The sequence below is a fragment of the Pseudomonas sp. F01002 genome, from assembly GCF_004402115.1.
Lineage (GTDB): Bacteria > Pseudomonadota > Gammaproteobacteria > Pseudomonadales > Pseudomonadaceae > Aquipseudomonas > Aquipseudomonas frigoris.
In genome coordinates, this window is sequence record NZ_SOPU01000024.1 from 108,077 (window position 1) to 165,747 (window position 57,671).

Here is a 57,671-nt window from a genome sequence, read left to right on the forward strand (position 1 = left end):
CCCTGCTACCACTGCGCCCTGCCCGTCCCGGCCGGCAGCCGCTTCACCGCTGCCGTCCTCGGTGAAACCCGCGAGTTCTGCTGCCCGGGTTGTCAGGCCGTGGCCGAAGCCATTGTGGCCGGTGGACTGGAAACCTATTACCAGCATCGCAGCGAGTCATCGGCCAACCCCGAAGCGCTGCCGGTGCAGTTGGTGGACGAACTGGCGCTGTACGACCGCGCCGACGTGCAAGCCCCCTTCGTTCGTCACGACGGCGAACTCGCCGAAACCACCCTGTTGATGGAAGGCATCAGTTGCGCCGCCTGCGGCTGGCTGATCGAGAAACACCTGCGTGGCTTGCCGGCGGTGGCCGAAGCGCGCCTGAACCTGTCCAACCATCGCCTGCACGTACGCTGGGCCGATGCACAACTGCCGCTGAGCCAGGTACTCAACGAATTGCGCCACATCGGTTACGCCGCCCACCCCTATCAAGCCGACCGCGCCAGCGAACAACTGGCCAGCGAAAACCGCCTGGCCCTGCGCCAACTCGGCGTGGCCGGATTGCTGTGGTTCCAGGCGATGATGGCGACCATGGCCACCTGGCCGGAATTCAACATCGACCTCAGTCCCGAGCTGCACACCATCCTGCGTTGGGTCGCGCTGTTCCTCACCACACCGATCGTCTTCTATAGCTGCGCGCCATTCTTCAAAGGCGCCATGCGCGACTTGCGCACCCGCCACCTGACCATGGATGTTTCGGTGTCGCTGGCAATTGGCAGCGCCTACATCGCCGGGATCTGGACCTCGATCACCGGCGTCGGTGAACTGTATTTCGATGCGGTCGGCATGTTCGCGCTGTTCCTGCTGGCCGGGCGTTATCTGGAACGTCGCGCCCGGGAACGCACCGCCGCTGCCACCGCACAGCTTGTAAACCTGCTGCCCGCCTCGTGCCTGCGCCTGAGTGCCGACGGCCAGAGCGAGCGGATCCTGCTCAGCGAACTGCGCGTCGGCGATCAGGTGCTGGTGCACCCCGGCGCGATCCTCCCGGCCGACGGCAAGATCCTCGAAGGCCAGTCGAGCATCGACGAATCCCTGCTCACCGGCGAATACCTACCGCAACCGCGCACGCCGGGCGATGCCGTCACCGCTGGCACCCTGAACGTCGAAGGTGCGCTGACCGTGGAAGTCCTGGCGCTGGGTCAAGACACCCGATTGTCCGCCATCGTCCGCCTGCTGGACCGCGCTCAGGCCGAGAAGCCGCGACTGGCGGAAATTGCCGACCGCGCCGCGCAGTGGTTCCTGCTGCTTTCGCTGATTGCCGCTGCCGTCATCGGCTTGATCTGGTGGGAACTGGATTCGTCGCGAGCCTTCTGGATTGTTTTGGCGATGCTCGTTGCGACATGCCCGTGCGCCTTGTCCCTGGCCACGCCGACCGCCCTCACCGCCGCCACCGGAACATTGCACAAACTGGGTTTGCTGCTGACTCGCGGCCATGTGCTGGAAGGTCTGAACCAGATCGACACGGTGATTTTCGACAAGACCGGCACGCTGACGGAAGGTCGCCTGGCCTTGCGATCGATTCGCCCGCTCGGCGCGCTCAACAGCGATCAATGCCTGAGCCTGGCCGCCGCCCTGGAAAACCGCTCTGAACACCCAATCGCCCGCGCGTTTGGCCGGGCGCCGCTGGCCGCCGAAGAAGTCCACAGCACGCCGGGGCTTGGCCTCGAAGGCTTGGTCGGTGAGCAACGCCTGCGCATTGGCCAACCGGGTTTTGTCTGTGAACTCAGTGACGCTGTCGTGCCGTTAATGCCGGACGAAGCCGGCCAATGGCTGTTGCTCGGCGACAGCCAGGGACCGTTGGCATGGTTTGTTCTCGACGATCGCCTGCGTGCCGATGCACCTGCCCTCCTCGCCGCCTGCAAGTCTCGCGGTTGGCGCACGCTGCTGCTGTCCGGCGACAGTTCGCCGATGGTCGCCAGTGTCGCCGCGGAACTGGGCATCGATGAAGCCCGTGGCGGCTTGCGTCCGGACGATAAATTGCAAGTCCTGCAACAGCTGCACAAGGAAGGCCGCAAGGTGTTGATGCTCGGTGACGGGGTCAACGACGTGCCCGTGCTGGCCGCCGCCGACATCAGCGTGGCCATGGGTTCGGCCACCGATCTGGCAAAAACCAGTGCCGACGCGGTACTGCTGTCGAACCGCCTCGATGCATTGGTCCAAGCCTTTAGCCTGGCGCGACGCACCCGACGGGTAATCATCGAGAACCTGCTGTGGGCCGGGCTGTACAATGGCCTCATGTTGCCGTTCGCCGCCCTCGGCTGGATCACTCCGGTATGGGCCGCGGTCGGCATGTCCATCAGTTCGTTGACCGTGGTGCTGAACGCCCTGCGCCTGACTCGCATGCCCAATACGCCTGCGATCAGCGCCACGCCAGAAACCCGTCCGCTGCCGGCCTGAGCCGCGCGGGCATGGAGTCCAGATGCCAGCTCTCTACGTGATGATCCCGGCCGCGCTGCTGATCGTGGCCATCGCCATTTACATCTTCTTCTGGGCAGTCGACAGCGGTCAGTACGACGACCTCGACGGCCCGGCCCACAGCATCCTGTTCGACGATCAGGACCCGAACCACAAGGCCGCGGTCGATGAAGCCAGCGGTCATCCGGCCAAACCGGACGACAAGACGCCACCCCATGCTTGAGTTGGCGCCGCTGCTGGTGTCTGCGGTGATCCTCGGCCTGCTCGGTGGCGGGCATTGCCTGGGCATGTGCGGCGGCTTGATGGGCGCGTTGACCCTGGCGATTCCCAAGGAACAACGCAGCCGTCGTTTTCGACTGCTGCTGGCCTACAACCTTGGGCGAATTCTCAGCTATGCAACGGCCGGCCTGCTGATCGGTCTGGCCGGTTGGGCGGTGGCCAACAGCCCGGCGGCGATGTTCATGCGCGTCATTGCCGGATTGCTGTTGGTCGCCATGGGCCTGTACCTCGCTGGCTGGTGGAGCGGCCTGACCCGCATCGAAAGCCTCGGTCGCGGCCTGTGGCGGCACATCCAGCCGGTTGCCAACAAACTGTTGCCGGTGTCGAGCGTCCCGCGCGCGTTACTGCTGGGGGCGCTCTGGGGCTGGCTGCCGTGCGGGTTGGTTTACAGCACGTTGCTGTGGTCGGCGAGCCAGGGCAATGCGCTGGACAGTGCGCTTTTGATGCTCGCGTTCGGGCTCGGCACCTGGCCGGTGTTACTCGCCACGGGGTTGGCGGCTGAGCGGGTCACGGCGTTGTTGCGCAAACGTAGCGTGCGGATGACGGGCGGATTACTGGTGATCCTGTTCGGCATCTGGACCTTGCCGGGGCCGCATCAGCATTGGCTCATGGGCCACTAGAAACAAAGTCAAAAGATCGCAGCCTTCGGCAGCTCCTACATGGGATCGCGTCCACCTGTAGCTGCCGAAGGCTGCGATCTTTTGATCTTGAAGCCCGTTGATGCAAATCAAGATGCCCCTCCGCGCCACCCCCTAGACTCGCTGACACTGCCAGCCTATCCGGGGGATTGCCCGCATGATGCTCGACGCCATTCGTTGGGACACCGATCTGATCCGCCGTTACGACCTGGCGGGACCGCGCTACACCTCCTACCCGACCGCGGCGCAATTCGACGGTCAGGTCGGCACGTTCGACCTGTTCCACGCCCTGCGCGACAGCCGTAAAGCCCTGCGCCCGTTATCGCTGTATGTGCACGTGCCGTTCTGCGCGAACATTTGCTACTACTGCGCCTGCAATAAAGTCATCACCAAGGACCGCGGCCGGGCCCAGCCCTATTTGCAGCGCCTTGAGCAGGAAATCCAGCTGATCGCCTGCCACCTCGACCCGGCGCAGAAAGTCGAACAGCTGCATTTCGGCGGCGGTACCCCGACCTTTCTCAGCCACGATGAACTGCGCCAGTTGATGGCCCAGTTGCGTAAAAGCTTCAACTTGCTGGACGACGATTCCGGCGACTACGGCATCGAAATCGACCCTCGCGAAGCCGACTGGTCGACCATGGGCCTGCTCCGTGAACTGGGTTTCAATCGGGTCAGTATCGGCCTGCAAGACCTCGACCCGGCGGTGCAACGGGCAGTCAATCGCCTGCAAAGCCTGGAACAAACCCGTGCGGTGATCGACGCCGCTCGCACGCTGCAGTTTCGCTCGATCAACATCGACCTGATCTATGGCTTGCCGAGGCAGACACCCGAGAATTTCGCCCGCACCGTCGATGAAGTGATCAACCTGCAACCGGACCGCCTCTCAGTGTTCAACTACGCGCACCTGCCGGAACGCTTCATGCCGCAACGGCGAATCAACAGCGACGAACTGCCGACACCGGCGCAAAAACTGGAAATACTCCAGGGCACCATCGAGCAGCTGACCAAGGCCGGTTACCGCTACATCGGCATGGACCACTTCGCGCTGCCCGACGATGAACTGGCGATTGCTCAGGAAGAATCAACCCTGCAACGCAACTTCCAGGGCTACACCACCCACGGTCACTGCGACCTGATTGGCCTGGGCGTGTCGGCCATCAGCCAGATCGGCGACTTGTATTGCCAGAACAGCAGCGACCTGAATCAGTACCAGAACACGCTGGCCAGCGCGCAGCTGGCCACCAGCCGTGGTCTGCTGTGCAACGCCGATGACCGCCTGCGACGTGCGGTCATCCAGCAACTGATCTGCACTTTCAGCCTGGAGTTCGCCGCGATCGAACACGCCTTCAACATCGACTTTCAGGGTTACTTCGGCGAACTCTGGCCACAGTTGCAGGGAATGGCCGACGACGGCCTGATAGAACTGGATAACGAACGGATCACCGTATTGCCCGCCGGACGATTGCTGGTGCGCTCGGTGTGCATGGTGTTCGACGCGTACCTGGAACAGCACAATCGCCAGCGGTTCTCGCGGGTTATCTAGCCATCACCTCACTGGCCGCTCTACGAAACGCTGACTTTACGACCCTGCGACAAAATCGCCGCGTGCCTGAATGTCCTCCCGTGAGTTACCCTTACGGCTTATGTGTGTTTTCCCACAAGGATTGAAGAAATGTCCGAGCCAGTAAAGCTGCGCGCTCATAGCCAGGCCCATTGCAAGGATTGCAGCCTGGCCCCCCTCTGCTTGCCACTTTCTTTGAATCTGGAAGACATGGATGCGCTGGACGAAATAGTTAAACGTGGCCGCCCGCTGAAAAAGGGCGAATTCCTGTTCCGCCAGGGCGACACCTTCGATTCCGTTTATGCAGTACGCTCGGGCGCCCTGAAGACCTTCAGCCTGAGCGATGGCGGCGAAGAACAACTCACCGGTTTCCACCTGCCGAGTGAACTGGTCGGCCTGTCAGGCATGGACACCGAAAAACACCCGGTCTCGGCGCAAGCCATGGAAACCACATCGGTGTGTGAAATCCCTTTCGAACGCCTCGACGAACTTGCGCTGCAACTGCCGCAACTGCGCCGTCAGTTGATGCGCGTGATGAGCCGCGAGATTCGCGACGATCAGCAAATGATGTTGCTGCTGTCGAAGAAAACCGCCGACGAGCGCATCGCCACGTTCCTGGTCAACCTGTCGGCCCGTTTCCGCGCCCGGGGTTTCTCGGCCAACCAGTTCCGCCTGAGCATGTCGCGCAACGAAATCGGCAATTACTTAGGCCTGGCGGTGGAAACCGTGTCCCGGGTTTTCACGCGCTTCCAGCAAAACGAACTGATTGCGGCTGAAGGCAAGGAAATCCATATCCTCGACCCGATCCAGCTCTGCGCCCTGGCCGGCGGCTCGCTAGACGGCTGATTTCGGCGATTGCGGCTGAGCGAAACGGTTCAGCCGCCGTTATACTGCGTCGTTTGCAGCCTGCCAGGATTCTTCGACTATGGCCTTCGACTCCTTCGACATCAAATCCCTCATCCGCCCTGTGATCGACTTTCCCAAGCCGGGCGTGATCTTTCGCGACATTACCCCATTGTTCCAGTCGCCCACGGCCCTGCGCCTGGTGATGGACAGCTTCGCACACCGTTATGTCGAGGCCGACTTCACCCACATCGGTGCGATGGACGCGCGTGGCTTTCTGATCGGTTCGGTCCTGGCCTATCAGCTGAACAAGCCGCTGGTGCTGTTCCGCAAGCAAGGCAAACTGCCGGCCGACGTGCTGGCCGAGGGTTATGCGACCGAATACGGCGAAGCCTTCCTCGAAGTCCACGCCGACAGCCTGTGCGAGGGCGATTCGGTGGTGATGTTCGATGACCTGATCGCCACGGGCGGGACGCTGATTGCGGCGGCGAACCTGGTTCGACGCATGGGCGCGCGGGTTCATGAAGCGGCGGCGATCATTGATTTGCCGGAGTTGGGCGGATCGCAGCGGCTGGAAGATATGGGGATTCCGACGTTTTGCCTGACGCAATTTGCGTTGAGCGAGCAGTAAGGCGGCGTCTGTACGGGCGCTATCGCGAGCAAGCCCGCTCCCACATTTGATCTCTACAGGACACAAGATTTGTGTACGCAGGAGATTCAATGTGGGAGCGGGCTTGCTCGCGAATGGCAGCACCACCTATCTCAATGTCTGTTAAAGCCCCATCTGCTTGCTGATGATCTCGTTCATCACTTCCCGCGTACCGCCGCCGATCGACAAGATCCGGTTATCCCGATACAGCCGCTCCACCAGGCTCTCGCGCATATAACCGAGGCCACCCAAAATCTGCACAGCATCCGTAGTAATCCGATCAGCCGTGTCAGTCGCAAAATTCTTGGCCATGGAAATCTCCTTGATCACACTCTGCCCCGCCGCCATTTTCGCTGCCTGGCGGTAGGTGAATTCCCGTGACACCTCCAGCGCCGTCGCCATTTCGGCAAGGCGATGCTTGAGCACCTGAAACTTGCCGATGGGTTTACCGAATGCTTCACGCTGGCGAGCCCATTTAAGGCTCTCTTCCAGCGCCAGTTGCGCGGTCATGTTGGCCATTAGCGCCAGCGCCAGGCGCTCGCTCTGGAAGTTACCCATGATGCAGGCGAAGCCCATGTTTTCGGCGCCAATCAGATTTCCTACCGGCACCCGGCAATCGTCGAAGAACAATTCGGCGGTGTCCGACGCCCACCAACCCATTTTCTTCAACTGACGGCCTACGGTGAAACCGGGCGTGCCCTTCTCGATCAATAGCAGGCTGATGCCACCAAAACCCGGCGCACCGGTGCGCACCGCGACGGTGTAGAAATCCGCGCGGACGCCACTGGTGATAAAGGTTTTGCTGCCGCTGACCCGGTAGCACTCGCCGTCGCGCACGGCGCGGGTTTGCAGGTTGGCGACGTCGGATCCACCACTGGGCTCGGTCACGGCCAGGGCGCTGATCTTGTCGCCGGCGAGCACCTGCGGCACAACGCGATCGCGAACTTCAGGCCTGGCCCACTTGAGGATCGGCGGCAGGCCGATGTCCAACGAGCCGAGCCCCGCCACCAGACCGCCGGAGCCACAGCGCATCAACTCTTCGCTGGCGGCGACCTTGGCGAACAGATCACCTTCGTGACTGCCACCCAAGGCTTCGGGATAACCGATCCCCAGAATCCCCGCCGCGCCGGCCTTGAGGTAGAGCTCGCGGGGAAAGCTTTCGGCTTCTTCCCACTGGTCGATGTCCGGCAAGATCTCGCGCTCGACGAAATGTTTGACGCTGTCGCGGACCAATAGGTGGCTGGGGTCGAAGTATTCCTGAAAGGCAGGCATCGGCGAACTCCACTGAAGGTTCAGCGAAGTTAACCGAGCGCTTGCTTGGTTTTCAAGTAAAGGAGTGTTCGAAGATCAAAAGATCGCAGCCTTCGGCAGCTCCTACATTGGCATGCGTACACCTGTAGGAGCTGCCGCAGGCTGCGATCTTTTGCTTTTAACAATTACAGAGCAATAGGCTTACGCCCGGCAAACGAATGCGCCAACGTCCCGCCATCCACCAATTCCAGCTCGCCACCCAATGGCACGCCGTGGGCGATGCGCGAGGCGATCAGGCCTTTGTTGCTGAGCAACTGAGCAATGTAATGCGCCGTCGCCTCACCTTCCACGGTCGGGTTGGTCGCCAGAATAACTTCAGTGAACGTGCCCGCCTCTTCGATCCGCGCCAGCAGTTGCGGAATGCCGATGGCTTCCGGCCCTAGCCCATCGAGTGGCGACAGATGCCCCTTGAGCACGAAGTAGCGACCACGGAAACCGGTCTGCTCCACCGCGTAGACGTCCATCGGCCCTTCCACCACGCAGAGCAAGGTGTCGTCGCGACGGGTATCGGCGCATTGCGGGCAGAGGTCATCTTCGGTCAGCGTGCGGCACAACCGGCAATGGCCCACCCCTTCCATGGCCTGGCTCAGCGCCAGGGCCAATCGCGAGCCGCCGCTGCGATCACGTTCGAGCAACTGCAACGCCATGCGCTGGGCGGTTTTCTGACCCACACCTGGCAAAATTCGCAGGGCGTCGATCAGTTGGCGAATCAAAGGGCTGAAGCTCATGGGGAAAAGTCCGACAAAACAACGAGACGCGGTTTATACCCGCGCCTCTGTTTAGCGTCAATTACTCAGTCCTGGGCGACCCGCACAACCAGTTTGCCGAAGTTGCGTCCTTCCAGCAGACCGATGAACGCTTCAGGTGCCTGCTCCAGGCCGTCGACCACGTCTTCGCGGAACTTCACCTTGCCGTCGCGCACCCACGGCGCCATGGCGCTGACGAATTCCGGCTGACGATCGCCGTAGTCGTCGAACACGATGAAGCCCTGGATTCATTGGACAAAGGCTGTCTGTCCATAGATTTTTAATGGGGGTGTGCCTCCTCGACCACATAACGGCACTTGTCCGCGCCACCGGCCACGCCGACCACGCGCAAGCCCTTGATCTTCGCGATCTGACCGACCACCGAACCCACGGCGCCGGATGCGGCCGCAACCACCAGGGTTTCGCCGGCCTTGGGCTGGCCGATGTCCATCAGGCCCATATACGCGGTCATGCCGGGCATACCCAACACGCCCAGCGCCATTGACGGGCTCGGCAGCCCGGACGGCACCGGAATGATGTCGCGACCGTCGCTGAGGCTGTGGCTCTGCCAACCGGTAGAACCGACCACCAGATCACCTTCTTGGAATTTCGGATTCAGCGAGCGCTCGACCCGACTGACAGCGCCACCGGTCATCACCTCGCCGATTTCAACCGGTGCGGCGTAGGACGGCGCGTCGCTCATGCGTCCGCGCATATAGGGATCGAGTGACAGGTAAAGGGTCTTGAGCAGCACCTGACCGTCGGCCAGGTCCGGCAGCGCAACGCGCTCCAGGCGGAAATTCTCCGGCGTCGGCGCGCCTACCGGGCGGGACGCCAGGACGATACGTTGTTTGAGGGTCAATGCTTGTGGCATGTGAGCTTCTCCTTTTGATCGATGAATTCGGCGGTATAGGGAGCAGACATTTGTGGCGGTTTCGCGTTCGATGTTTCGTCTCCGGAGCGAGTGGACTTCATCGCGAGCAAGCTCGCTCCCACAAGGGATCTGCGGCGTACACAAATCAAATGTGGGAGCGAGCTTGCTCCGGGCGGCGTTCCGACGATGGCGATCGCACAGACGCTACATCCATCAGCCAGAAACAAAAATGCCAGGCGCGATGCCTGGCATTTTTTTGTAGCCCATCCGACGCGCTTTGGCGAATCAGAATGGCAGTTTCATACCCGGTGGCAGTTGCATGCCAGCGGTCATGCCGGACATTTTGTCCTGGCTGTTGGCTTCGATCTTGCGCACGGCATCGTTGACGGCGGCGGCGAACACAGCCTCCAGCATCTCTTTGTCGTCTTCGCTCAAGCCTTCGACCAGGCTTGGATCGATGGTCACGCGCTTGACGTCGTGACGACCGGTCATCACCACGGTGACCATATCGCCACCGGCTTTACCGGTGACTTCGGCGTTGGCCAGTTCTTCCTGCATCTTGGCCATTTTTTCCTGCATCTGCTGTGCCTGCTTCATCAGGCCGGCCATGCCACCTTTCATCATGGGAATCACCTCAAAAGTACTTGGATAAATACAGCGTCCGGCCCTTTCGGCCGAACACCTTCAGTTATTAGCCCTGAGTGACCAGGGTCTCGACAGGTTCAATAGTATCGTTACGGACCACCGCACCGAACTGCTGCATCATTTGCTGTATGAACGGATCACCGTGGATCGACTCTTCGGCCTCGCGCTGACGGTTCGCACGGCGCCGGGACGCGGCCTGGGCCGGGGTTTCCTGCTCGGGCTTGATCAGTTCCATGCTCAGGGTCAGCGTACGCCCGTGAAACTGGTTCAACGCATCGTTCAAGCGACGCTGTTGAGTCGCGTTGAACAGCGCGCTGTGGGCCGGGTCCAGGTGCATCAGCCAGTGGTCACCCTCGACGGCGATCAGCGTGCAGTTGGCGGCAATGCTGCCGGTCATGCCGGAGATCGGCAGTTTCGGGAACAACTCCAGCCATTGCAACGCCAGACCGGTGGCCGGCATGGCGGCCGGCTCAGGTTCAGCTTCCGGCGCTGGCTCGGCGGTGTGTTCGCTGGCCAGTTCATCGAGGTAGCTGTAGGCCGATTCCATGTCCGGCTCGATGTAGTCCTCGTCCAGCGGCGGCTCATCGTCCAGGTCCATGCCCGGCGTCGCGGCATCGACTTCGGCCACCGACGGCTCCGGCATCGGCGCAGCGGCCCACTCGGGTGCGTCCGGCACCACGCTGTCGGGGGTCGGCAACGGCATCGGCGCCAATTCGGGTTGTTCGCTGGCAGTTTCCAGCACCGGCTCGACGGCGGGTTGCTGAACGACTTCGGGTTCGATCGGCTCGTTCCAGGGCAGATCGACGACGGCTTCGACCGGTACTGCCTCAACGACAGGCTCTGGCGCAACGACGGGCGCAACCGGCTCAGGCTCGGGCGCTTGCACAGGAGCAACCACCACCGCAACCGGCGCAGGCGCGACGGGTGCAACTGCCGCAGCGACTACCGGCGCAACAACGGGCGCGGCAGCCACTGAATTTGCGGAATCAACTGTGGCTTGGCTGATCCCCACTGGCTTTAGCGGTTGCCTCGGAGCGTCCGTGGTGTCTGCCGGTCGGAATGCGAGCATCCGCAGCAGGACCATTTCGAAGCCACCGCGCGGGTCTGGCGCCAGCGGCAAGTCGCGGCGGCCGATCAGGCCCATCTGGTAATAAAACTGTACGTCTTCGGCTGGCAGAGCCTGAGCCAGTGCCAGCACTCGGTCACGGTCGCCATGACCGTTGTCGACGCCTTCAGGCAGGGCCTGGGCGATGGCGACACGGTGCAGCACGTTGAGAATTTCCGAGAGCACGCCGTTCCAGTCCGGGCCTTGTTCAGCCAGATGACTAACGGCTTCGAGCAAAGCCTTGGCGTCGCCTTCGATCAGCGCATGCAGAACGTCGTAGACCTGACCGTGATCGAGCGTGCCGAGCATCGCCCGTACGTCGGCGGCCATGACTTTGCCTTCACCGAAGGCAATCGCCTGGTCGGTCAGGCTCATGGCGTCGCGCATCGAACCGTCGGCAGCACGCCCCAGCAGCCACAGCGCGTCGTCTTCGAACGGCACGTTCTCGACACCCAGCACGTGGGTCAAATGCTCGACCACACGCTCCGGCGTCATGTTCTTCAGAGAGAACTGCAGGCACCGAGAAAGAATGGTTGCAGGAAGTTTCTGCGGATCGGTCGTCGCCAGGATGAACTTGACGTAGGGCGGCGGCTCTTCAAGGGTTTTCAACAGCGCATTGAAGGAATGGCTGGAGAGCATGTGCACTTCGTCGATCAGGTAGACCTTGAAGCGCCCACGGCTCGGTGCGTACTGAACGTTGTCGAGCAGTTCGCGGGTGTCTTCGACCTTGGTCCGGCTCGCGGCGTCGATCTCGATCAGGTCGACGAAGCGGCCTTCATCGATCTCGCGGCACACCGAGCACTCGCCGCAAGGCGTTGAAGTGATACCTGTTTCACAGTTCAGGCATTTGGCGATGATCCGCGCGATGGTGGTCTTGCCGACCCCGCGGGTACCGGTAAACAGATAGGCGTGGTGCAGCCGCTGGCTGTCCAAGGCATTGATCAGAGCCTTGAGCACATGGGTCTGGCCGACCATTTCGCGGAACGAGCGCGGACGCCATTTACGTGCAAGAACCTGATAACTCATCGAAAACCGTCGCAACGAAGGAACAGAAGCGGCTAATGCTAGCGGAGCAAGGCCAAAATTGCATCCGGTGCGCTCGTCTAATCTGGCTAAGATGGTCTTTCGGGGGGCTTTGGCTCGGGTTTTATCAGCACCGGAGCGTTTATGCGGCTGGCCTTGGGGGCACTGCTGTTGATCAGCCTGAATGTCGCTGGCGCCGAGCTGCCGCTGCGCTTCGTGGTGCCCGACAGTTGGGCGATGCCAATGGTGCAACTGGACCGCGGCCACCCCACCCAAGGCATCCTGCACGACGTGATGGTCAGCCTCGCGACCCAGGTCGGCGTGCCGGCCGAATTTCACGTGCTGCCTCGCACGCGAGTGCAAAACGCCATGGAGCACGGCGAAGTCGATATCCGCTGCTATGCGGCGCTGTCCTGGCAGCCGAATCAGTCCGGGGACTACATCTGGAGCATTCCACTTTGGTTTCAGCGCGACATGCTGATCAGCCGGCCAGATCCGCTGACCTCAGTGACGCCCGCGGACTTGTCGCGACAATCCATCGGCACGGTACTCGGCTACACCTACCCGACCCTGCAACCGCTGTTCGACGCCGACCGACTGCATCGCGAAGTCGCGCGTAACCAGGAACAGGTGCTGGAAAAACTCCTGGCCGGACGCTATCACTACTCCGTGAGCAATCAATGGACGCTGGACTGGTTCAATCAGCGCCTGCTGCCTGGCCGGCAACTGCAAGGCGTGGCGGTTTTGCAGGAGCAGAGTGTCGGTTGTTATGTGCGCAACGATCCCAAGGTGCCCGTGCAGCGCATTTTGCGCACCTTGGTGCGGATGAAAATGTCCGGGGAAATCGACGACATTATCCGGCTCTACATTGGTGGCGAGCCCGGAGCAAGCCCGCTCCCACATTTGATCTTCATTGGCCTGACAAACGAGGTCAGGCCGTCTTATCCAGCGCCTGCCATTGCGGCGGCGCTACAAAACCCTCGACCCAGCCCGGCACTTCTGCGGGCGGCATCGGCCGGGCAATGAAATAGCCTTGAGCAACTTCGCAGCCCAGGCGCAGCAGCAATTCACCGTGCTCGATACTTTCCAGCCCTTCGGCGATCACCTGCCGGCCAAAGGCCCGGGCCAGGCCAATGACGGCCATGGTCAGGGCCAGATCATCCCGATCATTAAGGATGTCGCGCACGAACGATTTGGCTCCCGGACTCGGTTACCGAATTGATGTTGCAGGGCTGGAGCGGGGGGAGGTGATAGCTTCATGGTTGTGCTTGAAGTGAGAGGGGTTAATAATTGTTGTTAAGGGGGGTTTTAGACGGTTTATTAAGTATGTGCGCACATAGTCTCTACTTAGTCTTAGAGTGTATTTTTTTGATTGATTTAATAGCCCGCCAAGACTAGATAGATGAGTGCTTGCTCTTGTTTCGGGCGGCGACATTGGAAATGTTAGGTCAAGTTTCTCAGTCGTTCAATCTTGGCTATATGCTCGCGACGCTTTTTCTTCGGGTGACTTTGCTTTATCTCAAAAATGGCTTGTCGAGCTTTGTGGTATGCCCGATAAGTCTCAAGCTGCCAGTAGTGTGGGTTGGAATCCGGCCAGTTGATCTGGAATTGCACAATGAAATCACATTCGGCTTCGCTCGCAGCTACGCAGTGCTGTCCCTCAAGAATAGAAGGGTCATAGGTGAACCCTATGATTTCCATTTCGCTCGTCATTAGGAAGTACATATACGGGGATGCGTGAAAATTATCCTCCGCAGCGATTGCGCAGTAGGGGGAGTGGAACGCTTTAAGAATTGCTGCTAGTTTTTCCGGATCACAATCAGTGCGGTTAATGTTCTCGTGCGGCTTTGTAATATTCATATTCTGTGAAATACCCATTAAAGTTTTTGGATGAGTTGGTGCGCCGATATCACTAAGAATAGTTATCGTTGCATGCTGATTGATGTTGCAATGAGTTACTGACTTATTAGAGTGGGTGCTTGCCTACGTAAGCAATCCCTCGATCGGGTTGGTCGGCGTTAGATAATGCGCTGAGTTAGAGAGTTGGTTCCCAACGTATATGCTTATCCCCACGCTGCCCGGAGATATATTGAGCGGTTATAAGCTTATGCTTTCGTTTTCTAATCCGCTGGATAATATGTATCAAATTTCAGCTTTGATGACAGCATGTTGTTGTTAAGCATGATCTCCGCTTTAGGTAACAGATCCCAGCCAAATGCGGTTCGCGTCTCACGGATGTGGTAATACCATTTGATATCATCCACAGTAAAAATATGCTTGGGTGTATAGGCCTGTAACGCCTCCAAAAAATGAACGCATGCCTCGTCTAAGGCCCAAGAGTCCAAGCTAGATGTTTCAATGCTGTTGTTGGTGAGGCCGACGATTTCACCTGTTGCATTATTGATTACTGCAAATTTTGGTTTTTTCATGATTCGATCCATTGTGGTCTAGTTTGCGCTTCCGGCCTAATGATCTCGATGCCCTCCAAGTCTGTCAATCGGAAAATACATCTTGGCTGTGATTTTTAGTTGGATTTTTTTATTTTTGCTTAATGTGCGATTTATTGGCTTGAGTGTGCGATTTACTGGCGTTTTTTGCGATTTATCGCTGTTGGGATTCGATTTATTGGTTTTGGTGTGTAATTTACTTGGTTTTAGTTGTCGAGTTATTGCCTAAGTGTTCGACTTATCGCCTAAGTGTTCGACTTATTGCCTAAGTGTTCGACTTATTTTCGGCAGCCATACTTACAATGTGATCTGAGACATGGCTTCCGCCATCGCCTTCAACGGAGAGCGACTACCGTAGATGCTGAAAGTCACCGAACCGTCTTCGTGTCCCGCGATTCGCTTGATGAGCGAGTCCTGTACCCCGGCGTCCCGCAGGTCATCAATGAGCGTGTGGCGGAAGCTATGGAATGTCTTTCTCGGGTCGGTGATGCCTTGCTTGGTTTTGTACCGACCGAACCATTTCGATGGTGCGTGACCCAGCTTCCCTCGAACCGCTTCCAGCTCAGGGAACAGACGATCTGTTCCGGTGTTCCTGACCGACTCAACATGCTTCAACAACCCCAGTTCGATCAGTGCGGGGTGCAAGGGGAGCATGCGTCGGCTGCTGGAGTTCTTCAGGTTCTGGCCTTCGCGGCTGTCATCTATACGGATGCACGAGATGCCTTGCTGTTCGATGAAATCATCCACACGCAATTGGCAGAGTTCTTCCAATCGGGCGCCAGTGGCTCGCCCGAGGAACGGCAACCAGTAACGCCAAGGGTGTTTTCGGGCTTCTGCTTTGAGTGCAGCCAAATCCAGCAGCGTCGTCAGATCGTGTCGATCAAAAGACAACCGCGCTTCCTTGGCCGATCCCGTCATTACTTTCATTCCCACGAGTGGGTTGTCCGCGATGTGCCCGTTCGACTTGCACCAGTTAAGAAAGGCAGAGAGCTTGCGTAACCGATTGTTCACGGTGACAGCGGTGATGGTCTTGTAAGTGGCGCCAGACTCCACGACCTGTATCAAAGTCTTACCCTCGTATTCAGGGCGTAGGCCGAAGTATTGTGGACAGCGGCTCAAGCGTTCTTTCAGTAGTCTGGCTTGTCGTGCGTCGAACGCCTTGACAGGCGAGTTGGCCCAGCGCTCAAGGTCGAAAGGCTCAGAGTAATCATCCACCAGCACAAACTGGACGAAGGAATTGATATTCCCGAAGCCAAACTGTTAATACTGACTTACGAATTGGGTAGTGGCCGTGAGCTAGTGCAGGCTGTCGGTCGGATTGTTCGGCATTATGGAGAAGCGCAGCCATTGGTGCTGGACCTCAGTCACGGTGCGAATGAGGGAATGTGGGAAGGTTATCAAAAGTTCGATAATTATCTTGCCAACGGAGGGGCATCAGAATTTGTAAGCTCGCTCAGTACGAGTTACTTGATTGAATCCTTTCTCGATAGTTTTCCTAAATACAGCTATTTTGATGGGAGATTCAAGGAGCGTGTAGACTTAAACAGTCTAGCCCCGGAAGATGATCTTAAAATCCCTCATGCGTCAGTATGCTTTGTTCAGAAGACTGAGGACTTTTCCCTGCCCCTATTAATGGACAGATTGTACTGGGAGCTCCATGGGGCCGGGGCTCTAGTCAAAGCCTACGAAGATGTCCTTGACCTAAAAATCATGGTTTACGTGGAGTTCAATAGTTCAAAATTCTTTTCAAACAAGCTTTTTTTTGAACCAAAGCTTCACGTAATAATTGTGAAAGAAATAGAGTCTGGCGTAGCGATATTTGACAGCGGCGGTGGGCGTTATTACAACCAGGAGAAGTACCGTCTTCGTAATGCTATTCATATTGACAAGCTTACGGCATTGGCAGCCAAGACAAAGATTAATCAGATAAAAGAAACTCACGCCCGAGCTATTGGTCAAGCCGTCCGTCGCCCAGAATCTGTGGCTTTAAAAGGGCAAAACCTTGATGGTAGCCGCAGTAATCAGAGTAACTCTCGATACGCTCTAACGATGGTGAAAGTCGATAATATAGGACTGGATGGTAAGAGAGACAGTAGCTTCTATATTGGCGCTAGATCCGGGCGGATCGTAGACCAGAAAGAGTCAAATTTCACGCTGTATGATATTTCGCAGTGGATTGACGTAATCAGCCAGTGTATCGAGGCGGGGGGCAACGCTGGACGCCTTATCAAGTCATATGCTCAACCTATAGCCGACAAACCGGATACAGAAATTCTTTCGGTGCTACTGGATTTTACAGAGCTCGATGGCCCCACACCGATCGGGCATGGCGAAATCCATGCTGAGTTTCTTTATGTAGATTACAACAACGGAATAAGTTTTAATGTGCAAGGAGAACAAGTAGAACTGGCCCTGATATATTCTGATGATTCTTCTTGCTTTGAAGTTGAACTTTTCGGCGCGTCTAATGGTAAGGGTGATCACGAATGGATAGTTGAGTATCTAAATCATGGTCATCGACTGAAAATACTGTATGAGGATGGCGTAACGTATTTGGGTGGGACGTTCTATAAATTGGCATTGCCTTATGAGCAGGGGATTGCCGCTGAGGATAGTTTTGCAGGTAATTCGCTATTTCCACTTATTGAAATGCTAGGTGTAAATCTCAAAGAAAAAGGCCATATCAACGATCACAAGTATCACCGTACCACTACAGATAACTTCGATGCTGACTCGATCTTTCATCTTATCGATAAGTTGAAGGGATATGGAGACCCAGCGACTCCCCTTGGGGAGCTAGGGCCTTTTGCTAAGTTCATCCCAGGTTGCGATCTAGTGTTTTGCAGCGACATGGGGGTTGAACCGGGCGATTTTATTTTGTCTTCACCAGAGAAACTTTGTTTTGTTCATGTCAAATGCGGGGACGCCCTAAGGCCACAATCCTCAGCAGGTGCCATTGCCGAGGTCGGTAGCCAAGCAATAAAAAACATCCACATGCTTGTTTCAAGCGAAAAAAATTCAAGCCCGGAAATTTTTCAGCGTGGCACCAGGCTTGGCCCGCGAAGAATGCAGACTTTCCGCTGGATACTCGCTATAGATTGTACGAAGGGAGAATTAACCATCCAGCTCCAGCTGATGAATCTCTCTCCAAACGTGTATGGGACCTCATCTGCACGCGCAGAACATCAATGCGATGTAAAAAAGAGATCTGGATCGTGACTGGTAACTCATTTTCGGCCAAGCACTTCATTAAAAGTATGGAAAATCCGCTCGGTTGTCAGCCTGCAAGTATTCAGGCTTATCAACTTATCGAGGATTGGTTAAGCACTGCGGATGAGCTAGATGTGGATTTGAAGATTTTCACGTCTCCATAAGGTAGTTTGAGGATGAGCCTATCAGGCATGAAATAACAGATTCTTTTGCCTCTAGTGCGCCTTCCAACGGACGCCTACAGGCTTGCGTGGCACCAGCTTTCATAGACAACCATTTAAATGAGGACTGTGCCCGCAAGAGACTCCTTGATTCCCTCCAGGCTAGTTGGACGAATTCGGATGAACCTAGATGAACTGGCATTGTAGCCCGCCAGTGCGATGCGATTTTGAACTGCATATTCGGCAGCGCACAAGGTACCGAATCTCAAAGCAGAGAATTGAAATACGGTGGCTCGACAGTTTGCATGGAGTTTAGCGGGCAGGATGTGTTGATTTTGCTGACCGCCCCCCTCCCCCCAAACAGAAACCAAAAGTTGGTACGGCGCATCACTCGAGGCCTTTGATCTAAGCCGATCCCGCATGTCAACCGGGTGCCCGTACTGGATGGAGCGCTCAAACGACAAATGATGTTGATACGACACGTATCAGATTTCCACTGCAGTCATAGCCAGAGACTCGCAGTTTGCGGACAAAGGTGTTGGCTGTATGCCTACACAGCATCGCATCAAGGCCCTGATTTCTTTATGATAGCCTTTTGACTCTAATAATTTAAGGACAATTATGCACGATCTGGAAATCATCCATAATACGGATCATCGCGCTATTGAATTAGTGCAATCTCACTACAGACGTTCTGAACTGATCCCGTTCATCGGATCAGGTTTTACCAAGGATTGCGTGTCATTTAAATCAAAAGTACCAGATGCTAAAGCCTTGATCAGCGGTATTAAAAAGCTTGCCTTAGCAAAAAATGATATAGACGATTCTCGTAAGCTCCAAATCAACGGTATTTCATCCCTAAAAAGCTGTTTTGGGCTAATAGCTCGACCGGATTTTATTCCGCAAAAAATATCACGGAACTATTTTGAAGCCGTTTTTTCCAAGGTTAAATTACCAACCACAAAAATAAACATACTTGATCTAGACTGGCCGCACATTTTTACATTCAACATTGATGACGCGATTGAAACCCACCGACGCGATCTCACTAAGGTACTTCCGCATCGCGAAATTTCGGTAGAACGTGCCAACGCTGCAAAGTGCCTATTTAAAATCCACGGTGACATTTCAGAATACCTAGTTTACGAAGACACAAAGCTCATCTTTACCTGGAAAGAATACGCGGAAAGTATTTCTAGCAATGCATCCACTCTTTCTATGCTAAGAGATTTTGCAAGAAATGGCTCGATGCTTTTCATCGGTTGTAGTCTCGATGCAGAAGTCGACCTCCAAAACTTGGCAAAAGATTACACTTTTTCGCGATCGATATTCTTAAAGGTAGGCGACATAGATATTGAATCAGAGATGGCCTTACAAGACTACGGCATCAAGACAATAATAAAATTTGACAACTATGAGGAAATTTATACATGGCTGCATCAAACCTTAAAAGATGTTGTGCCAGAGCCAAGATTGCAAAACCTTGAGATTGAAGTCAAACCCACAACCAAAAGCGATATTATCCAATATATTGCGAAGGGTGGCCCCATATTCTACAGCAACTCTGGCAAAAGAGTTGCCTCACTTCCTGAAATTACAATCGCACGCGAACTTATAGGGAAAAACCGCAGTAAAATCTCCGGCAGCACCTACACTGCCATAGTCGGGCGTCGCTTCTCAGGAAAAACAACCGCTTTACTTGAAGTATTCAGAGAGTTCACTGAATACAACACCTACTTCTTACCATCCAGTGAGACGTATTCACCGAAGCTTAAATCGCTCATTGAGAAAAATGAACATTCGATGTTTATTTTTGACACAAACAGCATTGGTCACGAAGACTTTAAGGAGATACTAAAGCTCCGAACGTCACACACAAACAGACTAGTGTTCAGTTTTTCCAAGTCAGACTTCGAGCAATATCGGCCCTCGCTAGATCGCGGCAATGTTAAATTTCACACTATTACATTAGCGCCAAACCTATCTACCAAAGAAGCTACAGATTACACTGATCGCCTCAATACTTTAGGGCTACCAAACTACAAACTCGGAGAGAGCCTGCTGGATTTCTCCTATAGAATTTATGGTGAATACAAAAGCCAAATCAAAAGCTCTAAGCTCTTTGATCGCCACCTCAACGAAGAGCTTTTCAATATTTGTTTACTAACCGCTGCGTTTGACAAGGCTACCTCCAGGCAACTTACGAGCATCGACCCAGAATTTGATGCCTCACACTTCACTGCCAAATATGAAATCATTTTTGAGAGTGAGCATCTATCTGGCGGCGGCGGAGATATTATTATCTGCAATTCCAAGCCTTGGTTGTTTACCATACTAAAAAATGCTTCTCGAACAAATGCTAAAGCTGTAGTCGACTATACCGCCGGACTAGTATCAACTCTCTTGAAAAACGGTCATCAAGAAACTGCCAACTCGCTTATTCGATTTGACAAATTAAACGAAATTTTCTCAAGTGGCGCCGCTACATTAATTCGTGAAATTTATCGTAACCTGCATGGCGAATACAATAAAATTCCACATTACTGGCTTCAAATGGCCAAGTGTGAATTGATGGCCGGCAAAAGCAGCGACGAACTAGACCATGGAATCCATTGCTGCCGAAAGATCCGCATCGATGATAACGACAAAAAGACAAATACATACTACAGCGCCACCCTCATACTAGGGCAGCTTCTGTGTAAAAAATACGAACGCACTCAGAATTCCGAGCTCTTTCCTGACATGCTCTCACTATTTATAGAGTCGTTTGAGAATTACCTAAACAATAAATCACACCTTGACAAAATAAGAGCCAATTACAAATCGAATAAACACTCGATCAGAATGGCCCTTGACGCACTATTTAGCCATAGCAATCAATTCACCCTTTTAAATAAGAGCACTATCAAAACGCTTCAGCAGCATCTGCATTAATCTTCAGAGCTAAAAACCCATTTAGCCAAATTAACAGAGCGGGGATTACAATCCCCGCTACTGATCATAAATTAAATTCGTCCGCACCGACCCTAAAATTGAAGCCGAATAAAACGGTACCACCGTGCCTAATCTCTACATTCAGCAATGCATAAAGATTGGTACAAAAATTAATACGGGATCGCTAAGCATCCAGTGTGCTGTCGACCTCTACTCCACGCTCTATCGACGCCTCCATTCCGGCTTATCCCGGCAGCCTAGGTCCACAACCTTGCTAACTCGTTGAACGCCAGCATGTCGGGTACTCGATTGTCATTCGATCATCAAAGTACTTCGTCGCTATCGAACACGGTGGGCCAGAATGGGCACATAGTCACTTCACCATGTGCTTTTCCGGCCCATCAAATGCCTGGGCTCTGGTTTACTCGCTTCAGCATGCCATGGCCCCGTACCTTGACTTCATGTACACCCGCAAAGAGCCGCCTCAGGAAGCCCTGTCCGCACTGCTAGGAAGTACCCACAGTGCACCGTTGTGATTGGTCGCTCGGACGCTTTGCCTGCATCACGGCCCAGTGTGTGGATGTTGAGACGCTCGCGGAAATTATTCGGGGTGTCTGAAACTGCTTGGGATGAGTGCATTACGGTCGTCGACGCATCGTACGAGGAAATGGGTAAAGCGTTACCCAAGTGCGGACAGTCGCCCCGACGAAGATCGACCCACCTGAAGGACTGCTTTGGGTCGTCTTCTGCCAGTCATAACCACGAAGAGTGCTCGTCAAATCCGGCTCATAGGACTGGTCATGTCGAATGCAGACAATTGGGTAGGCCTGAGCAATTACTTACCCAACCCCCAGCCAGCGGTAAGATGAACTAGGATTCCCGCATCACCACTCAAGGGCGATACCCATGTCAGATAACCCAGAAGCCAAGATCGCCACGGCGGACGCATTAACATTGCTGCTCCATAACCAGCACGCCCTAGGTGCTGCTATAGAAGAGATCACCAAGTGGCTCTCAGAGAACGGGGTGGGAAGTGTCGCTGCTAATGCAGTGGTGGCCATGGAAACCCTCGACACGAATGCTCAAGGCATCACAGACGCGATTATGCGGCTCCGTCAGTCTTAGGAATCATCACCCAATATTTATATCGAGGCCCAAAAATTGGCGGGCGACGGTTTGCTTGGGGGAAGTGTTGCAGAGCCTTGGAGAGTCCGCAGGAGCTTTTGTAGCTGTGACACCGGGTAGAACAGCATGGGCGCCTTTCAAAGATCACTAGGCGCGTCGCAGGGTAGCCATAGGCCAGCTCCATAGGCATGATGCTTATGGAGCATGATAGAAGAGACCCATACGGCTTGAAAACAAGGAGTGTCGCATGAGCACAACCTACCCAATCGAAGACTCTATACCACTACCGCCTGAAGAAGATGCGGAAAAACCAAAAAAGAAGCAGCTAACGAAAGATGAGAAGATTGAAAAAGAAAAAAAGGAATTACTTTCGTCTGTAGCAGCTGCAGACTTTTCTTCTTTGAAACCAAGAGTAGCTTACGTATTAAACCTCTACCCTCACACACGAAATAGCGATATATCCCTTTCATTAAAATACTGGGAAATATTTCAACCAGATCTTTACAAAGATACCGGCATTCTTCCAAAAAATCTCTTCAAGCTTGAACGACTACATTACATAGTACGTGCTCGTGCTAAAATTCAAAACGAATATGAGCTGTTTCTAGCTGACTCCGAAATCAAAAAAAGCCGAAGGAGAAATGAAGAGAAGATGGAGGGAGCTGTTATTGAAGATGCCCCTCCTAGAAAAAAAGTGCACATTTTCTCAGACGAAACCGGGAAGACACATCGTTACGTAATGGTAGCGTCGGTTTGGGTACTCACTGGCAGAGCTGTATTTACAACCACCAAAGCTATCAACGACTGGAAAGCAAAATCTCTCTGGAAAAACAGGGAAGTACACTTCACAAAATTTGGCAAGAGCGATTACGAAACTTTAAAATCCTATCTGGCTGTAATTTTAGAAAATAGAGAGTATTTGGGATTTAAATATATAGCAGTTGAGCGTGCAAAAACGAACCGCCCTATTGAAGAAACTATTCTTAAGCTTCACGAGCATATGCTCATCCGTGGAGCAGTCCATGAAATCGACAACGGCAGAATAGATTTACCTCGTGAGATGGAGGTAACTGTAGATGAAGAACAATCTCTTGACTCGTTCGTCATATCAGACTTGCGAGACAGAATAGGCGAAAATTACACAAATAAATTTAATGGCAAGCTTCAGCTAGTTTCATTAGAAACTGCATCATCCAAAAATAGTCCATTAATCCAACTATCAGACGTGATAGCAGGTGCGATAGGTCGAATACTCAATCATGAGGGGGAGCGAAACTTCAAGGACGATATGGCAGACTTAGTAGTTCAGATGCTAGACTTAAAGTTGGACCAGGGAAATATCGACGGACTGGACTCAGCAGCACGCTTCAACGTTTGACTGTTGAGTTAAAATAAAACAGCGAAAGTTGGCAGCGCTGTTTTATTTTAATCGACGCCTCACTTCCGCATATCATGAGACCCACACGAAACTCTTTAACTTTCAGCAATACCTAGTCATGGCAGCATTGGATATTTGGCTCGCTCAAACACCGTGGACCAGCTAAAGAATTAACAGAACCAATCAACCATAGCAACTTCATTCCTAAAACGAATAACTCAAAATTCATTAGGGGTCATTTCAGCGATAATCGCCTGATAAATATCCTCAGAAAACTCCTCTATCACACTGATGATTTCCAGAACCATTTCTGTCGTAACCTGGTGATACTCACCCTCTTTGCTTTTACCATTACGATGAACAAAATCATGTCGCAATATTGTAATCTGAGTCATACGCCCCGCATATTCAGAAGCGAATTTAGACGTGGTAAACATATTCACGTATTTTTCCACTTGCTTAACATCATGAAACGTAGCACCACTCAATACGGACATTATTATGCCGTTGATACTATTGTACTTACAAATCTCTTCCAAACTAAATTTGTTTTTTACTTCTTCCCCCATCCCTTTGATTAGCTTTTCTAGCATGCGACTGTGTTTTAGAACCACAGCTTTTATTACGTCACCGACCATTGCTTCAAAAAGCGTTACGGAATGGGCAAATACCATCTGGTGAATCATTTTGTCAGCGAAAGGATTCCTGTCTTTTTCAACCATTTCTATCAGTTGACGCAAACGCCCACGAAACGAATTATAAATCTCATCATAAGGATGCTCGTCAAACCACTGCATATGTGCTTCGTAATCTTCTCTTTCTTGCTCATGCTCATAGACCGCCGCCATTCCTTCGTATCCGGGATAATTCTCATCAAGATCCACATCTTCGGCAATGCTATAGGCATCCCGCATCCACTGGATCATGCGCTCATGCGCAAGTTCAAACATGTGCTCTTTAGCGCTTCCCATGTAAATCCCTTTAGTAAAGTGGAGATCAAACCCGGCAAAATCTGGTGATGCTTTTCCTGCATGGCACGCACAACGCCTTCGCAGCGCGAATCATCAGTTAGCACGACACCGAGCTGGAAAACCATCACGTTCAGACCGTTACAGAACATCGCAGCATCCTCGATACCTGAGCAGGAGCCTTCGCTACAACCTGTTCAAGCATTGTCGAGAACATCGGTATTTTCCTAGTTGCCGCCTCAGCATCCACAGTCAATGGAGAGGCGAGTGTCTGAACCTAGAGATCGCCAGCCGCATACGACTAATCAACTTCAGCTGAGTAGAGTTATGGCGCGTGTTACGCTGAGACTCAGAACCTCGGCTGTCACGGAGTACGTATTACCATATCGTTTAGGTAGCGCAGCCTTATTGGTTTCTGTTAGTGAGTGGCTGCACGCCGCCAGTTAGATGCAAAACGGGATTGTGGTTGCTGGAGAATTTGAGGCTGATTCTTAATACAGCAACCCGATGGCTGTAAGGGCGAAGTCAATCAGTAGCCGTACGACTCGCGGTATTTCTGGTAGTCGTGGTACTCGACCCATTCGATCACATCGTAAGGAAGGTAAAGCTGGTGCCTGGCACGGGAAATCGCGATGTACACGAGACAGATCCGCTGATCGAACTCATAGGCGTCCTTGAACTTCGCATTTGAGAGCAGCTCGGGCGTCAGCAGCACGCGGTCGAACTCCATCCCCCCCGCATCTTCTGCCATCATGAGCATGCAGCTCTTGCCAGGGCTACCAATCATACTGTTCAACCGGGTCACATCGGCAATCTTGAAGCCTTTTCCCAACTCGGATTCAACCCAGAGAAACGACTCATCGAACTGATTGGCATCACGCACCTGTTGCCAGTCGGCCATCTCGATGAAATACGGATGCGACCCATCCGCGGTGTTCTCGGCTCCATAGTATTCTGGTTTGAAAAGCGCGATGGCAGTGGTCATGAAGCGCTTGAGATCCGACTCCGCCTTTTTGTCCGAGAAACTGAACGGACAGCTGGCAGCTTGCAACTCGATCATCCACTTCATCGTGTCCCAGCGGGACGCAGTCAGGACCACGCAGCCCTCGGGCGGAACGAAGCCCTCCGGATAGTGCTCGATACCGACGTCTGCATCACGAGCACCTTCGAACGGGACTTTGCTCTTCTCCGAGTGCAGGCAGATCAACGGGTTGACCAGACGCTCAATATTGCGGCCTGAACGAACGGAGTAGCTAACATCACTTTGCCGTACCGCACGCTTTCTTTTGACAATCGCGCCACTAGCCTGCTGATACTCATCACCCAGGGTAATCAACACCTGGCGGCCCCTCTCGATGATCTGTAGCAGCGACGGGGGAACATCCTGGCTTTCGTCAATGAGGACGTGCGTATAACGAGCAGGCACGACGCAACCCGCCAGACATGCCCGCTTTATAATCAATAACTCTTCGAACCCAGTCCGACTACCCCATGCCGGGTTTACCTCAAGGTAAGACCACAGTCGACTCGAATACTCAAGAAGCACCCTGGCGTCCAGGTTGGACAAGGCTTGCTTGAAATGAGGTAGATGCTTGGCCGATAAGCTGTGATCCCTGGAATGGCAATACCGCTTGAGCACCCTAAGACAGGCTTCAAATGTCGTCTGCGCATCGTGGCCACGAAAACCGAGGATATTCAACTCCTGCGACAGGGCCTGCTTGCTCGGCCCCCAGACCGGCTTAGTCGCGAGTTGATGCCTAGGACCGTGCAATAGGGCCCTCGCAAAGGCCTCGAAGGTCGTACCTGTGTTCCTGTCGCGCGCAACCCCGATGCGCTTTTGAAGAGTCGCCAGCTTTTCAGACGTGTATGCCAGCACCAGCGCCCCTCCGGGTCGCAGACACTCCATCAAGGCACCTATCAAGTGACTCTTGCCTATCCCCGCGTAACCTTGAACATGCAGATCTTCGTCCAGATTGGCGCGAAAGGTTCTGACCAGCTTGTCTTGTGCAGCGGTCAACCAGTGCTCGCGGTGCTTGGGCGTCACCATCTGTTGGCTGAACGGGTTGTTGCTCAAATGGTGGCGAACCTTGTACCCGACATCCCACTTGCCATCGGGTAGCAGGTAATCCCGCGCCGAAACTTCATCGGCTAGAAGAAAACGCAGATTCAAGCTTTTGATGACGTTTAGACCGAAGTACAACTTCCGTGGATCGAACAGCCGCTGCGCCTCTGACAACAACCCTACTGCCGCTGACTGTCGGGAATCGACGGCCCACGCAATGAGTTTGGACAGAACGATCTCTGCCGCACCTGCATTAAGATCTTTTTCTGCTGCTTGAGCCAGATTCTGGATAACCAACACCGCCGCCAGCTCTGGATCCGTCAGGACGCCAAGCGCTTTTGCACCATCGGCAAGCAACAAGCCCGCACAGGTTTCATCTGTAACGGGCAAGAACACAGGGCTAGATAAATCAAAATGTTCCGGATGCATATAAACTCGCAACTAGGGGACGACACGCCACGGGGTCAATCCTGGCCATACTCTTCATCAGTTTCGCGATCATCCGCCTCCCATGATGCCAGCTTATCAATGACGGGCGCGACGCCATCTCGGACCGGCAGGATACTGCGGACATCGTTGAACCAACCCAAATCGACCAACCTAGAGCGGACCAGTGGGATAGGCACACCGAGACTGGCACTCAAGTCCGCAAGGACCCTGTGGGCAGTGTTGATGTTGTATTGCTCATGGTCAACATAGATGACCCCATGCCCACGCCACTTGACGTCATAATGCGCAAGCAGCGGCGCCAGATGCTCCGCCAGCGTTTCCCTTACCATCCACTGAGAAATCTCTTCACCGCTTGAGTCACTCATGCCTTTCCTCGTCTTTCGCACATCCAGCCAGTGCCAACAGTGCCACAGCTCCGATCCAAGCCTTCATGTTGAAATCCATCTGAGTGATGGTGGACATGGTACCGGGTGCAATGGCCGGCTGCCATCACGCCTCCCGGAGAGCGTTTCCCGGTTCGATAGAGAGTAGGCACTGACTGGAAGGGTTTGATATCTACGGCAAGCGGTTTTGGCTGATAGCATTGCTGCTCGTTCACGATCAAGGATCTGCAATGACAGCGCCTCACAAATGGAAACACGGTTTGGCCGACGCCTATACCTACCGTAACGGCGCCATTGCTGAAGAGTTTCTTGATCTAGTGGTGAGGCCGTCAGTGGCTGCACTGGAGCGGAAGCATCTGGAGCTGGCGAGCAGTGACAACTTAGCGATTGCCGGTTTCGCAGCTAGCGACCATCGCGACCTGATCGACAAGACGAACATGGCGTTCTGTCTGTCAATCCAATCCCTCTGGGAGCAACAGCTTCGCCGCTACCTTGGTCACTGTGTTGGCTCCTTGGGAATCGAGGGTGTGACAGCCGACGAACTGGAGCATATGACTTGGGGCGAGAAGACTAACAAGCTGTTCCAGTACATCCGTGGCACTGACCTGACTGCCTTCGATTCCTACGTCGCCCTGAACAAGTTGCAGCTTTTGGGCAATGCGTGTCGGCACGGTGCTGGAAAGTCCTTAAGGCAACTGCTCAAGTTGCACCCAGAGCTGTGGCCCCAGCACGACACGTCGCAAACGCCGCATCCTGTGTTGCGTGATACGTCGATCCAGTCTGTTCAGATCAGTGTGGGGCTGTTGGCTGCCTTCGTTGATGCCATCGTCTTGTTCTGGATGGACATGGAGATTCTGGGGTTGGAGAGTTTCGCCAATGAAGATGCCCGCGTGGTCGCTCGCATTGCCTACCTTCGCAACAGCCGGGAGTCGAGGCTTGCATAAGTCACGCGTTCGCCCTGGGACTCAAGGTTTCTCGCCTTTCGAGTAGTCGCCATACTGGTAGCCCATCCCCGCCGTTTCCCGCTCGCTCTCACGCCGATACATGTCACTCAGGGTCCACTTCAGCCGCTCGTGTTCAACCTTCAGGGCGGCCAGCTCCGTCGAGCTTTCCCGGTACATGACGATCAGTCCGGCGATGTTCTTGTGAGCCTGCCGAAGGTCTCGCCGCGTAACGTCCAACTCAGAGCACAGCAAATCACACTGGTGCTTGAGCATTTCCTCGCGTGAGGGCAATCCCAGTTCAAACCCCTTGTCATCGATCAAATCGCCTTTCATCACGCACGCACCAAATACTGTATATGAAAACAGTATCCTGACAGACTGATCACTTCAATCCGTGGCTGATGGATGGCAAGACCACCACAGGAACGTTATGGCGGCGAATAGCCTATGACTCGTCAGACTTTCCCTTGCTCTATCGCGAGTTCTTCGAATGCCTCCAGGGCCCCGTAAGGTAGCTGCACCAGCTTACTCACCGCTCTGGCGATTTGAGGGTTCAAGTACAATGGCGAGTTGGTCGCAACGAAGTTGAAATTCTCAGAGGCGCTGAAAGGCAGCCCCCCACCGAACATTGCGTTACGCCAGACAAGACCTTCACGGGCCCGGTGATGCTGGTCAGCCAGGATCTTCTCAAGAGCGCCGCGCTCTAGGTGCCCACCGACAGACTCTCCGTCCAGCCTTGCCTTTATCTTATCCAGGTTCCTAGACAAAACCTCTTCAGACGGCTTGTCGTTATAGTGCTCGACATCAAGCACATCGCAGTACTGGCGGAGGCGCCATACCAGTGCATCTAACCCTGATAGCTCGTGATCGAATAGGTGGAGTGATGCGACTAGATATCGATCACCACAAGACTCGGCAAGGTGATTGAAGACCGCCTTCTCAGCATCGGGCAAAACGATGTCGTAGCCCAAGCGCTCATTTACCAACCTAAGGCCCTCTACGATCTTGTGGCCTACGTCCTTGGAGTTAACCCGGCGAAGAAGCAGCATGCACTTCAGGTACTTTTCTACAGCTTGCAACCCAGACCAGACTGCTTGGGTAGCCAGACCGGCCTTTATGGCCAACCTCGCAGCAATGTAATCACCGTCGCCCGTATCCCTGAAGCTCCTGATCGCGAAGTTGTTGATCCAAGCGGCCTCGGAGGGCGGCTGGTACTCAGAGGCAAACTGTTGCCAAGTCTTCTCTACGTCATCGCTCATGTTTACGTCTCACCGAAAAGTTCAGTGATAGTAATGACCGCCATGGCTAAGGGACCAGCAACGCGTTGACGCCGGTTGCAGATGCAGAGGATGGTTAGCTAGGAGAAGGGTTGGAGAAACGACAGGCAGGCGATAACATGCCGCTTACAGTGCACCACCTGGGTGTCACTAAACGCTGTCACACTTCGAGATTTTTGACTGAGAAATCCTTGAGAATTCAAGGACTTAGAGATAGGAGGCAACCCCACCAGCCACACCCCGGCACACAATGTTCCCGCTGTGGCTGCTTCCTTCCGGATCTGACCAGGTTCACGGGTAATCGTTGCGGGGGGACCGATGGGGTCACCATAACGACGCCCGCCTGACGGCGAGCCGCGCCATTGTACCTATCTGAGACGAAGTTACAACCGTTCGGGCGGATTAAAAAATATGTGCTGCTTCAAGGACATGCAGATCCTGGAAATGATCGCGACCTGTAGCAGCTGGCGAAGCCTGCGTTCGGCTGCGCAGCAGTCGTAAACCCGTCGCACGCGGTTTACCTGACAAACCGCGTTGCCTGATTTCACGACTGCTTCGCAGCCGAACGCAGCCTCGCAGGCTCGACAGCTGCTACAAGCGGACGCAGGCGGCTACAGGTCTTGCAACACCTCATCCGCCCGGCCGCCCTCCTGCTGGATCACCAGGTGGATGAAGTGCAGCTTGGCGATTACTGCAGGCGGCAGGACGAACGGATAGAAATCCGGCTGCCCCATACTGCGAGACAGTTCATTGAGCATGCCCGCCAGTTCGATCCACGCATTGACGAACGACAGGAACGCCGCGCCACCGGGATGTTGTGGATCGTAGAGGCTGCTTGGGGGAAACGGCTGATAGTCGAAGTCCATCTCCCTGGCACTCATTCCGAACCCCAACGCCGTATCCACCGCGTCCATCATGTGCAGGTAGTGAGCCCAGGTTTCGGCCCAATCCTCCCACGGGTGCATGGTCGCGTAGGCGCTGACGTAATGTTGCTGCCAGTCGAGCGGCGCGCCTTGCTGGTAATGCCGTTCGAGGGCGTCAGTGTAGCTGGCGCGCTCGTCGCCGAACAGGCCGCGGAACGGTTCCAGCCAATGGCTGTTGGCGATCAGACGGTCCCAGTAATAATGCCCGACCTCATGACGAAAATGCCCGAGCAGCGTGCGGTAAGGTTCGTGCATCTGCACCCGAATCTGCTCGCGATGGGCGTCGTCGGCTTCTTTGATATCGAGGGTGATCAGACCGTTAGAGTGACCGGTGGTTGGCGGTTTGCCTTCGAGGTCGACACCAATGAAATCGAAAGCCAGCCCCGTCTCTTCGTCCACGGTTTTGGGAATCACCTGCAAACCCAGGCTGACCAACTGTGCGACCAGACGCCGCTTGGCCATTTCGACCTTGCGCCAGCGTTCGTGGTTTTCGGCAATCGACAGGTCGGGGATGGTGTGGTTCAGGCTACAGGCGATGCATAACGCATCATGGTCATTGGCGGGCAACAGCCAGTTGCACGCGGCCGGGGAATCGAGGTTGGCGCAGCGGCGCAAGACACCGGCTTCGGGATCGGCTTCGGGATCGGCGTCGAGTAACCAGGTATCAGCCTGCATGCCGGGCTGCAGCGACGATAGGCGACTCTGCTCCGGCTGATAACCCAACGCCGCCGAACACGCCAGGCACTGGCTGTTGCGAAAAAACAGCGACTGCCCGCAGCGACACCGCCAGACCTTGCTGTTACGCGAGCTTTCGCCGATGAAGGGCGCGGCGATGCGTGTACTGAGCTGTTCGAAGAAGCGGTACATGGCGATCTCTCCCTGGGCTTGCCAAGACTAGATCATCCCTGCGCGAAGATCGTTCCTGCTTTTAGCGCAACGGCAACTATCGCCTTCGCGAGCAAGCCCGCTCCCACATTTAACCCGGTTCTCCCAAGGGAATGCGGTCGAATGTGGGAGCGGGCTTGCTCGCGAATGGCATCACACCGAAATATCGTGCTTACTCAGGAAGTCGACAAACGCCTCTTCATCCAGAACCTTCAACCCCAGCTCATTGGCCTTCGCCAACTTGGAACCTGCACCCGGTCCAGCGACCACACAATGGGTCTTGGCCGATACCGAGCCCGCCACCTTGGCACCGAGGCTTTCAAGTTTGTCCTTGGCGATGTCGCGGCTCATCAACTCCAGAGAACCGGTCAGCACCCAGGTCTGCCCAGCCAGCGGCAATCCTTCAACGACTTTCTTCTCGCTCTGCCAGTGCATGCCGAATTCACGCAGCTGTTTCTCGGCGGCTTCAGCAATTTGACGATGCTGCGCAACCGCAAAGAACTCGCGAACTGAAGTGGCCTGTTTCTCCGGCAGCGCCTGGCGCATATCCAGCCAGTCGGCGCTGAAAACCCCTTCAAGCGAACCAAACTTGTCCGCCAGTTTCTGCGCCCCTCCCGGCCCCACCGAAGGGATGTGCAACTTGTCGAGGAAACCACCCAACGTGGTGCTGGCAGCAAACTCGGCACCCAGCTCGCCCTGATCCTGAATCTGCATACCGTGCTTGAGCAGATCCTTGATCACCTGCTGGTTATGCGCATCTTCAAAGAAGCTGTGAATCTCGTGAGCCACTTCCAGGCCGACATCCGGCAAGTACGTGAGCACTTGCGGCAACGCCTGCTGAACCCGCTCCAGCGAGCCGAGAGAACGCGCCAGCACTTTGGCCGTCTCTTCGCCGACATCGGGAATCCCGAGGGCGTAGATGAAGCGTGCCAGGCTCGGCTGCTTGCTGTCTTCGATGGCGCCGAGCAGGTTCTTGCTCGACAGCTCGGCAAAGCCTTCCAGATCGACGATTTGCTCAAACGTCAGGGCGTACAGATCGGCCGGCGAATTCACCAGGCCTTCATCCACCAATTGCTCGACGCTCTTCTCGCCCAGGCCTTCGATGTCCATGGCGCGACGGGAGACGAAGTGAATGATCGCCTGCTTGAGTTGCGCACCGCAGGCCAGTCGACCGACGCAGCGGTACACCGCGCCTTCGCTGACGGTCTCGCGACCTTTGCTGCGTTTGACCAGTTGCGTGCGCTCCACATGAGAGCCACAGACCGGGCACTTCTCAGGAATCTGCACGGCTCGCGCGGTTTCCGGGCGACGCTCCATGACCACCTGCACCACTTGCGGAATCACGTCGCCAGCGCGGCGAATGATCACGGTGTCGCCGATCATCAGGCCCAGACGCGCCACTTCGTCCATGTTGTGCAGCGTTGCGTTGGCCACGGTGACACCGGCTACCTTGACTGGTTTCAAGCGCGCCACGGGCGTCACCGCGCCGGTGCGACCGACCTGGAATTCCACGTCGAGCAATTCAGTGAGTTCTTCCATGGCCGGGAATTTGTGCGCGATCGCCCAGCGCGGTTCACGAGCACGGAAGCCCAGCTCACGCTGAGAGGCGATGCTGTTGACCTTGAACACCACGCCGTCGATTTCGTAGGGCAGCGCATTGCGGCGCTCACCGATGTCGCGGTAGTAATCCAGGCATTCAACGATGCCGTGAGCCAGTTTCAACTCATGACTGATCGGCATGCCCCAAGCCTTGAGCTGCTTGAGATTGCCAATGTGCGTATCAGCAATATCGGCCGAAATCTGGCCGATGCCGTAGCAGCAAAATTCCAACGGACGGTTGGCGGTGATCTTCGAATCGAGCTGGCGCAAACTGCCTGCCGCCGCGTTGCGCGGGTTAGCGAAGGTCTTGCCGCCGACTTCCAGCTGCGTGGCGTTGAGGCGTTCGAAACCGGCTTTGGACATGAACACTTCGCCGCGCACTTCCAGGGTCGCCGGCCAGCCGGTACCGTGCAGCTTGAGCGGAATGTTGCGCACGGTACGGACGTTGACGCTGATGTCTTCGCCGGTGGTGCCATCGCCGCGAGTCGCGCCGCGCACCAGCACGCCGTCCTGATACAGCAAGCTGACCGCCAGGCCATCGAGTTTGGGTTCGCAGCTGTATTCCACCGCCGCACCGCCGCCAAACAAGTCGCCAGCCGGCAAGTCGAGGCCTTCAGTTACCCGGCGATCGAACTCGCGCATGTCGGTTTCTTCGAAGGCGTTGCCGAGGCTGAGCATCGGTACTTCGTGACGCACCTGAGTGAACGCCGACAGCGCCGCGCTGCCGACACGCTGGGTTGGCGAGTCGCTGGTGATCAGTTCGGGATTGGCCGCTTCGAGGGCTTTGAGCTCGTGGAACAACCGATCGTATTCGGCGTCCGGAATGCTCGGTTCGTCCAGCACGTGGTAGCGATAGTTGTGCTGATCCAGCTCAGCGCGCAGCTCTAGAATGCGGTTTTTGACGGCGGTCATGGGTGTTCTCTCATAAAGCAAAAGAGCAGCCGAGGCTGCTCAATCTCATATCATCAGGGTCAAGAGATCGCAGCCTCGTTTCACTCGACAGCTCCTACAGAAAATCGCGACCCCTGTAGGAGCTGTCGAGTGAAACGAGGCTGCGATCTTTTGACCTTAGCGCTTCTGGGTCAGGGCGCGACGTTCGAATTCAACGATGCGCTGACGGTAATGCTCAATCGTCTGGGCAGTCAGCACGCTGCGCTGGTCGTCTTTCAGTTCGCCGTTCAGCTCCTGGGACAGTTTGCGCGCCGCGGCCACCATCACATCGAAGGCTTGCTTCGGATGACGCGGGCCTGGCAGGCCGAGGAAGAAGCTCACTGCCGGTGTGCTGAAGTGGTCGATGTCGTCCAGATCGAAGACACCTGGCTTGACCGCATTGGCCATCGAGAACAGGACTTCGCCGTTGCCGGCCATGCTTTCGTGGCGGTGGAAGATGTCCATCTCGCCGAAACGCAGACCGCTTTCCAGAATGTTCTGCAACAGCGCCGGGCCTTTGAAGCCGGCGGCGTCGCGGCAGATCACGCTGATAACCAGCACTTCTTCGGCTTGCGGTTGTTCCTTGTCGCTGGCCGAACTCGAAGCCTTGGTGTCATCCGGGAAATCGTCGTCACGGCTGCTGAAGCTCGGGCCACCGTCCAGGTCCAGGCTGAGGTTCATGTCGCCCTGGGAAGGCTCGCCATGGCCACGCTTGCCGCGCTTGGAACCCGATTCACGCGACTCACGGGCAGGCATGCTCACCGACGGCAGATCGTGCTCGTCCAGTTGCGGTTCTTTATGCGTATCCAGCACGCGGGGCGGGCCCAACAACTCGGCGCCGGTGTCCTCGTCCGGCAAGTTGGACAAACTTCGGTCGAGACGGAATTTCAGTTTCCCCTTGCCGCCGCGCATGCGACGCCAGCCATCGAAAAGAATACCGGCAATGACAATAATGCCGATGACGATCAGCCACTCGCGCAGACCGATTTCCATGTAATCCCGTGCCTCTATAAAAAATGCTGAAAAATAAGAGGCTTACAACTCGTAAACCGCTTTAAAACGTGGCGCCAACTCTATGTTCTGACAGGCGTTTTGCCCACGTATACGAAAAATTGACATTAAACTAGCACGACCAAAGGCAACTTTACACCGTCTGTCACAACGGCTTGCGCGAATATGTCGATTGGCCAGCAAGTCAGGGCAGGTAAATAAGTCCTACAACTCAAAAATACCTCTCCTACAAGCGCCGACTCAGGCATCCACCATCGCCATCGCCTCCTCGACATCCACTGCCACCAGACGCGAACAACCCGGCTCGTGCATAGTCACCCCCATCAGTTGCTCGGCCATTTCCATGGCGATCTTATTGTGGGTGATATAGATGAACTGCACCGTCTGCGACATCTCTTTGACCAGCCGTGCGTAGCGTCCAACGTTAGCGTCATCCAATGGCGCGTCAACTTCATCGAGCATGCAGAACGGCGCCGGATTCAACTTGAAGATGGCAAAAACCAGAGCCAAGGCGGTCAGGGCTTTTTCGCCACCGGAGAGCAAATGGATGGTGCTGTTCTTCTTTCCTGGCGGCTGCGCCATGATCGTTACCCCAGTATCGAGTAGATCTTCGCCCGTCAGTTCCAAATAGGCGCGTCCTCCACCGAAAACTTTTGGGAAAAGGGCCTGTAAACCACCATTGATCTGATCAAAGGTATCTTTGAAGCGGTTTCGGGTTTCCTTGTCGATCTTGCGAATCACGTTCTCGAGCGTATCCAGCGCCTCGACCAAATCGTCGTTCTGCGCATCCAGATAACGTTTACGCTCGGATTGTTGCTGGTATTCGTCGATGGCCGCCAGGTTGATCGCACCGAGGCGCTGAATCCGCGCAGCAATGCGTTCGAGTTCTTCTTCGGCGTCCTTCTCGTTGGCCTCGGCCACCAGCGTGGCGAGTACGCCGTGGAGATCGTAGCCGTCTTCCAGCAACTGATCTTCGAGCGCCTTGCGGCGCACGGTCAGGGCTTGCCATTCCATGCGCTGGGTTTCCATCTGGCCGCGAATCAATTGCGATTGCTGCTCGGCCTGGTTGCGACGTTTTTCCGCATCACGCAATTCACGGTCAGCGTCTTCCAGAGCGATCTGCGCAGTCTTGAGTTCTTCGTCGACGGTCATGCGCTTGTCGAGCAACTCTTCGAGTTTGAGGCGCAACTCTTCAAGTGGCGCCTCGCCCTCCTCCAGATTGAGGCTGAGCTGTTCGCGCTTCTCGGTCAGGCGCTCGGACTGCATTTCCAGACGTTCCAGCGCCTGACGCGTCGAGTCGTGTTGTGCCTTGAGCGAACCCAGACGCACCGCCAGTTGATGCGCGTGATCCTTGTGCTGCCGGGCTTCCTGCCGCACCCGATCAAGTCGCTCGCGCAAGCTGTCGCGCTGAGCCAGCAGCAACTCGCGCTGCTCGGTGTCCAGCGCCATGCTGTCGAGGGCTTCCTGCAATTGCAGGCGCGCCTCGCCGATGTTTTCGTGTTCCAGAGCGCGCTGCTCAGCCAACTCGGTGAGTTCTTCGTCCAGGCGTGTACGGCGCAAGGTCAGTTGTTCGGCCTTGGCTTTGCCGGCGGACAATTGCGCTTTCAACTCACCTTGCTGACGCGCTTCGTCTTGCAGCAGACGGCGCAGATGTTCGCGACCGTTTTCCTGCTGACGCTGTTGCGCCCTGAGATTCTGAAGCTGGGTTTCCAGGGTTTCGACCGTGGCTTCGCGCTCTTCGCGCTCAAGGCCCAGACGCTGGATTTCCTGACCACGGGCGAGCACACCGCTCTCTGCTTCGCTGGCCCGGCGCACACGCAGAAAGTGTCGACCGACCCAGTAACCATCGCGGCTGATCAGGCTCTGGCCGGCGGTCAATTGGTTGCGCAGGGCCAACGCCTGTTCGAGGCTGTCGACCGGTTTAACCAGCCCCAACCATGGCGCCAGATCGATCTGCGCTTCAACTTTATCGAGCAAGCTGCCGGGCACGCGCACGCCATCAGTGGCCGGGCTGAGCAAGCGCAAATCGCCTTGGGCAAAACCGGCCAGATCGAACTCGCCAAAGTCATCCACCAGCACCGCTTGCAGGTCGGCGCCGAGCACGGTTTCTACCGCCAGCTCCCAACCGGCTTCAACTTTCAAGCCTTCAGCCAGACGCGGACGGTCCGCCAAATGCTGTTCGCGCAGCCATTCAGCGGTGCCGGTGCCCGGATCGAGTGCGGCTTGCTGCAAGGCTTCAAGGGAGGCGAGACGACCGTTCAGACGCTGCAAATCGCCCTGAGCCTGCTGCTGATTTTGCAGCGCTAATTGCAATTCCTGACGCAGTTGCTCAAGGCGTTCGACCTGGGCTTCTTCGCTGGCCTGCAAATCTTCCAGCGTCGCTTCACTCGCAGCCAATTGCTCACTGAGTTCCATGATCGCCGCGTCTTCCGGGTCCGCCGAGAGCAAGGCGCGCTCTTCACCGAGACGCTTCTGGCGATCGGCCAGGCGCTCCATGCTGGTTTCCAGCTGCTGGATCCGTGACTGCTGAACTTCGGATTGGCGACGCGGCTCGGCGGCCGTCAGGTTGAAGGTGTCCCATTGCTCTTGCCAGGCGTGCATGGTGGTTTCGGATTCTTCCAGCGCGGCGGCAGCTTCTTCGGCGGCGGCGCTGGTGACTTCCTGCTCGGGGGTGAGCATGTCGAGCTCTTCGCCGAGGGTGAGCAGCAAGGTGCGGTCGTGGCCCAAGTGAGACTCGGTTTCCAGTCGCGCGCGCTCGGCTTCTTTCAGGTCGTCCTGCAATTGGCGCAAACGCTGCTGACCGTGCTGGATACTCTGCTCGACCCGGGCGATGTCGCCGCCGACCGAATAGAAGCGCCCCTGCACCAGATTGAAGCGTTCGGACAGGTCGTGGTGCCCGTCACGCAAGCGTTCGATAGCCGCATCGGCATTGCGCTGCTCGGCCACCAGCGCTTCGAAGGTGACTTCCTGATTGCCGATGATCGCTTCGCGCTGACCAACCTGCTCGTTCAACGCCTGCCAGCGCAGGGCCGACAGTTGGGCCTTGAGCTGACGCTCCTCGCCCTTGTATTCCTGATACTTCTTGGCGGCCTCGGCCTGGCGGTACAAGCGTTCAAGCTGACGCTCGAGCTCTTCGCGCAGGTCGGTCAGGCGGGCAAGGTTCTCGTGGGTGCGGCGAATGCGGTTTTCGGTCTCGCGCCGACGCTCCTTGTACTTGGAGATGCCCGCCGCTTCTTCAATGAAGTTGCGCAAGTCTTCGGGCTTTGACTCGATCAGCTTGGAGATCATCCCCTGCTCGATAATCGAGTAGCTGCGCGGGCCCAGACCTGTACCTAGAAAGATGTCGGTGATATCGCGACGGCGGCACTTGGTGCCGTTGAGGTAGTAAGTGGTCTGGCTGTCACGGGTCACTTTGCGGCGAATGGAAATTTCCGCGTAGGCCGCGTATTCGCCGAGCAGGGTGCCGTCGGAGTTATCGAACACCAGCTCGATGCTGGCCTGGCTCACCGGTTTACGGCTGGTAGAACCGTTGAAGATGACGTCGGTCATCGACTCGCCGCGCAGGTTCTTGGCCGAACTCTCGCCCATCACCCAGCGCACGGCGTCGATGATGTTCGACTTGCCGCAACCATTGGGCCCGACCACCGCCGCCATGTTACTGGGGAAGTTCACCGTGGTCGGATCGACGAAGGATTTGAACCCCGCCAGCTTGATGCACTTTAGCCGCACGCTTAAGCGTCCGTCAGGGCGGAAACCACCAGATCGCAGCTGCGCTGGGCATACGCCGTCAGCACAATGCGGATCTGCGGAAAATCACGGGCCAGCACGGCGGCGAGCAAGCGTTCGAACAGTTCGAGGAACTCGCTCATCGAGGCCTTGCGCTGCTCCAGGGCGAGGAAATACGCGCGGCTCATGGCCGGTTGCAGATTCTCGACGGTTTCCTGCAAGTACGGGTTGTTGGCGAACGGATACGCAGCTCGCATCACACTGAAGCTGTCGTCGACAAAGGTGCGAATGTCCTGGCGCTCGTAGCTGGCGGTCAGACGCTGCTGGATTTGCACGAACGGCGCCATGTCGGCCTGGACTTGCCAGCCGCTGGCCACTGCATTGCCCAGCAGGATGTAAAGCTCGCTCATCAGCGTGCACAGGCTCTGGACCTTGTGAACCGTGAGCTCGGTCACGTGGGCGCCGCGTCGCGGCAGGATCGCGATCAAGTGGCGGCGCTCGAGGATCAGCAAGGCTTCACGGACCGAACCGCGGCTGACATTGAGGGCCAGCGTGACCTTCTGTTCCTGGATGCGCTCCCCGGGCTTCATTTCGCCACGAATGATGCGCTCGGCGAGGTGGTGAGCAATTTGCTCGGCGAGGCTGTCCGGCGCCTTGAACGTCATGGTTGTCCTTCAAACTCTTCGATTTGCACAAGCGGCGCAGTGTAGCGCACATGAAGGGTCATGGCGGAGTGCCCACTCGGCGGTTTTTGGCACGATTCAAGCAAAAAGCAGGCTATCCCGTGAGGGTCAATAATAAAGGAACGAGTCGTTGATCGACAAAATGCTATTTCCTGACCTTTAAGTCAGAAAACCATTGACCGCAAAGTCAGACCTGATAAATTCGGTTCAAGTCGGTTAACAACAATAATGAGTCTGCGAGGCCTTCCGTGATCCAGTTTTTACTTAACCAGGAACTCCGTAGCGAGCACGCCCTGGACCCAAACCTGACCGTGCTCAATTATCTGCGCGACCATGTGGGCAAACCCGGCACCAAAGAAGGCTGCGCCAGCGGTGACTGCGGCGCCTGCACCGTGGTGGTCGGCGAGCTGCAAACGGATGACGATGGCCGCGAACACATTCGCTATCGCAGCCTCAACTCGTGCCTGACGTTCGTTTCGTCACTGCACGGCAAACAACTGATCAGCGTCGAAGACCTCAAGCACCAAGGCGAGCTGCACAGCGTGCAAAAAGCCATGGTCGAGTGCCACGGGTCGCAATGCGGTTTCTGCACACCGGGCTTCGTGATGTCGCTGTTTGCGCTGCAAAAGAACAGCGATCAACCGGATGCTCACAAAGCTCACGAAGCGCTGGCCGGCAATCTCTGCCGCTGCACCGGCTATCGGCCGATTCTGGCTGCCGCCGAACAATCCTGCTGCGGCAAGCAAACGGACCAGTTCGACGCCCGTGAAGCCGACACCATCGCTCGCCTGAAGTCCATCGCCCCTACCGACATCGGCGAACTCAACAGTGGCGACAAGCGCTGCCTGGTGCCGCTGACCGTCGCCGATCTGGCTGACCTTTACGATGCTTATCCACAAGCCCGCCTGCTGGCCGGCGGTACGGATCTGGCGCTGGAAGTCACCCAGTTCCACCGCACCCTGCCGGTAATGATCTACGTCGGCAATGTCGCCGAAATGAAGCGCATCGAGCGTTTCGACGATCGCCTGGAAATCGGCGCCGCGACCGCCCTCTCCGATTGCTACGATGCCTTGAAAGCCGAGTACCCGGACTTCGGCGAATTGCTGCAACGCTTTGCTTCCCTGCAGATCCGCAACCAGGGCACCCTCGGCGGCAACATCGGCAACGCTTCGCCGATCGGTGACTCCCCGCCTCTGCTGATTGCACTCGGCGCGCAGATCGTTTTGTGCAAAGGCGAAACCCGCCGCACCCTGTTGCTGGAAGATTACTTCATCGATTACCGGGTCACCGCGCGTCAGGAAAGCGAGTTCATCGAAAAGATCATCGTGCCGCGTGCCAGCGCCGAACAACTGTTCCGCGCGTACAAGGTTTCCAAACGTCTGGACGATGACATTTCCGCCGTCTGCGCCGCGTTCAACCTGCGCATCGACAACGGCGTGATCGCCGTCGCCCGCGTCGCCTTCGGCGGCATGGCTGCTACACCAAAACGTGCCAAAAGCTGCGAAGCCGTATTGCTCGGCGCCACCTGGAACAACGACACCGTCGAACGTGCCTGCGCTGCGCTGGCCGAAGATTTCACGCCGCTCTCGGACTTCCGCGCCAGCAAGGAATACCGCCTGCTCAGCGCGCAAAACCTGCTTCGTAAATACTTCATCGAACTGCAAACACCGCACATCGAGACTCGGGTGACCGCTTATGTCTAATCATCACGCCGTAGAGAAGACCCAGGCCGAACTGGCTGAACTGTTCGCCAAGGACCTGACCACCGGTGTCGGCCGCAGCGTCAAGCACGACAGCGCCACCAAGCACGTGTCCGGTGAAGCGCAGTACATCGATGACCGCCTGGAATTTCCGAACCAGTTGCACGTTTACGCCCGGCTGTCGGACCGCGCCCACGCGAAAATCATCAGCATCGATACCAAGCCTTGTTACGCCTTCGAAGGCGTACGCATCGCCATTACGCACGAAGACGTGCCGGGTCTGAAAGACATCGGCCCATTGCTGCCGGGTGACCCGCTGCTGGCCATCGACGACGTGCAATTCGTCGGCCAACCGGTGCTCGCCGTCGCTGCGAAAGATCTGGAAACCGCACGCAAAGCCGCCATGGCCGCGATCATCGAATACGAAGATCTGGAGCCGGTGCTGGACGTGGTCGAAGCCCTTCGCAAACGCCACTTTGTGCTCGACAGCCACACTCACCAACGCGGCGATTCGGCCGGCGCCTTGGCAACCGCCGAGCATCGTATCCAGGGCACGTTGCACATCGGCGGCCAGGAACACTTCTATCTAGAAACCCAAATCTCTTCGGTGATGCCGACTGAAGATGGCGGGATGATCGTCTACTGCTCGACGCAGAACCCCACCGAAGTGCAGAAGCTCGTCGCCGAAGTGCTCGATGTGTCGATGAACAAAATCGTGGTCGACATGCGCCGCATGGGCGGTGGTTTCGGCGGCAAGGAAACCCAGGCCGCCAGCCCGGCGTGCCTGTGCGCAGTGATCGCGCACCTCACCGGCCAGCCGACCAAAATGCGCCTGCCGCGCGTCGAAGACATGCTGATGACCGGCAAGCGTCACCCGTTCTACGTCGAATACGACGTGGGCTTCGACAGCACCGGTCGGCTGCACGGCATCGCCCTGGAACTGGCCGGTAACTGCGGCTGCTCGCCGGACCTCTCGGCGTCGATTGTCGACCGTGCGATGTTCCACGCCGACAACTCGTACTACCTCGGCGATGCGACCATCAATGGTCATCGCTGCAAAACCAACACCGCATCGAACACTGCTTACCGTGGTTTCGGTGGCCCGCAAGGCATGGTCGCTATCGAAGAAGTGATGGACGCGATCGCCCGCCATCTGACCCTCGATCCGCTGGCGGTGCGCAAGGCCAACTACTACGGCAAGACCGAGCGCAACGTCACCCATTACTACCAGACCGTCGAGCACAACATGCTCGAGGAAATGACCGCCGAACTCGAAGAAAGCAGCCAGTACGCCGAGCGCCGCGAAGCGATTCGTCGCTACAACGCCAACAGCCCGATCCTGAAAAAAGGCCTGGCGCTGACCCCGGTGAAATTCGGGATTTCCTTCACTGCCAGCTTCCTCAACCAGGCCGGTGCGCTGATCCATATCTACACCGATGGCAGCATCCACCTGAACCATGGCGGCACCGAAATGGGCCAGGGCCTGAACACCAAAGTCGCGCAGGTCGTGGCTGAAGTGTTCCAGGTGGAAATGGACCGCGTGCAGATCACCGCGACCAACACCGACAAGGTGCCGAACACCTCGCCGACCGCCGCTTCCAGCGGTGCCGACCTGAATGGTAAAGCCGCACAGAACGCAGCGGAAATCATCAAGAAACGCTTGGTTGAATTTGCCGCGCGGCAGTACAAAGTCAGCGAAGAAGACGTGGAATTCCACAACGGGCACGTGCGGGTTCGCGATCATATCCTGACCTTCGAATCGCTGATCCAGCAGGCGTATTTCGCTCAGGTTTCGCTGTCGAGCACCGGGTTCTACAAGACCCCGAAAATCTTCTACGACCGTAGCCAGGCACGTGGTCGGCCGTTCTATTACTACGCCTTCGGCGCAGCGTGCTGCGAGGTGATCATCGACACCCTGACCGGCGAGTACAAAATGCTGCGCACCGACATCCTCCACGACGTCGGCGACTCACTGAACCCGGCGATCGACATCGGCCAGGTCGAGGGCGGTTTCATCCAGGGCATGGGGTGGCTGACCATGGAAGAACTGGTGTGGAACAACAAAGGCAAACTGATGACCAACGGCCCGGCCAGCTACAAGATCCCGGCGGTGGCGGACATGCCGCTGGACCTGCGGGTGAAGCTGGTGGAAAACCGTAAAAATCCGGAAGACACGGTGTTCCACTCCAAGGCCGTGGGCGAGCCGCCGTTCATGCTCGGCATCGCGTCGTGGTGTGCGATCAAGGACGCCGTGGCGAGCCTTGGCGACTACAAGCATCAACCGAAAATCGACGCACCGGCGACCCCGGAGCGGGTGTTGTGGGGCTGTGAGCAGATGCGCCAGTTGAAGGTGGCGAAAGCCGTGGAAGCTGAAACCGAGCTGGCTTCGCTTTAGACCGAGGCGCGGCCTTCGCGAGCAAGCCCGCTCCCACATTGAAATGCATTCAAAATGTGGGAGCGGACTTGCTCGCGAAGGCGGCCGAACAGACAACACAGATGTCGAGGTGAAACATGTACAACTGGATCGACGCCCTCGCCGACCTGCAATCCCAGGGTGAACCCTGCGTGTTGGTCACCATCATCGAAGAGCTCGGCTCGACGCCGCGTAACGCCGGCTCGAAGATGGTCATCAGCGCCAGCCAGACCTTCGACACCATCGGTGGCGGGCATCTGGAATACAAGGCCATGCAAATCGGCCGCGAGATGCTGGCCAGCGGCAAGCAGGACACGCACCTGGAGCGCTTCAGCCTCGGCGCCAGCCTGGGCCAGTGCTGCGGCGGCGTGACGGTGTTGCTGTTCGAACCGATGGGCCAGGTCCAGGCGCAGATTGCCGTGTTCGGTGCCGGCCATGTCGGTCGGGCGCTGGTGCCGCTGCTCGCCAGCCTGCCCTGCCGGGTGCGCTGGATCGATTCGCGGGAAGCAGAATTCCCCGAACAAATCCCCCACGGCGTACGCAAAATCGTCGCCGAAGAACCGGTGGACGAAATCGACGACCTGCCCGTCGGCAGCTACTGCATCGTCATGACCCACAATCACCAACTCGACCTCGAACTCACCGCCGCGATCCTTAAGCGCAACGACTTCGCCTACTTCGGCCTGATCGGTTCGAAGACCAAACGGGTGAAGTTCGAACACCGCTTGCGTGATCGTGGTTTCGACAGCGCGGTGCTGCAACGCATGCGCTGCCCGATGGGCATCGGCGAAGTCAAAGGCAAGTTGCCTGTGGAAATCGCCATCTCCATCGCCGGCGAAATCATCGCCACCTATAACGCCAATTTCGGCCAGCACACCGCCAGCGCCGGATCATCGATCGCCAAACTGTTGCCTGCTTCACGCCGCAGCCACGCTTCGAACTAAAAAGCCACGAATTGAGAACGACAATGCCTTTGACTCGCAAAGCCTACCGCGCCGCCATTCTGCACAGCATCGCCGACCCCGCCGAAGTGGGCATCGAAGCTTCTTATGAGTATTTCGAAGATGGCCTGCTGGTGGTCGATAACGGCCAGATCAGCGCCCTTGGTCACGCCAGCGACTTGCTGCCGACCCTGCCGGCCGACATCGAGATCACCCATTACCAAGACGCGCTGATCACTCCGGGCTTCATCGACACCCACATTCACTTGCCGCAAACCGGCATGGTCGGCGCCTACGGCGAGCAGCTGCTGGACTGGCTCAACACCTACACCTTCCCGTGCGAAAGCCAGTTCGCCGACAAGGCTCACGCTGACGAAGTCGCGGGCATTTTCATCAAGGAACTGCTGCGCAACGGCACCACCACCGCGCTGGTGTTCGGCAGCGTGCACCCGCAATCAGTGAACTCGTTCTTCGAAGCCGCCGAGCAGCTGGACCTGCGGATGATCGCCGGCAAGGTGATGATGGACCGCAACGCGCCGGACTACCTGACCGACACCGCCGAATCCAGCTACGTCGAAAGCAAGGCGCTGATCGAGCGCTGGCACGGCAAGGGTCGCCTGCACTACGCGGTCACCCCGCGCTTTGCCCCGACCAGCACCCCGGAACAGCTGACTCTCGCGGGTCAGTTGCTCAGCGAATTTCCTGACGTGTACATGCAGACCCACATCAGCGAAAACCTCAAGGAAGTCGAGTGGGTCAAGGAGCTGTTCCCGGAGCGCAAGGGCTACCTGGACGTCTACGACCATTACAAGCTGCTCGGCGAGCGCTCGGTATTCGCCCATGGCGTGCACCTGTGCGACGACGAATGCGCGCGACTGGCAGAAACCGGCTCGGCGATCGCCTTCTGCCCGACATCGAACTTCTTCCTCGGCAGCGGTTTGTTCAACCTGCCGATGGCCGAGAAGCACAAGTTGAATGTCGGCCTCGGTACGGACGTTGGTGGCGGCACCAGTTTCTCACTGCTGCAAACCTTGAACGAAGCGTACAAGGTCATGCAGATGCAAGGCGCACGGTTGAGCCCGTTCAAATCGCTGTACCTGGCCACCCTCGGTGGCGCTCGCGCGCTGCGTCTGGAAGACAAGATCGGCACCCTGCAACCGGGCACAGATGCGGACTTCCTGGTGCTGGACTACAACGCCACACCGCTGCTCAGCTATCGCTTGAAGCAGGCCAATAACATTGCCGAGACGTTGTTTGTATTGATGACGCTGGGGGATGACCGGACGGTGTTGCAGACGTATGCGGCGGGGAATCAGGTGCATCAGCGCTAAGGTTTTTCAGGCATAAAAAAATCCCCCGTCGCTATACCGCCCGGGGGATTTTTATTGCCTGTCCTATCGCCTTCGCGAGCAAGCCCGCTCCCACATTTGATCTGTGTCGTTCACAAATCCCCTGTGGGAGCGGGCTTGCTCGCGAAGGGCGCGCCGCGGTGTCACTTATAACTTGGCGACCGGCCGCCCTGGCTTCTTGGTCTGCAACAAATGCGAGAACACCGCATGCAAATCATCCGACGCGCTTTCCTCGTCGAGGTTGAGTTTGCTGTCGATGTGATCCATGTGATGCATCATCAGGTCCACCGCCAGTTCAGCGTTACGCGCTTCGATGGCGTCGATCAGCTGGGTGTGCTCGTCGTAGGAACAGTGGGAGCGATTGCCGCTTTCATACTGGGCAATGATCAACGAAGTCTGGGACACCAGGCTGCGCTGGAAGCTGATCAGCGGCGCATTTTTCGCCGCTTCAGCCAGTTTCAAGTGGAACTCGCCCGACAGACGAATACCGGCGCCGCGATCGCCACGGGAGAAGCTGTCGCGCTCGTCGTTGACCATCTGGCGCAACTCGGCAATCTGCTCGGCAGTGGCGTGCTGCACCGCCAATTCAGTGATCGCTCGCTCCACCAGACGCCGGGCCATGAACACCTGGCGAGCCTCTTCGACACTCGGGCTGGCGACGACAGCGCCACGGTTCGGCCGCAGAAGCACGACGCCTTCATGGGCCAGGCGCGACAGCGCGCGGCGAATGATGGTGCGACTGACCCCGAAAATTTCCCCCAGCGCTTCTTCGCTCAACTTGGTACCGGGCGCCAGACGCTGTTCGAGGATGGCCTCGAAGATATGCGCATAGACAATATCGTCCTGGGTACCGCTGCGGCCGGCTTTGCCTGCTCGCGGTTGTTTCTTTAGGGGTTGCAACTGTTCGTTCATGGGCACTCGAGTCGGAAGAACTGCGGCGAATTGACCGTGACTGTAATACGGCACAGTGGGTCGCTGGCAAGTATCGCGTAAAAAACACTGCGATTGTACACAATGGAGGGTGGCAACACGACTGTACGGCTGTTTGTCACTTCCGCTGTATTGCAACGACTGGTTACTTTTGAGTTTAGGCTTGAACGCAGAATCCGCCGCCCTGTGGGAGCGGGCTTGCTCGCGAAGGCGGTGTATCAGTCGACATCTGCTTTGACTGACACACCGCCTTCGCGAGCAAGCCCGCTCCCACAGAGTTCAGCGGCGTTTCGGACATCTTCATCAGAACAAGGAACACCGCTGTCATGAACGACGTCACGCACACGCAGCTCCGCCCTTTTGCCGATACGTCGCCTTCTGCGATCGTCGCCGGCTTCATCGCGATGATGACCGGTTACACCAGCTCGCTGGTCCTGATGTTTCAGGCCGGGCAAGCGGCGGGTCTGACCAGCGGGCAGATTTCCTCGTGGATCTGGGCGATCTCGATTGGCATGGCGGTGTGTTCGATTGGCCTGTCTTTGCGTTACCGCACGCCGATCACCATCGCCTGGTCGACACCCGGCGCGGCGTTGCTGATTACCAGTCTGGGCGGCGTGACCTACGGCGAAGCCATTGGCGCCTACATTACCTGCGCGGTGCTGGTGACGATTTGTGGTTTGACCGGCAGCTTCGAGCGGCTGGTGAAAAAGATTCCGGCGTCATTGGCCGCAGCTCTGCTGGCGGGGATTCTGTTCAAGATCGGCAGCGAAATCTTCGTCGCCGCGCAGCATCGCACCGCCCTGGTATTGGGCATGTTCTTCACTTATCTGGTGGTCAAACGCCTGTCGCCGCGTTATGCCGTACTGGCCGCGCTGTTGATCGGCACGGCGCTGTCAGGGTTCATGGGCCTGCTGGACTTCAGCGGTTTCCATCTGGAAGTGGCGACGCCGGTCTGGACCACGCCGCACTTCTCCCTGGCTGCGACCATCAGCATCGGCATCCCGCTGTTTGTCGTGGCGATGACCTCGCAGAACATGCCCGGCATCGCCGTGCTGCGCGCCGACGGTTACACCGTGCCGGCCTCGCCGCTGATCACCACCACCGGCATCGCTTCGTTGCTGCTGGCGCCGTTCGGTTCCCACGGGATCAACCTGGCAGCCATCAGCGCAGCGATTTGCACCGGGCCGCATGCCCATGAAGATCGCAACAAGCGCTACACGGCGGCCGTCTGGTGCGGGATCTTCTACGGGATTGCCGGGGTGTTCGGCGCGACACTGGCAGCGCTGTTTGCCGCGCTGCCGAAAGAGTTGGTGCTGTCGATTGCGGCGCTGGCGTTGTTCGGCTCGATCATCAACGGCTTGAGCATCGCCATGAGCGAAGTGAAGGAGCGTGAAGCGGCGCTGATTACCTTTATGGTCACGGCGTCGGGGTTGACACTGTTTTCCATCGGTTCGGCGTTCTGGGGGATTGTGGCGGGGGTGTTGACGCTAGTGATTCTGAACTGGCGTAAAGCCTGAAAAGCAAAAGATCGCAGCCTCGTTTCACTCGACAGCTCCTACACAGCTCCCGCATCGATTGCGTTCATCCTGTAGGAGCTGTCGAGTGAAACGAGGCTGCGCTCCTTTGATCTTCACAAAAAAAACGGCGACCTTTGGGTCGCCGTTTTTTACAACATCAAGCTACCGGATTGATCGGCTTTTCCGGGTACCAGACGTCGATCAGCGGGCTGACGGTTGCTTCAGTCAGTTCGCTGCGGCCTTTGAGCCAGGCTTCAACAGCGGCACGCTGCTCTTCGGACACCGAGCCACGCTTCTGCAGGCAAACCAGACCGAAGTCGTCGCCGCCAACATAACCCAGACCGTTGGCTTCCATGGCTTCTTTCAGGAACGCGTCGAGGAAAGCATCAATGGCTTCATCAGCCAAATCTTCTTTGAAATCCAGGTTCAGTTCGAAACCCAGCTCTTGAAATTCATCGACGCACAGTTTTTTGCGCAGACGCTGGGAACGGTTAGTCGCCATTGGAACAATCCTCATAAGTAATAACGGGCGGCACTTTAGCAGTTTAAGGCGCCGATTGCCCGTCTCTCTGGGTTGCAGGCCCTACCGTCGGTAAAAAAATAGCGGATTAGAGGACCAGGGTACGGCACAAGCCGCTACACCTTGGGGCATAATGCCGACACTTTCATGACCACTGAGGGAATTTATCTTCATGCCCTCGTCTTTTTTCCCCTCGGCTGTAGGGTTTTATTTCACATGATCAAATCTTTGCGTCCATTGTTACTGGCCGGTTTTCTGCTCCCTCTGGCCTTCTCTGTTTCCGCCGCCCCGATCAACACCGCGCTGTCGCCAAACGTTGAAAAAGCCCTCAAGGCCAGCAAGATGCAGGACAACGCCCTGTCGCTGGTGATGATCCCGCTCAACGGCCCTGGCACCCCGACGATTTTCAACGCTGACGTCTCGGTCAATCCGGCCTCGACCATGAAACTGGTCACCACATACGCGGCGCTGGAAATGCTCGGCCCGAACCACCAGTGGAAAACCGAGTTCTACACCGACGGCACCCTCAGCGGCGGCATCCTCAACGGTAACCTCTACCTCAAGGGTGGCGGCGATCCGAAGCTGAACATGGAAAAGCTCTGGTTGCTGATGCGTGACCTGCTTGCCAACGGTGTGACGCAAATCACCGGCGACCTGGTGCTGGACCGCAATTTCTTCGTACAACCGCAATTGCCGCAGTTCAACGACGACGGCAATGACGATAACAAGCCGTTCCTGGTCAAACCCGACGCGCTGATGGTCAACCTCAAGGCCTTGCGCTTTGTGGCGCGTAACGACAACGGCCGGGTGCTGGTGTCGGTGGAACCGCCGATTGCCACCATTCGCATCGAAAACCAGGTCAAAGCCGTCAACTCCAAGCAATGCACCGGTGGCGTGCGTTACAACCCGGTGACCCAGGCCGATGGCAGCGTGACCGTGACGGTCGGCGGCCAGTTGGGCGAGGGTTGCAGCTCCCAGACTTACCTGTCGCTGCTCGACCACGCGACCTACACCGCAGGCGCCGTGCGAGCGATCTGGAAAGAACTGGGCGGCAGCATTCAGGGCGTGGACCGTCTGGCGCCAACACCTAAAGATGCCAAGGTCCTGGCTCGAGCCTTCTCGCCGGACCTGGCGGAAATCATCCGCGACATCAACAAATACAGTAACAACACCATGGCCCAGCAGCTGTTCCTGAGCCTGGGTGCGCAGTTCCGCACTGAGGCCGACGGTGACGATGCCAAGGCTGCACAGCGTGTGGTGCGTCAGTGGCTGGCGAAGAAAGGCATCACCGCGCCGCACCTGGTGATGGAAAACGGTTCCGGCCTGTCCCGTGCCGAACGGGTGAGTGCGCGTGAAATGGCCGGCATGCTGCAAGCGGCCTGGAAAAGCCCGTATTCAGCCGAGTTCATCAGCTCGATGCCGATTGCCGGCACCGACGGCACCATGCGCAAACGCCTGAAGACCACGGCGATGCGCGGTGAAGCGCACATCAAGACCGGCACCCTGAATACGGTGCGGGCAATTGCCGGTTTCAGCCGTGACATCAACGGCAATACCTGGGCGGTAGTGGCGATCCTCAACGACAAGGCACCGTTTGGCGCGTCGTCGGTGCTGGATCAGGTGCTGCTGGACCTGTATCGCCAGCCGAAACTGCCGGAAACGGCTTCGGTGCTCTAACCTTTAAAATCAAAAGATCGCAGCCTTCGGCAGCTCCTACAGGTGTACACATGACCCCGTAGGAGCTGCCGAAGGCTGCGATCTTTTCAATTCACCGCAGAATCGCCTAGTTCATCTCCCCTTCTACCCGATCCCGTCCTGCCAGTTTCGCCGCATACACCCCCGAATCCGCCCGCAGCAGCAGCGCATCCGCGCCCTCCCCGACTCGCCAACTGGCAATCCCGAAACTGGCGGTCACTGTCCCGACGCCTTCAATCGGCGAACTGCGCAACCCTTGCCATAGCTGCAAGGCCAGGACATGGGCGTGCTCGCCGTTGATATCCGGGCAAAGCACCATGAACTCCTCGCCACCCAGGCGACAGAACACATCGGTGCGGCGCAGCCGATGGCCGATGCGTTCGCACACGATCTGCAACACCCGATCGCCAACCGCGTGGCCATGCTGATCATTGATGCGTTTGAAATGGTCGATATCGAGCATGATCACCGACAGCTCGCCGCCACCGCGTTCGACCCGGACCATTTCGGTGGTCAGGCGTTCCTGGAAATAGCGGCGGTTGTGAATCCCGGTCAGCGAGTCGGTGATCGATAGCGCCCGCAGTTCTTCTTCCACCCGTTTCAAATCGGAGATGTCCGAGACATAGCCGTGCCAGAGCACGCCGCCACCGGGCAATTCCTCCGGCGTCGCCTCGCCACGAACCCAACGCAGGCCGCGCAGGGGCAGCTGCACGCGGTACTCCTCGCGCCAAGGGCTGAGGGTGTCCGCCGACGCCCGGATCGAGGCGCGAACCCGGGTGGTGTCCTGCGGATGAATCCGCGTGAAAATCGCTTCGGCGTTGAACAACAGCACATCCGGTTCAAGTTCGTAGATTTCGCGAATACCGTCGCTGGCGTAGATCACACTGAAGCGCCCATCGAATTCCATTTTGAATTGGTAGATCCCGCCGGGCACATGGGCGCTGAGTTTCTTCAACAACAGGTCCCGTGCCGCCAGGGCCTCGTGGACCCGCTTACGTTCAGTGATGTCGATACAGATCGCCAGGTGCCCGACCCACAAGCCTTGCTCGTCGAGGACCGGGGTCGCCAGCATGTTCACCGTCAAATGGCTGCCGTCGCTACGCAGCAGCGTCCATTCCCGCGCTTCGTGACCGCCCTCCTCGCCGCCCTCGACCAACATCGCCTGGCAGGTCGGAATCGGTTTGCCATAACGCGCGCTCAACTCCGCCGAACGTGCCAGGAGCTCTCGGGGCAGGTGCAGGTTTTCCAGGGTCATGTGGCCCACCACCTCAGCGCCGGCATAACCGAGCATTTGCTCGGCACCGGCATTAAAGGTGCGGATAACCCCGCGCAGGTCAGTGGCGATGATCGCCACTTGGGTCGCGGCATTCAGCACGCCGCGCAACTGACCATGGGTGCCGCGCAACTCCTGCTCACGGGCGCGCAGTTCCTGGGTCCGTTGCTCGACCATTTTCAGCGCCCGTCGACGCTGACTGACCAGCACATAGAGCAGGGCACTGAGCAACAGACTGAGCAAGCCGCCCAGCACCACCAAGGTGGTCACCGAAGAGTGATTGGCTCGCAGGAAGGCATCGCTGGGCTGAATGTCGACTTGATAGTCATGGTCGGCAAGCCGCAACAACTGGGTCGCGGACAACTCACTGGGCGCCGGCGTGTTGGGGGACTCATAAAGCACTTCGTGCTGATCGTCTGTGGATAAGTCGAGGATGCGCACCGAAAGATAGTCACGGCCAGCCTCCGGCAGCCCGTCCGCCAGCAACTGATGCATGCTGATCACGGCCATGACATAACCGTACGATTTCACCCCCGCCGTAGCCGGACTATTGCGCAGCAACACCGGTGCGACCAGCAGCACGCCGCGCGCATAGGCCGGTTCGATACTGACCAGATGCATCGGCTGCGATACCGCCAGGCCGCCGTGCTGATCGGCCCGTTCAAGGGTGGAACGGCGCAAGGGTTGAGCCCACAAGTCGTAGCCCAGCGGCGAACCCAGTTTGCTTTGGGTCTGGCTATACAGCACCGCCACGTACTCATCCCGTTCGGCCGCCAGTTGCAGTTGGCCGTCGGCATTGATTTCGCGCAGGGTGAACTCGGGTAAACCCTCTGCACGCACCTGGCGTTCAAATACCGCCCGCTCGGCACCGGTTACCCGCTTGGCGAAGGAGTAGGCCTGAGTCCGGTGCAGCAGCGGTTGGGTGTAACCGTCGAACTGCGCTCGGGAGACCGAATCGGAATTGGCAAAGAACCGGCGCAGGCCATCGAGGCGCTGCTCCTGATCTTCGAAGCGTTCTTCGATACGGCTGTAACGTTCACTGGCCAGCAGTTGGAAACGTTGCCGCAATTGATGGTGGAACAGATTCAGCGTCGACCACGCCAGCAATCCCGTGAGAATCCCGCCGACGACCAATACCAGCAGTGCGACCAGCCAGGCCGAGACATCTTCACTGATAAAACCCAGGATCTTCGGGCGCACGGCGTGCAACGACATAGACGCAACTCACATCGCCAGGTGCGGGAAAGCCCATTGGCCATGCGTTGAGTTATAGCTATTAGCCATCAATTTGACCAGCACAGAAAGAAGCCAAGAGCCTTTAAAAATCAAGGCTCTGTGGATCCAATCCCTTCGAGCGTCAACGAGCCGTGATTTTCCAGGCACGGTGGATTTTGCCATTACGAGCGAAATCCGGATCGATGGTCTGGGCGGTGATTTCCTCGACCGCATAACGCTCGGTGAGGTTTTCCTCAAGCTGGAACTTGCGGAAGTTGTTGGAGAAGTACAACACGCCGCCCGGGGCCAGACGCGCCATGGCCAGGTCGATCAATTGCACCTGGTCACGCTGCACGTCGAAGATCCCTTCCATGCGCTTGGAGTTAGAGAACGTCGGCGGATCGATGAAGATCAGGTCGTACTCGTCACGGCAGGCATCGAGCCAGGCCATCACGTCGCCCTGCTCCAGACGGTTCTTCTCGGAGAAACCGTTCAGCGACAAGTTGCGACGCGCCCAGTCCAGATAGGTTTTCGACAGGTCGACGCTGGTGGTGCTGCGCGCGCCGCCCTTGGCTGCGTGAACACTGGCGGTTGCGGTGTAGCTATACAGGTTGAGGAAGCGCTTGCCGGCCGCCTCTTTCTGGATCCGCATGCGCATCGGCCGGTGATCGAGGAACAGCCCGGTGTCGAGGTAATCCGTGAGGTTCACCAGCAGCTTCACACCGCCTTCGTTGACCTCGACGAACTTGCCCTGTGCCGCTTGGCGCTCGTACTGCTTGGTGCCGCTCTGACGCTCGCGACGCTTGACCACCACGCGGCTCTTGTCGATGTTCAAGGCCTGCGGAATGGCCGCCAGGGCATCGAACATACGCGCCGAGGCTTTTTCCGGGTCGATGGACTTCGGCGCGGCGTATTCCTGGACGTGGACCCAATCCTGATACAGGTCGATGGCCATCGAGTATTCCGGCATGTCGGCATCGTAGACGCGGTAGCAGTCGATGCCTTCACGCTTGACCCACTTGCCGAGGGCCTTGAGGTTCTTTTGCAGACGGTTGGCAAACATCTGCCCGCCTTCGCTCAAGCGCGGCTGTTCGATCACCACCGGCGCCGGTTTGATCGGGTTGCCGTTCTTGTTGTACTTCTCGTACTTGCCGGGTGCTACGTCGTTGTCTGCGACTTCGACTTCGGCTTGAACTTGTTCACGCTCGACCTGACGCTGTTCCGGGGTGCGGCGTTCGCCAGTGACGAACTGATCTGGCGTGACCTTGATCAGCAGCAACTTGCACGGCAACGCGCCGTTCCAGAACGAATACTGTTTGTGGCTGCGGATGCCCATGCGCTTGCCCAGGTCCGGGGCACCAGTGAACACCGCGGCTTCCCAGTTCAGGCAGGCCTGACGCAGACGTTCGCCGAGGTTCTGGTAGAGATAGAGCAAGCTCGCCTCGTCACCCAGACGCTCGCCGTACGGCGGGTTGCAGATGACCAGACCTTTCTGGTTCTGGTCTGGGCGCGGCTCGAACGTCCCGACTTCGCCCTGGTAGATCTTGATCCACTCGCTCAGGCCGGCACGCTCGACGTTGTTGCGGCCCGGTTGAATCAGGCGCGGATCGGCTTCGTAACCGCGAATCCACAGCGGTGGCTTGGCCAGACCGGCCGCGCAACGCTCGGTGGCTTCTTCGTGAAGTTTTTTCCACAGCGCCGGGACGTGACCGAGCCAGGCGGTGAAGCCCCACTGCTCGCGACGCAGGTTCGGCGCCATGTCGGCGGCAATCATCGCGGCTTCGACGAGGAACGTACCGACACCGCACATCGGGTCAGCCAGCGCGCCGCCATCGGCCGCAATGCGTGGCCAGCCGGAACGGATCAGGATGGCGGCCGCGAGGTTTTCCTTCAGCGGCGCCGCGCCCTGCTGCAAGCGATAGCCGCGCTGGTGCAGGCTGTGGCCGGAGAGGTCGAGGGACAGGATGGCTTCGCCACGGTCCAGGCGCAGGTGAATGCGCAGATCCGGGTTGAGCTTGTCGATGGAAGGACGATCGCCCTGCGGCGTGCGCAGTTTGTCGACGATGGCGTCCTTGACCTTCAAGGCGCCGAAGTGGGTGTTGTCGATGCCCGAGCCATGACCGCTGAACTCGACGGCCAAGGTGCCATCGTTGAGCATGTGGTCTTGCCACTCGATGTCCAGCACGCCGTGGTACAGGTCTTCGGCGTCCTTCATCGGGAAACGCTTGAGTACCAGCAGCACCCGGTTCGCCAGACGCGACCACAGGCACAGGCGATAAGCGGTTTCCATGGTGGCCATGCCGCGCACGGCAGAGGTGTGCTCACGCGCTTCCTCAAGGCCAAGCCCGATGGCTTCCTCGATGAGCAGGCCTTCAAGGCCTTTGGGGCAAGTGAGGAAGAGTTCGAAACGATCGGACATGGTAATTCCAGAGCCTTTAGCTAAGTGAACCGGCAACGCATTGCCGGCCCGGTTTTCAATCAGGCGCTTTTCTAAAAGAGCGCCCGCGTGGCACGAAGGTGTGCCGTCCCACCCCTGCAAGCTCGGGTTAAAAGAGCTTAGATGCAAAGACAGATAAAAAAGTTGATGCAACAAAATGTCATAAGTCGACCCTTCGTCGAATAGTCCCCCTGCTCAACAGGAGACATTCTCACTAAAGGATTAACCCCATCATGCAGCGCGGGGCTGATCATACCGGGGTTTTGCCAATAGACACGGGACAACATCGTGTTACTTATCGCCATACCATCTTTATCGTTACGTCCTTATGACAAAACGATCATTCCCTCGATGTGACGCATTGGTTAGAACTCAATACAGGTTGACGCCGCAATGACGTCAACACCTTGGCTCGCGACGCCGGCAGCGAGCCCCAACGGCAGGAGTTTTTCTGCCAGACCTCGATTGAGGTCGACACGATTAATACAGTCAACAAGTGAGGGCAACACCCTATGAGAAGACTTAAGCGTGATCCGTTGGAAAGAGCATTTTTGCGCGGATATCAATATGGCGTTGGTGGCAAATCCCGTGAGCTTTGCCCATTTACTCTACCGTCGGTACGCCAAGCCTGGATTAACGGCTGGCGAGAAGGACGCGGCGACAACTGGGACGGTATGACCGGCACTGCGGGAATCCATAGACTCAACGAACTTCACGCCGTCGGCTAACACAGGGCACACACTCCGACACGACAATCTGATTACGTAACGACTTACCACGCACGCCCCATCCGGGCGGCGGGCTTCGGCCCAGGGGCTCCTTCGAGGAGCCCTTTTTTATGCCTGCTCTCTGGCTAAACACAACTTCATGCCTGCGGCACTGACTAAACACCCTCTCACTGTAGGAGCTGCCGAAGGCTGCGATCTTTTGATCTTGCTTCCTGGTAATCAGATCAATATCAAAAGATCGCAGCCTTCGGCAGCTCCTACGGGGGATCAGCGCAGGGCGGCGATGGCGTCTACGGATTCACGAATCAGCGCCGGGCCTTTATAGATGAAGCCGGAATAGAGCTGCACCAGGCTCGCACCCGCAGCGATTTTCTCAGCCGCGTGCTTGCCTTCGGTGATGCCGCCCACGGCGATTATCGGCAAGCGACCGGCCAACTCGGCCGCCAGCACCTTCACGGTGTGGGTGCTCTTGTCACGAACCGGTGCGCCGGACAGACCGCCCGCCTCGTCACCATGCTCCATGCCTTCTACGCCGACGCGGCTCAGGGTGGTGTTGGTGGCGATCACCGCGTCCATCCCGGTTTCGATCAGCGCTTGCGCGACCTGAGCGGTTTCTTCGTCGGTCATGTCCGGCGCAATCTTGATCGCCAGTGGTACATGTTTGCCATGACGCAGCGCCAGTTCTGCGCGGCGCGTCGCCAGGTCGGCCAACAATTGCTTCAGCGAATCGCCGAATTGCAGGCTGCGCAGGCCCGGGGTGTTCGGCGAGCTGACGTTGACCGTCACGTAGCTGGCGTGGGCGTAGACCTTGTCCAGGCAGATCAGGTAGTCATCGACCGCCCGCTCAACCGGGGTATCGAAGTTTTTGCCGATATTGATGCCCAGCACGCCCTTGAACTTGGCCGCCGCCACTCGAGCCAGCAGGTGATCGACGCCGAGGTTGTTGAACCCCATGCGATTGATGATCGCCTCGGCTTCCGGCAGACGGAAAATGCGTGGCTTCGGGTTGCCCGGCTGTGGACGCGGGGTGATGGTGCCGATTTCGACAAAACCAAAACCCAGTTGCGCAAAACCGTCGATGGCCGCGCCGTTCTTGTCCAGACCGGCCGCCAGCCCCACCGGGTTCGGGAAGTCCAGCCCCATGACGGTCACCGGCATTTTCGCCGGTGCCTTGCACAGCAAGCCGTTGAGGCCCAAACGCCCGCCCGCGCCGATCAGGTCCAGGGACAGATCGTGGGAGGTTTCCGGGGAAAGTTTGAACAACAGCTGACGGGCCAGGGTGTACATGGGCGGGTTTGACTCTGGGCTACGAAAAGTGGCGGCGATTATAGCCGGGCATCGGGGTTGCAGGCGAGGCGCACGACAAAATCAGCGAGCGATGGCATATGCCTTGCACCGTCACTCACATAAGCACTCATGCCAACGGCGGGATGAGTCGAAAGACAAAGGCGTCGTCACTTGGCCTTGCCCTGGCAAGCAGCCGGTCCGGCGCTTTTTTATGGAAGGTGTTTACTGATGATTGAAGTTCCAGCCAACCCTCTGGCCTGGGTCAACGGCAGCGATGCCCCGGAAAAGACCGAAATCAACCTCGGCTTCATGGCCCTGAGTGACTGCGCCTCGGTAGTGGTCGCGGCCACGCAGGGCTTTGCCCAACCTTATGGCCTGACGCTGAACCTCAAGCGCCAGTCGTCCTGGGCCAACCTGCGGGACAAACTGGTCAGTGGCGAAC

Annotated in this window: 41 protein-coding genes, 1 other RNA gene and 4 pseudogenes (1 of these 46 cut by a window edge); 20 read left to right on the forward strand and 26 right to left on the reverse strand. The window is 57.1% G+C overall.

Annotated features, from left to right (window positions below; genetic code table 11):
• The 6 genes from E3W21_RS21390 to E3W21_RS21415 all read left to right on the forward strand — a co-directional run.
• Nucleotides 1-2,436, forward strand: a 2,436-nt coding sequence (locus E3W21_RS21390) for a heavy metal translocating P-type ATPase (protein ID WP_134421843.1), incomplete at its 5' end; no start/stop codon positions are given.
• A gap of 22 nt (nt 2,437-2,458) precedes the next feature.
• Complete coding sequence (gene ccoS / locus E3W21_RS21395; RefSeq protein WP_129442864.1) at nt 2,459-2,677, forward strand: cbb3-type cytochrome oxidase assembly protein CcoS; 219 nt, start codon at nt 2,459-2,461, stop codon at nt 2,675-2,677.
• Nucleotides 2,670-3,353: a sulfite exporter TauE/SafE family protein gene (locus E3W21_RS21400; RefSeq protein ID WP_033055657.1), complete on the forward strand. Its 684-nt coding sequence runs from the start codon at nt 2,670-2,672 to the stop codon at nt 3,351-3,353. Before ccoS ends, E3W21_RS21400 begins: the two co-directional genes overlap by 8 nt.
• A gap of 178 nt (nt 3,354-3,531) precedes the next feature.
• A complete protein-coding gene (gene hemN, locus E3W21_RS21405; protein ID WP_134421844.1) occupies nt 3,532-4,914 on the forward strand; it encodes an oxygen-independent coproporphyrinogen III oxidase in 1,383 nt (460 codons plus the stop codon).
• 129 nt (nt 4,915-5,043) lie between these two features.
• Nucleotides 5,044-5,778 carry a fumarate/nitrate reduction transcriptional regulator Fnr gene (gene fnr, locus E3W21_RS21410; protein ID WP_046047868.1) on the forward strand — a complete coding sequence of 245 codons (735 nt, stop codon included), beginning with the start codon at nt 5,044-5,046 and terminating at the stop codon, nt 5,776-5,778.
• A gap of 79 nt (nt 5,779-5,857) precedes the next feature.
• A complete protein-coding gene (locus E3W21_RS21415) occupies nt 5,858-6,406 on the forward strand; it encodes an adenine phosphoribosyltransferase (protein ID WP_134421759.1) in 549 nt (182 codons plus the stop codon).
• A gap of 141 nt (nt 6,407-6,547) precedes the next feature.
• On the opposite strand, the gene E3W21_RS21420 is transcribed toward E3W21_RS21415, so the two are convergent.
• The 5 genes and pseudogenes from E3W21_RS21420 to dnaX form a co-directional block, all read right to left on the reverse strand.
• Nucleotides 6,548-7,696, reverse strand: a complete 1,149-nt coding sequence (locus tag E3W21_RS21420) for an acyl-CoA dehydrogenase family protein (protein ID WP_134421760.1) — start codon at nt 7,694-7,696, stop codon at nt 6,548-6,550.
• 164 nt (nt 7,697-7,860) lie between these two features.
• The gene (gene recR, locus E3W21_RS21425) at nt 7,861-8,463 is read right to left on the reverse strand and encodes a recombination mediator RecR (RefSeq protein WP_033055661.1); all 603 of its coding nucleotides are present in this window, start codon (nt 8,461-8,463) and stop codon (nt 7,861-7,863) included.
• Between the two features lie 65 nt (nt 8,464-8,528).
• Nucleotides 8,529-9,355: pseudogene (locus E3W21_RS21430) on the reverse strand (NADP-dependent oxidoreductase).
• Nucleotides 9,356-9,640: 285 nt separating this feature from the next.
• Entirely contained in the window at nt 9,641-9,979 is a 339-nt protein-coding gene (locus E3W21_RS21435) for a YbaB/EbfC family nucleoid-associated protein (RefSeq protein ID WP_008028561.1), read from the reverse strand.
• Between the two features lie 67 nt (nt 9,980-10,046).
• Nucleotides 10,047-12,131: a DNA polymerase III subunit gamma/tau gene (gene dnaX / locus E3W21_RS21440; RefSeq protein WP_134421761.1), complete on the reverse strand. Its 2,085-nt coding sequence runs from the start codon at nt 12,129-12,131 to the stop codon at nt 10,047-10,049.
• 141 nt (nt 12,132-12,272) lie between these two features.
• Here dnaX and E3W21_RS21445 point away from each other — a divergent pair.
• Nucleotides 12,273-13,001, forward strand: a pseudogene (locus E3W21_RS21445) (substrate-binding periplasmic protein); the annotation flags it as partial.
• Nucleotides 13,002-13,059: 58 nt separating this feature from the next.
• Here the strand turns inward: E3W21_RS21445 and E3W21_RS21450 are convergent.
• The 4 genes and pseudogenes from E3W21_RS21450 to E3W21_RS21465 form a co-directional block, all read right to left on the reverse strand.
• Nucleotides 13,060-13,323, reverse strand: a pseudogene (locus E3W21_RS21450) (EAL domain-containing protein); the annotation flags it as partial.
• A gap of 248 nt (nt 13,324-13,571) precedes the next feature.
• The gene (locus E3W21_RS21455) at nt 13,572-13,988 is read right to left on the reverse strand and encodes a hypothetical protein (RefSeq protein WP_134421762.1); all 417 of its coding nucleotides are present in this window, start codon (nt 13,986-13,988) and stop codon (nt 13,572-13,574) included.
• A gap of 260 nt (nt 13,989-14,248) precedes the next feature.
• The gene (locus E3W21_RS21460) at nt 14,249-14,557 is read right to left on the reverse strand and encodes a hypothetical protein (protein ID WP_134421763.1); all 309 of its coding nucleotides are present in this window, start codon (nt 14,555-14,557) and stop codon (nt 14,249-14,251) included.
• 315 nt (nt 14,558-14,872) lie between these two features.
• Nucleotides 14,873-15,742, reverse strand: a pseudogene (locus E3W21_RS21465) (site-specific integrase); the annotation flags it as partial.
• A 180-nt stretch (nt 15,743-15,922) separates the two neighbouring features.
• On the opposite strand from E3W21_RS21465, the gene E3W21_RS21470 reads away from it, so the two are divergent.
• From E3W21_RS21470 to E3W21_RS21490, 4 genes are all read left to right on the forward strand, one after another.
• Nucleotides 15,923-17,794, forward strand: coding sequence for a hypothetical protein (locus tag E3W21_RS21470; protein WP_256661610.1), 1,872 nt, complete (start codon nt 15,923-15,925; stop codon nt 17,792-17,794).
• Nucleotides 17,795-18,567: 773 nt separating this feature from the next.
• Nucleotides 18,568-20,880, forward strand: a complete 2,313-nt coding sequence (locus tag E3W21_RS21475; RefSeq protein WP_134421765.1) for an SIR2 family protein — start codon at nt 18,568-18,570, stop codon at nt 20,878-20,880.
• Nucleotides 20,881-21,786: 906 nt separating this feature from the next.
• On the forward strand, nt 21,787-22,005 hold the full coding sequence (locus E3W21_RS21485; RefSeq protein WP_134421766.1) for a hypothetical protein: 219 nt from the start codon (nt 21,787-21,789) through the stop codon (nt 22,003-22,005).
• A 247-nt stretch (nt 22,006-22,252) separates the two neighbouring features.
• On the forward strand, nt 22,253-23,383 hold the full coding sequence (locus E3W21_RS21490; protein WP_134421767.1) for a DUF3800 domain-containing protein: 1,131 nt from the start codon (nt 22,253-22,255) through the stop codon (nt 23,381-23,383).
• Nucleotides 23,384-23,601: 218 nt separating this feature from the next.
• Here the strand turns inward: E3W21_RS21490 and E3W21_RS21495 are convergent, their stop codons facing one another.
• From E3W21_RS21495 to E3W21_RS21510, 4 genes are all read right to left on the reverse strand, one after another.
• Entirely contained in the window at nt 23,602-24,354 is a 753-nt protein-coding gene (locus E3W21_RS21495) for a hypothetical protein (protein WP_166793855.1), read from the reverse strand.
• Between the two features lie 130 nt (nt 24,355-24,484).
• On the reverse strand, nt 24,485-24,568 hold the full coding sequence (locus tag E3W21_RS32410) for a hypothetical protein (protein WP_371927135.1): 84 nt from the start codon (nt 24,566-24,568) through the stop codon (nt 24,485-24,487).
• A gap of 312 nt (nt 24,569-24,880) precedes the next feature.
• Entirely contained in the window at nt 24,881-26,842 is a 1,962-nt protein-coding gene (locus E3W21_RS21505) for a hypothetical protein (protein ID WP_134421769.1), read from the reverse strand.
• Between the two features lie 35 nt (nt 26,843-26,877).
• Entirely contained in the window at nt 26,878-27,228 is a 351-nt protein-coding gene (locus tag E3W21_RS21510; protein WP_134421770.1) for a hypothetical protein, read from the reverse strand.
• A gap of 278 nt (nt 27,229-27,506) precedes the next feature.
• On the opposite strand from E3W21_RS21510, the gene E3W21_RS21515 reads away from it, so the two are divergent.
• A complete protein-coding gene (locus tag E3W21_RS21515) occupies nt 27,507-28,190 on the forward strand; it encodes a hypothetical protein (protein WP_134421771.1) in 684 nt (227 codons plus the stop codon).
• A 21-nt stretch (nt 28,191-28,211) separates the two neighbouring features.
• On the opposite strand, the gene E3W21_RS21520 is transcribed toward E3W21_RS21515, so the two are convergent.
• The 8 genes from E3W21_RS21520 to E3W21_RS21555 all read right to left on the reverse strand — a co-directional run bounded on the left by E3W21_RS21520 (nt 28,212) and on the right by E3W21_RS21555 (nt 39,206).
• The gene (locus E3W21_RS21520; RefSeq protein WP_134421772.1) at nt 28,212-28,523 is read right to left on the reverse strand and encodes a hypothetical protein; all 312 of its coding nucleotides are present in this window, start codon (nt 28,521-28,523) and stop codon (nt 28,212-28,214) included.
• A 122-nt stretch (nt 28,524-28,645) separates the two neighbouring features.
• A complete protein-coding gene (locus E3W21_RS21525) occupies nt 28,646-29,449 on the reverse strand; it encodes a hypothetical protein (RefSeq protein WP_134421773.1) in 804 nt (267 codons plus the stop codon).
• Nucleotides 29,450-29,691: 242 nt separating this feature from the next.
• An RNA gene (ffs, locus tag E3W21_RS21530) (signal recognition particle sRNA small type) lies at nt 29,692-29,788 on the reverse strand.
• A 290-nt stretch (nt 29,789-30,078) separates the two neighbouring features.
• Entirely contained in the window at nt 30,079-31,257 is a 1,179-nt protein-coding gene (locus E3W21_RS21535) for a putative zinc-binding metallopeptidase (protein WP_134421774.1), read from the reverse strand.
• 171 nt (nt 31,258-31,428) lie between these two features.
• Entirely contained in the window at nt 31,429-33,786 is a 2,358-nt protein-coding gene (gene ligA, locus E3W21_RS21540; protein ID WP_134421775.1) for an NAD-dependent DNA ligase LigA, read from the reverse strand.
• 156 nt (nt 33,787-33,942) lie between these two features.
• Complete coding sequence (zipA, locus tag E3W21_RS21545) at nt 33,943-34,797, reverse strand: cell division protein ZipA (RefSeq protein ID WP_134421776.1); 855 nt, start codon at nt 34,795-34,797, stop codon at nt 33,943-33,945.
• Nucleotides 34,798-35,055: 258 nt separating this feature from the next.
• Nucleotides 35,056-38,544, reverse strand: coding sequence for a chromosome segregation protein SMC (smc, locus tag E3W21_RS21550; RefSeq protein WP_134421777.1), 3,489 nt, complete (start codon nt 38,542-38,544; stop codon nt 35,056-35,058).
• 2 nt (nt 38,545-38,546) lie between these two features.
• The gene (locus E3W21_RS21555; protein WP_134421778.1) at nt 38,547-39,206 is read right to left on the reverse strand and encodes a GntR family transcriptional regulator; all 660 of its coding nucleotides are present in this window, start codon (nt 39,204-39,206) and stop codon (nt 38,547-38,549) included.
• 266 nt (nt 39,207-39,472) lie between these two features.
• On the opposite strand from E3W21_RS21555, the gene xdhA reads away from it, so the two are divergent.
• From xdhA to guaD, 4 genes are all read left to right on the forward strand, one after another.
• Nucleotides 39,473-40,927 carry a xanthine dehydrogenase small subunit gene (gene xdhA / locus E3W21_RS21560; protein ID WP_134421779.1) on the forward strand — a complete coding sequence of 485 codons (1,455 nt, stop codon included), beginning with the start codon at nt 39,473-39,475 and terminating at the stop codon, nt 40,925-40,927.
• Nucleotides 40,920-43,319 (forward strand): xanthine dehydrogenase molybdopterin binding subunit, encoded by a 2,400-nt coding sequence (xdhB, locus tag E3W21_RS21565; protein ID WP_134421780.1) that lies wholly within the window; start codon nt 40,920-40,922, stop codon nt 43,317-43,319. Before xdhA ends, xdhB begins: the two co-directional genes overlap by 8 nt.
• Before the next feature lie 116 nt (nt 43,320-43,435).
• Nucleotides 43,436-44,281 carry a xanthine dehydrogenase accessory protein XdhC gene (xdhC, locus tag E3W21_RS21570; protein ID WP_134421781.1) on the forward strand — a complete coding sequence of 282 codons (846 nt, stop codon included), beginning with the start codon at nt 43,436-43,438 and terminating at the stop codon, nt 44,279-44,281.
• A gap of 23 nt (nt 44,282-44,304) precedes the next feature.
• Nucleotides 44,305-45,609, forward strand: coding sequence for a guanine deaminase (gene guaD / locus E3W21_RS21575; protein ID WP_033055675.1), 1,305 nt, complete (start codon nt 44,305-44,307; stop codon nt 45,607-45,609).
• 165 nt (nt 45,610-45,774) lie between these two features.
• Here the strand turns inward: guaD and E3W21_RS21580 are convergent, their stop codons facing one another.
• Nucleotides 45,775-46,539, reverse strand: a complete 765-nt coding sequence (locus tag E3W21_RS21580; protein ID WP_046047886.1) for a GntR family transcriptional regulator — start codon at nt 46,537-46,539, stop codon at nt 45,775-45,777.
• A gap of 344 nt (nt 46,540-46,883) precedes the next feature.
• Here E3W21_RS21580 and E3W21_RS21590 point away from each other — a divergent pair, with 344 nt between their 5' ends.
• Entirely contained in the window at nt 46,884-48,074 is a 1,191-nt protein-coding gene (locus E3W21_RS21590) for a benzoate/H(+) symporter BenE family transporter (protein WP_129442825.1), read from the forward strand.
• Between the two features lie 157 nt (nt 48,075-48,231).
• Here the strand turns inward: E3W21_RS21590 and E3W21_RS21595 are convergent, their stop codons facing one another.
• Nucleotides 48,232-48,576, reverse strand: a complete 345-nt coding sequence (locus E3W21_RS21595) for a YggL family protein (RefSeq protein WP_007896965.1) — start codon at nt 48,574-48,576, stop codon at nt 48,232-48,234.
• A 234-nt stretch (nt 48,577-48,810) separates the two neighbouring features.
• Between E3W21_RS21595 and dacB the strand changes: the two genes are divergently transcribed.
• A complete protein-coding gene (gene dacB / locus E3W21_RS21600) occupies nt 48,811-50,271 on the forward strand; it encodes a D-alanyl-D-alanine carboxypeptidase/D-alanyl-D-alanine-endopeptidase (protein WP_134421783.1) in 1,461 nt (486 codons plus the stop codon).
• Nucleotides 50,272-50,377: 106 nt separating this feature from the next.
• Here dacB and E3W21_RS21605 read toward each other — a convergent pair whose 3' ends face one another.
• Both E3W21_RS21605 and rlmKL read right to left on the reverse strand, forming a co-directional pair.
• Nucleotides 50,378-52,777, reverse strand: coding sequence for a GGDEF domain-containing protein (locus E3W21_RS21605; RefSeq protein ID WP_134421784.1), 2,400 nt, complete (start codon nt 52,775-52,777; stop codon nt 50,378-50,380).
• A 142-nt stretch (nt 52,778-52,919) separates the two neighbouring features.
• Nucleotides 52,920-55,196: a bifunctional 23S rRNA (guanine(2069)-N(7))-methyltransferase RlmK/23S rRNA (guanine(2445)-N(2))-methyltransferase RlmL gene (rlmKL, locus tag E3W21_RS21610; protein WP_129442819.1), complete on the reverse strand. Its 2,277-nt coding sequence runs from the start codon at nt 55,194-55,196 to the stop codon at nt 52,920-52,922.
• A 530-nt stretch (nt 55,197-55,726) separates the two neighbouring features.
• Here rlmKL and rmf point away from each other — a divergent pair.
• The gene (rmf, locus tag E3W21_RS21620) at nt 55,727-55,942 is read left to right on the forward strand and encodes a ribosome modulation factor (RefSeq protein WP_003223300.1); all 216 of its coding nucleotides are present in this window, start codon (nt 55,727-55,729) and stop codon (nt 55,940-55,942) included.
• Between the two features lie 267 nt (nt 55,943-56,209).
• Here rmf and E3W21_RS21625 read toward each other — a convergent pair whose 3' ends face one another.
• Nucleotides 56,210-57,229: a quinone-dependent dihydroorotate dehydrogenase gene (locus tag E3W21_RS21625; RefSeq protein ID WP_134421785.1), complete on the reverse strand. Its 1,020-nt coding sequence runs from the start codon at nt 57,227-57,229 to the stop codon at nt 56,210-56,212.
• A 228-nt stretch (nt 57,230-57,457) separates the two neighbouring features.
• Between E3W21_RS21625 and E3W21_RS21630 the strand changes: the two genes are divergently transcribed.
• Nucleotides 57,458-57,671: the 5' portion of a CmpA/NrtA family ABC transporter substrate-binding protein gene (locus E3W21_RS21630; protein WP_134421786.1), read on the forward strand. Its footprint extends 998 nt past the window's final position; the window shows 214 of its 1,212 coding nt (coding positions 1-214); it begins with the start codon at nt 57,458-57,460; the stop codon falls past the right edge of the window.

Coding starts and splice junctions, on each gene's coding strand:
- ccoS (WP_129442864.1), top strand. CDS start 2,459: ATGCCAGCTCTCTACGTGATGATCCCGGCCGCGCTGCTGATCGTGGCC.
- E3W21_RS21400 (WP_033055657.1), top strand. CDS start 2,670: ATGCTTGAGTTGGCGCCGCTGCTGGTGTCTGCGGTGATCCTCGGCCTG.
- hemN (WP_134421844.1), top strand. CDS start 3,532: ATGCTCGACGCCATTCGTTGGGACACCGATCTGATCCGCCGTTACGAC.
- fnr (WP_046047868.1), top strand. CDS start 5,044: ATGTCCGAGCCAGTAAAGCTGCGCGCTCATAGCCAGGCCCATTGCAAG.
- E3W21_RS21415 (WP_134421759.1), top strand. CDS start 5,858: ATGGCCTTCGACTCCTTCGACATCAAATCCCTCATCCGCCCTGTGATC.
- E3W21_RS21420 (WP_134421760.1), bottom strand. CDS start 7,696: ATGCCTGCCTTTCAGGAATACTTCGACCCCAGCCACCTATTGGTCCGC.
- recR (WP_033055661.1), bottom strand. CDS start 8,463: ATGAGCTTCAGCCCTTTGATTCGCCAACTGATCGACGCCCTGCGAATT.
- E3W21_RS21435 (WP_008028561.1), bottom strand. CDS start 9,979: ATGATGAAAGGTGGCATGGCCGGCCTGATGAAGCAGGCACAGCAGATG.
- dnaX (WP_134421761.1), bottom strand. CDS start 12,131: ATGAGTTATCAGGTTCTTGCACGTAAATGGCGTCCGCGCTCGTTCCGC.
- E3W21_RS21455 (WP_134421762.1), bottom strand. CDS start 13,988: ATGAATATTACAAAGCCGCACGAGAACATTAACCGCACTGATTGTGAT.
- E3W21_RS21460 (WP_134421763.1), bottom strand. CDS start 14,557: ATGAAAAAACCAAAATTTGCAGTAATCAATAATGCAACAGGTGAAATC.
- E3W21_RS21475 (WP_134421765.1), top strand. CDS start 18,568: ATGCACGATCTGGAAATCATCCATAATACGGATCATCGCGCTATTGAA.
- E3W21_RS21485 (WP_134421766.1), top strand. CDS start 21,787: ATGTCAGATAACCCAGAAGCCAAGATCGCCACGGCGGACGCATTAACA.
- E3W21_RS21490 (WP_134421767.1), top strand. CDS start 22,253: ATGAGCACAACCTACCCAATCGAAGACTCTATACCACTACCGCCTGAA.
- E3W21_RS21495 (WP_166793855.1), bottom strand. CDS start 24,354: ATGGGAAGCGCTAAAGAGCACATGTTTGAACTTGCGCATGAGCGCATG.
- E3W21_RS32410 (WP_371927135.1), bottom strand. CDS start 24,568: ATGTTCTCGACAATGCTTGAACAGGTTGTAGCGAAGGCTCCTGCTCAG.
- E3W21_RS21505 (WP_134421769.1), bottom strand. CDS start 26,842: ATGCATCCGGAACATTTTGATTTATCTAGCCCTGTGTTCTTGCCCGTT.
- E3W21_RS21510 (WP_134421770.1), bottom strand. CDS start 27,228: ATGAGTGACTCAAGCGGTGAAGAGATTTCTCAGTGGATGGTAAGGGAA.
- E3W21_RS21520 (WP_134421772.1), bottom strand. CDS start 28,523: ATGAAAGGCGATTTGATCGATGACAAGGGGTTTGAACTGGGATTGCCC.
- E3W21_RS21525 (WP_134421773.1), bottom strand. CDS start 29,449: ATGAGCGATGACGTAGAGAAGACTTGGCAACAGTTTGCCTCTGAGTAC.
- E3W21_RS21535 (WP_134421774.1), bottom strand. CDS start 31,257: ATGTACCGCTTCTTCGAACAGCTCAGTACACGCATCGCCGCGCCCTTC.
- ligA (WP_134421775.1), bottom strand. CDS start 33,786: ATGACCGCCGTCAAAAACCGCATTCTAGAGCTGCGCGCTGAGCTGGAT.
- zipA (WP_134421776.1), bottom strand. CDS start 34,797: ATGGAAATCGGTCTGCGCGAGTGGCTGATCGTCATCGGCATTATTGTC.
- E3W21_RS21555 (WP_134421778.1), bottom strand. CDS start 39,206: ATGACGTTCAAGGCGCCGGACAGCCTCGCCGAGCAAATTGCTCACCAC.
- xdhB (WP_134421780.1), top strand. CDS start 40,920: ATGTCTAATCATCACGCCGTAGAGAAGACCCAGGCCGAACTGGCTGAA.
- xdhC (WP_134421781.1), top strand. CDS start 43,436: ATGTACAACTGGATCGACGCCCTCGCCGACCTGCAATCCCAGGGTGAA.
- guaD (WP_033055675.1), top strand. CDS start 44,305: ATGCCTTTGACTCGCAAAGCCTACCGCGCCGCCATTCTGCACAGCATC.
- E3W21_RS21580 (WP_046047886.1), bottom strand. CDS start 46,539: ATGAACGAACAGTTGCAACCCCTAAAGAAACAACCGCGAGCAGGCAAA.
- E3W21_RS21590 (WP_129442825.1), top strand. CDS start 46,884: ATGAACGACGTCACGCACACGCAGCTCCGCCCTTTTGCCGATACGTCG.
- E3W21_RS21595 (WP_007896965.1), bottom strand. CDS start 48,576: ATGGCGACTAACCGTTCCCAGCGTCTGCGCAAAAAACTGTGCGTCGAT.
- dacB (WP_134421783.1), top strand. CDS start 48,811: ATGATCAAATCTTTGCGTCCATTGTTACTGGCCGGTTTTCTGCTCCCT.
- E3W21_RS21605 (WP_134421784.1), bottom strand. CDS start 52,777: ATGTCGTTGCACGCCGTGCGCCCGAAGATCCTGGGTTTTATCAGTGAA.
- rlmKL (WP_129442819.1), bottom strand. CDS start 55,196: ATGTCCGATCGTTTCGAACTCTTCCTCACTTGCCCCAAAGGCCTTGAA.
- rmf (WP_003223300.1), top strand. CDS start 55,727: ATGAGAAGACTTAAGCGTGATCCGTTGGAAAGAGCATTTTTGCGCGGA.
- E3W21_RS21625 (WP_134421785.1), bottom strand. CDS start 57,229: ATGTACACCCTGGCCCGTCAGCTGTTGTTCAAACTTTCCCCGGAAACC.